This is a genomic window from Streptomyces sp. NPDC004610, from assembly GCF_040609715.1.
In the GTDB taxonomy this organism is placed as follows: domain Bacteria; phylum Actinomycetota; class Actinomycetes; order Streptomycetales; family Streptomycetaceae; genus Streptomyces.
Window position 1 is genome coordinate 212,938 of record NZ_JBEXLA010000006.1, and the last position, 57,413, is coordinate 270,350.

Sequence of the window (57,413 nt, forward strand, 5' to 3'; positions counted from 1 at the left end):
GATGCCGCAGCAGGGCGGGATGCAGCAGCAGGGGATGCCCCAGCAGGGCATGCGAGGACCCGGTGCTCCGGTGCCCGCCGGCATATCGGGCCCGCCGCAGCAGCAGATGGGTGGCCCCATGGGTGGCCCGCCCCAGCTGCCGAGCGGTGCCCCGCAACTGCCCGCCGGTCCCGGCGGACAGGGCCCGCAGGGTCCCGGCCAGATGGGCCCGGGTCCGATGGGTCAGGGTCCGATGGGACAGGGACCGATGCAGGGCCAGATGGGCCCCGGTTCCATGGGCGGCCCGATGGGCGGCCCCGGGATGCCCGGTCAGGGCCCCGGTGGCGACAGCGCCGCCCGTGTCCTCTCGCTGGCCCAGCAGACCGCCGACCAGGCGATCGCCGAGGCCCGCTCTGAGGCCAACAAGATCGTCGGAGAGGCCCGTTCGCGCGCCGAGGGCCTGGAGCGGGACGCCCGTGCCAAGGCCGACGCCCTGGAGCGGGACGCGCAGGAGAAGCACCGGGTCGCGATGGGCTCCCTGGAGTCCGCCCGCGCCACCCTGGAGCGCAAGGTCGAGGACCTGCGCGGCTTCGAGCGCGAGTACCGTACGCGGCTGAAGTCCTACCTGGAGTCGCAGCTGCGCCAGCTGGAGACCCAGGCCGACGACTCGCTCGCCCCGCCGCGCAACCCGGCGACCGCCTCGCTGCCGCCGTCCCCGGCGCCCTCCATGGCCCCGGCCGGCGCGAGCGCCCCGTCCTACGGCGGCAACCCGTCGATGGGCGGCCCGATGGGTGGCGCGCCGAGCCCGGCCGCTCCCTCCTACGGCGGCCAGCAGCAGATGTCCCCGGCGATGACCCAGCCGATGGCTCCGGTCCGCCCGCAGGCCCCGTCCCCGATGGGCCAGGCCCCGTCGCCGATGCGCGGGTTCCTGATCGACGAGGACGACAACTGAGGCGGGCGTAGTACGGCGTAGCCGTCGGCAGCGTTCAGCAGTAGGGGCGGGCCCCGGATTCCGATCCGGGGCCCGCCCCTTTTATGCGCGTTGCTGAACGGGGCTCACTTTTTGGTTGCTGGTTGCTGGTTGCTGGTTGCGCTGGTTGCGCTGGTTGTGGTTGCCGGGGTCGGTGGGGGTGGTGCGTGGGTGGGGGCGGCTCGCGTCCGTGTGGGTGCGGGCGGGAGCGGGCTGTCGGTGCCTGTGCGGCGGGGCCTGCGGCTCTGCGGCTACCCGGCGGCGCCTCGGGCTGCTTGGGTGCGTGTGAGAGGAACGGGCTGGTTGCACCCAGGTGCCGGGATCGGGCTGGTCGCAGCTGTGCGGGTGGGACCGGAGGGGACGGGCCCGCGCGGCGGAGCAGGGGTGTTGGAGCACGCGCGGACGCGACAAGGGTGCTGGCGCACGGGCTGGCGGGGTCGGGTTGCTCGCACTCGCGTGGCGGGACCGGGCTGTTGGCGCCCGCGCGCCGGGACTGGGCTGTTCGACTTGTGCGGCGGGATCGGGCTGGTCGCACCCGCGCGGGCGGGGCAGGGGTGCTGGCGCACGCGCTGGCGGGGCTGGGTTGCTCGCACTCGCGTGGCGGGACCGAGTTGCTCAGGCGCGCGCCGGGACTGGGCTGTTGGCGCCCGCGCGCGGGACCGGGTTGTTCGGCTCGTGCGCCGGGAACGGACTGGTTGCCCCGGCGTGGGCGGACCGGGCTGGTCGCACCCATGCGCCGGGATCGGGTTGGTCGCAGCCGCGCGGGCGAGGGCGGAGGGGGCGCGCCCGCGCGGCGAGGCAGGGGTGTTGGCGTCCGCGCAGGTGGGGCCGCGCTGCTCGCACTCGCGCAGGCGGGACCGGGCTGCTCGGCTTGTGCGGCGGGATCGGGCTGGTCGCACCAGCGAGGGCGGGGCAGGGGTGTTGGCGCACGGGCTGGCGGGGCTGGGTTGCTCGCACTCGCGTGGCGCGACCGAGTTGCTCGGGCGCGCGGTGTGACCGGGCTGCTGGCGCCCGCGCGCCGGGACCGGGCTGCTGGCGCCCGCGCGCCGGGACCGGGCTGGTTGCGTCGGCGTGGGCGGGATCGAGTTGCTCGGGCTCGCGCGGCGGGATCGGCCTGCTAGCGCCCGCGCGCGGGACCGGGCTGTTCGGCCCGCGCGCCGGCACCGGGCTGGTTGCCCCGGCGTGGGCGGGACCGGGCTGGTCGCACCCCATCCGCCGGGATCGGGTTGGTCGCAGCCGTGCGGGCGGGACCGTAGGGGTCGCGCTCGCGCGGCAGGGTCGGGGTACCGGCGTCCGCGCGGGCCCGAACAACTCGCACCCGCGTCGCGTGACCGAGCCGTTCGGGCCCGCACGGCGGGCAGGGTTGCTCCGGCCCGTGCCGGGTGGCGTGACCGGGTTGCCCGGCCCGCGCCGCGGAGCAGCGGCGTGGTGCGGCCCGGCCGCGCGGGCCCGTGTGGCCGGGCCGGGGCGCTACGCCTTCCGCAGGCGGAAGCTGAGCGACAGGCCCTCGTCGGTGAACGCGGCTCCGAAGGTGTCGTCGGCCTCGCCCTGGGCGAAGTCGGTCGCCAGGACCTCGTCCGCGATCAGACCGGCGTGTTCGCTCAGTGCCGCGATCGTCCCCGGGTCCGTCGCCACCCAGCGCAGGGCGATCCGGTCGGCGACATCCAGCCCGCTGTTCTTCCGGGCCTCCTGGATCAGCCGGATCGCGTCCCGGGCGAGCCCGGCCTGCCGCAGCTCCGCCGTGATCTCCAGATCGAGCGCGACCGTCGCACCGGAGTCGGACGCCACCGACCAGCCCTCACGCGGCGTCTCCGTGATGATCACCTCGTCCGGGGCGAGGGCGATGGTCTCGCCGTCGACCTCCACCGACGCCGTGCCCTCCCGCAGGGCCAGCGACAGCGCCGCCGCGTCCGCGTCGGCGACGGCCTTCGCGACCTCCTGCACCCGCTTGCCGAACCGCTTGCCCAGCGCCCGGAAGTTGGCCTTGGCCGTGGTGTCGACCAGGCTGCCGCCCACCTCGGACAGCGACGCCAGCGACTCGACGTTCAGCTCCTCCGTGATCTGCGCGTGCAGCTCGCGGTCCAGCGCGTCGAAGCCGGTCGCCGCGACCAGCGCCCGCCGCAGCGGCTGGCGCGTCTTGACGCCGGACTCCGCGCGCGTGGCCCGGCCCAGCTCCACCAGCCGGCGGACCAGCACCATCTGCCGGGACAGCTCCGGGTCGATGGCGGTCAGCTCCGGCTCCGGCCAGGACGCCAGATGCACCGACTCCGGGGCTTCAGGGGTGACCGGCACGATCAGGTCCTGCCAGACCCGCTCGGTGATGAACGGGGTCAGCGGGGCCATCAGCTTCGTGACCGTCTCCACCACCTCGTGCAGGGTGCGCAGCGCCGCCTTGTCGCCCTGCCAGAACCGGCGCCGGGAGCGGCGTACGTACCAGTTCGACAGATCGTCGACGAACGCGGAGAGCAGCTTGCCGGCGCGCTGGGTGTCGTACGCCTCCAGGGACTGGGTGACCTGGTCGGTGAGGGCGTGGAGTTCGGAGAGGAGCCAGCGGTCGATCAGGGAGCGGTCGGCCGGGGCCGGGTCGGCGGGGGACGGGGCCCAGCCGGAGGTGCGCGCGTACAGGGCCTGGAAGGCGACCGTGTTCCAGTAGGTCAGCAGGGTCTTGCGGACCACCTCCTGGATCGTGCCGTGGCCGACCCGGCGGGCCGCCCAGGGGGAGCCGCCGGCCGCCATGAACCAGCGGACCGCGTCCGCGCCGTGCTGGTCCATCAGCGGGATCGGCTCCAGGATGTTGCCCAGGTGCTTGGACATCTTGCGGCCGTCCTCGGCGAGGATGTGGCCGAGACAGACCACGTTCTCGTACGACGACTTGTCGAAGACCAGGGTGCCGACCGCCATCAGCGTGTAGAACCAGCCGCGGGTCTGGTCGATGGCCTCGGAGATGAACTGCGCCGGGTAACGGCTCTCGAACAGCTCCTTGTTCTTGTACGGGTAGCCCCACTGCGCGAACGGCATCGAGCCCGAGTCGTACCAGGCGTCGATCACCTCCGGTACGCGGGTGGCGGGCTGCTCGCACTGCGGGCAGGGGAAGGTGACCTCGTCGATGAACGGGCGGTGCGGGTCCAGGTCCGACTGGTCGGTGCCGGTCAGTTCGGACAGCTCCGCGCGGGAGCCGACGCAGGTCGTGTGCCCCTCCTCGCAGCGCCAGATGGGCAGCGGGGTGCCCCAGTAGCGGTTGCGGGAGAGCGCCCAGTCGATGTTGTTGTTCAGCCAGTCGCCGTAGCGGCCGTTCTTGACCGTGTCCGGGAACCAGTTCGTCCGCTCGTTCTCCTCCAGGAGGCGGTCCTTGACGGCCGTCGTCCGGATGTACCAGGACGGCTGCGCGTAGTAGAGCAGCGCGGTGTGGCAGCGCCAGCAGTGCGGGTAGCTGTGCTCGTAGGGGACATGGCGGAAGAGCAGGCCGCGGGCGCCCAGGTCCTCGGTGAGCCGTTCGTCGGCCTTCTTGAAGAAGACACCGCCGACCAGGGGGACGCCCTCCTCGAAGGTGCCGTCCGGGCGGACCGGGTTCACCACCGGCAGGCCGTAGGCGCGGCAGACCTTGAGGTCGTCCTCACCGAAGGCGGGCGACTGGTGGACCAGACCCGTGCCGTCCTCCGTCGTCACGTAGTCCGCGTTCACCACGAAGTGGGCCTCGGTGCCCGCCGGGAACTCGATCAGCTCGAAGGGGCGCCGGTACGTCCAGCGCTCCATCTCGGCGCCGGTGAAGCGCTGCCCGGTCGGCTCCCAGCCCTCGCCGAGCGCCTTCTCGACCAGGGGTTCGGCGACGACCAGCTTCTCCTCGCCATTGGTCGCGACCACATAGGTGACCCCGGGGTGGGCGGCCACGGCGGTGTTGGACACCAGGGTCCATGGGGTGGTCGTCCAGATCAGCAGGGCGGCCTCGCCGGCCAGCGGGCCGGAGGTCAGCGGGAAGCGGACGAAGACCGACGGGTCCACGACCGTCTCGTAGCCCTGGGCCAGCTCGTGGTCCGACAGGCCCGTGCCGCAGCGGGGGCACCAGGGGGCGACGCGGTGGTCCTGGACCAGCAGGCCCTTGCCGAAGATCTCCTTCAGCGACCACCACACGGAGTCGATGTACTCCGGCTCCATGGTCACGTACGCCTCGTCCAGGTCGACCCAGTAGCCCATGCGGGTCGTGAGGTCGGCGAAGGCGTCGGTGTGGCGCAGCACGGAGGCACGGCAGCGGGCGTTGAACTCGGCGATGCCGTACGCCTCGATGTCCTTCTTGCCGGAGAAGCCCAGCTCCTTCTCCACGGCCAGCTCGACCGGGAGGCCGTGGCAGTCCCAGCCGGCCTTGCGGGCCACGTGGTAGCCGCGCATGGTGCGGAAGCGGGGGAAGACGTCCTTGAAGACCCGGGCCTCGATGTGGTGGGCGCCGGGCATGCCGTTGGCGGTGGGGGGGCCCTCGTAGAACACCCATTCGGGGCGGCCCTCGGACCGCTCCAGGCTCTTGGCGAAGATCTTCTGCTCGCGCCAGAAGTCGAGCACGGCGTGCTCCAGGGCGGGCAGGTCCACCTGAGCGGGTACCTGGCGGTACGTCGGCGCTGTCATCTGCGGGGATCCTCCAACGGACTTTCTGCCTTCCGTCGGAGGGACGAGAGCCGGACCGGTCCTGTGTCGGACCCGCCGTCGCGCCGGCTGCGGCGCGCTCCCGCGGTACCACCCTCCTTGGCCCTCCGGTGCGGTGCCCGCGCGCGCCGCGCGGTACGTGCTCCGGGGAGCCCCCTCATTGGGGTCGCGATCCGGTTCTACTCACCACGGCGAGGGCCCTACGAGGCTCAGCGCGGCTTTCTTCCGGCGGCTCCGGGGTGATCTTCGCGTCGCGCTCGCCCCCGGGCTTCCACCGTCCCCGGGTCGCTCTGGGCTGCGTACGCCGCTACTCGTCCCCATCCACGCCTTTCGCTCCGCTCAGTGTACGGCGCCGGGCGGAGAGGGGACGACCGGATTTGGGGTGGGGGTGGGGTGGGCTGGGGGCGGCCCGGGGGAGGGGTGGACCGGGGTGGCCGGGGGCCGGTCTCGATGGGGGCGGTGTGACACGAATGGCCTGGTGTGATGACTTGTGTCGGATGATGTCCCGGGGCGGATTCGCACGGCGGGGAGCTGGGCACAACGGATGCATGCCCGCCGCGTGGCGGTGCCGGGGCGGGCGGCCGGGGCGGCGTGCCCCGTTGCCGCGCGACTCAAGTCGATTTATCGTCCCAGCACGATTCGCGAGCTAGATCACCGTATGGGAAGGGGTCGCGTCCATGGTGGCGAAGAAGACCGCCGTACGGGGGTCGGTTACCGGCGGGAACGCCGGTGCGGGCGGGCGCGTGCGTGGGGGTGGGACCGGGGGTGGGCCGGGGGCTGGGGCTGACGTGGCTGGAGGTGGGGGTGGGGCGGGATCGCCGGTGAGGGGGGTTCCGGTGGAGGGGGCGGTGGGGAAGAAGGCGGCGGGGAAGAAAGAGGCAGGGAAGAAGGAGGTGGCGAAGGAGGAGACGAGGAAGGAGGAGGTGAGGAAGAAAGCGGCAGTGAAGAAGACTGCGGTGAAGAAAGCCACGGCGGTGACGAAAGCCGCTGCGGCGGAGGCCGTGGTGAAGAAAGCCGCGGCGAGGAAATCTGCGACGAAGAAAGCTGCGGCTGAGAAGACGCCCGTTGGGAAAGCATCCGCCGAGAAGGCCACGGCCAAGGGGGCGGCGAAGAAGGCCCCTGCCAGGAAGGCTCCGGCCAGGAAGGTCCCTGCCGAAAGGGCCCCGGCCAAGAACGTCCCGGCCAAGAGACCTCGGGCCGAGAAGAGCGCGGCAGGGGAGACCTCGGCCGAGGCGCCCCCAGGCGGAAAGGCGCCGGTCAGGAAAGTCCCAGCCGGGAAACCCCCCGCCGGGAAATCACCGGTCAGGAAAGCCCCGGCCAAAAGGACCGCGGTCAAGAAATCCTCGGTCGAGAAACCTTCGTCCAAGAGTCCGGCGAAGAAGACGGCGGCCAAGAAGGCCCCGGCAAAGCCGCCCGAGGTCGGGGAAAAAACCGAGGTGAAGCGGCCCCCCGCTGGGAAATCCCCGGTCGAGGAGACGGACGTCAAGCGGCCCCCGGCCAGAAAACCCCCGGCCAAGAAGACAGTGACCAAGACGACGGCGGCCAAGAAGGCAACCCCCAAGAAGAAGACGCCCAAGGCCCCCGCCCCGCGGGTGTCGGGCAGGGAAGACTCCGGCGCCGGTGCGGCAGCCGGGCGGCAGGGACCCGGCGAGGCCGGCGAGCCAGCCGGGCAGCAGGAACCCGGTAAGGCTGGCAATGCCGCCGGGCAGCACGTACCCGGCGAGGCCAGCGAGGCCGCCGGGCAGCAGGAACCCGGCGAGGCCGCCGGGCGGCAGGACCCCGGCGAGGCCGCCGGGCGGCAGGACCCCGGCGAGGCTGGCAGCGCGGCCGGGCGGCAGGAACCCGGCGGAGTTGTCGGGCGTACGAGTACCGCGAAGAGCGTGGATGCGGCCGAGGCCGCGGAGCAGACGGGAGCCAAGACGGTGGTTGCCAAGAAGACCCCTGGTGCGGCGACGGCGGCCACGACCGCCGTCCCCAAGGCGCGGCCCGCCGCCGAGCCCGGTGAGCTGGCCGTACGGCCGGGGGAGGACCCCTGGACCCCGGAAGAGGTCGCCGAGGCCCGTACCGAGCTGATCACCGAGATGGAGCGGCTGCGGTCCGAGATCTCCTCGACCGAGCGCTCCCTGGTCGGCCTGATGCGGGACTCCGGCGACGGCGCCGGCGACGACCAGGCCGACACCGGCACCAAGAACATCACCCGCGAGCACGAACTGGCGCTCGCCGCCAACGCGCGCGAGATGCTGCTCCAGACCGAGCGGGCGCTCCAGCGCCTGGACGCCGGTACGTACGGCCTGTGCGAGAACTGCGGCAAGCCGATCGGCAAGGCCCGGATGCAGGCGTTTCCGCGGGCCACCCTGTGCGTGGAGTGCAAGCAGAAGCAGGAGCGCCGCTACTGAGCGCCCCGCGCGGCCCCGGGGGCCCTCCTGAGCACCGGGTCCTTATGGGGTGTGTCGTACCCTCGTGCTCAGCAGGCACCTAGGTTGAGGGACTCACGTGGCAGAGGCGGAGCGCATCATCGGTACGCCGGACACCCCGGACGCGGCAGGGCCCGGGGCCGACCAGGAGCGGCCCGGCGATCAGGCCGCCGCCGAACCGGTACACACCCCGGACGAGGGCACCGGACCGGACAGCGGCAGCGCGCCCGCGCCCGCGCGCGGGAAGCGGCGGATCGCCGTGCTGTTCGCCGTCGCCGGGGTCGCGTACGCCTTCGATCTGATCACCAAGCTCATCGTGGTGGCGAAGCTGGAGCACAACCCGGCGATCGACGTCATCGGCGATTGGCTGCGCTTCGACGCCATCCGCAACCCGGGTGCCGCCTTCGGCTTCGGGCAGGCGTTCACGATCATCTTCACGGTGATCGCGGCCTCCGTGATCGTCGTCATCGCGCGGCTCGCCCGCAAGCTCTACAGCCTGCCCTGGGCCATCGCGCTGGGGCTGCTGCTCGGCGGTGCGCTGGGCAATCTCACCGACCGGGTCTTCCGCTCGCCGGGCTTCCTGGAGGGCGCGGTCGTGGACTTCATCGCGCCCAAGCACTTCGCGGTGTTCAATCTCGCCGACTCGGCGATCGTCTGCGGCGGCATCCTGATCGTGCTGCTCTCCTTCCGCGGCCTCGACCCCGACGGCACCGTCCACAAGGACTGACCCCAAGGACTGACCCCAAGGACTGACCCCAAGGACTGACCCCGAGACCCCGACGCCTGCCCCCCGGCGACCGGCGCCGTTCGGGCACGCGTACGGCGCTGTCGGACCCGTCCGGCATACTCGACGGGTGAGCACCCTTCCCGAGATCCGCACCCTGCCCGTGCCCGACGGCCTGGAGGGCGAGCGTGTCGACGCCGCCATCTCCCGCATGTTCGGCTTCTCCCGCACCAAGGCCGCGGAGCTGGCCGCCGCGGGCAAGGTCGCGGTGGACGGCTCGGTGGTCGGCAAGTCCGAGCGGGTGCACGGCGGGGCCTGGCTGGAGGTCGAGATGCCGCAGGCGCCCGCCCCCGTGCAGGTGGTCGCCGAGCCGGTCGAGGGCATGGAGATCGTCCATGACGACGACGATGTGGTGGTCATCGTCAAGCCGGTCGGGGTCGCCGCGCACCCCAGCCCCGGCTGGAGCGGGCCGACCGTGATCGGCGGGCTGGCCGCCGCCGGGTACCGGATCTCCACCTCGGGCGCCGCCGAGCGCCAGGGCATCGTGCACCGGCTCGACGTGGGGACGTCGGGGCTGATGACGGTCGCCAAGTCGGAGCGCGCCTACACCTCGCTCAAGCGCCAGTTCAAGGAGCGCACGGTCGACAAGCGCTACCACACCCTCGTCCAGGGCCACCCCGACCCGACGAGCGGCACCATCGACGCCCCCATCGGCCGCCACCCGCAGCACGACTACAAGTGGGCCGTCACCGCCGACGGCAAGCCCTCCGTCACGCACTACGACCTGATCGAGGCGTTCCGCGCCGCCTCCCTGCTGGATGTGAAGCTGGAGACCGGCCGCACCCATCAGATCCGGGTCCATATGGCCGCCCACCGCCACCCCTGCGTCGGCGACCTCACCTATGGCGCCGATCCCACACTCGCCAAGCGGCTGCGCCTGACCCGCCAGTGGCTGCACGCCGTACGCCTCGGGTTCGAGCACCCCGGCGACGGCCAGTGGGTGGAGTTCTCCTGCGAGTACCCCGAGGATCTTCAGCAGGCCCTGGACCTGGTCCGCGCGGAGACCTACGGGTGAGCGCCGGGTTCACGGTCCGGGTCGCCGGGAGTCCGGCCGACCGGGAGCTGTGCTTCGCCCTGCGCAAGGAGGTCTTCGTCGCCGAACAGGGCGTCCCCGAGGACATCGAGTACGACGCCCATGACCGGGAGGGCGCGGAGGCGGTGCAGGTGCTGGCCGTGCGCGCGGATGACGGCGCGCCGCTGGGCACCGGGCGGCTGCTGTACGGTGCCGCGGCGCTCGGCCGGACCGGTGGCGACCCGGCCGTGGGCGCGCTCGGTCGGCTCGCCGTGCTGAAGGCGGCCCGCGGACTCGGCGTCGGCGCCGGACTGGTCCGGGCCATCGAGGACGCCGCCCGCGCGCGGGGCCTCACCGCCGTCGACCTGCACGCCCAGACCCACGCCCTGGGCTTCTACGAGCGGCTCGGATACGAGGCGTACGGCCCGGAGTTCCCCGACGCGGGGATACCTCACCGGGCCATGCGGCGCGCCCTGTAGGCCCGTGGCCGGCGGGGCTCCGCGTGGCAGTCTTGGGAGCTGCCGTACCCCCGTCGATCACCCGGAGCGCCGACCGTGGATCAACTGGCCCTGCTGTTCGTGCTGCTGGTCGGGGCCGTACTGAGCGTCCCGGTCGGGGACCGGCTGGGGCTGCCGGCGCCGGTGCTGATGACCCTCCTGGGGATCGTCCTGGCGCTGCTGGACTTCGTACCGAATGTCGGCATCCCGCCGGAGCTGATCCTGCCGCTGCTGCTGCCGCCCCTGCTCTACGCGGCCGTACGGCGGACCTCCTGGCGGCAGTTCGCGGCGAATCTGCGGCCCATTCTGCTGCTGGCCGTGGCGCTGGTGTTCGTCACCACGCTGTGCGTCGCCCTGGTGGCCAACGCGATCGTGCCGGGCCTCGGGGTCGCGGCGGCGGTGGCGTTGGGCGCGCTGGTCGCCCCGCCCGACCCGGTGGCCGCGACCGCCGTCGCCGGACAGCTCGGACTGCCCCGCCGGCTGGTCTCCATCCTGGAGGGCGAGGGGCTGTTCAACGATGTCACCGCGATCGTGCTCTACCACGTGGCCATCGCCGCCGCCGTCAGCGGCACCTTTTCGCCCTGGCGGGCGGGGCTGGACCTGGTGCTGTCCGCCGTGGTCGCGCTGGTCGTCGGGCTGGCGCTCGGCTGGTGCGCCAACAAGCTGGCGGACCTGCTGGGCGACCCCACCCTCCAGATCGGCCTGACCCTGCTGGTGCCGTTCGCCTCCTATGTCGCCGCCGAGGAACTGCACGGCTCCGGTGTCCTCGCCGTCCTGGTCACCGCGCTCTACCTCACCGACTACGCCACCGACGCCGACGATGTGATGACCCGGCTCGCCGGATCCACCTTCTGGGACATCGTCGACACCCTGGTCACCGGCGTCGCCTTCGGGCTGATCGGCCTCGAACTGCACAACGCCGTGCGGACCGCCTCCGGCCGGTGGGGTGAGCTGCTGCTGTGGTCGGGGGCGATCGTCGGCGTCGTCATCCTCGTCCGGCTGCTGTGGCTGCTCCCCGCGACCTGGGTGACCCAGCGGCTGCATGCCCGGCGCGACCACGACGACGAGGAGATCCCGACCACCTGGCGGGAGACGGTCGTCATGTGGTGGTCCGGGATGCGCGGGGTCGCCTCGGTCGCGCTGGCCCTCGCCATCCCGCTGACCACGGAGGACGGCGCCCCTTTTCCCGACCGCGACGAGATCGTGTTCATCGCGTTCGGGGTGATCATGGCGACCCTGGTGGTGCAGGGCCTGACCCTGCCCTGGCTGGTGAAACGGCTCGGGGTACGGGCCGACAGCGAGCGGGAGAAGGAGTTCGAACGGTCCCTGGCCCGCCGCGCCGCGGGCGCCGCCCGGCGCCGCCTCAGGGAGATCGAGGACGTCGAACAACTGCCGGATGAGATGAGCGAGCGGATGCTCCGCCGCGCCTATGAGATCGGGATCCGGATCGACCCTCAGCTCGGCGAGGAGGAACGGCGCGAGGGCCACGAGCAGCGCGCCCAGCGGGTCCGCCGCCTGCGCCGGATCGAACGCGAGATGCTGAGCGCGGCCCGCCACGAGGTCCTGGCGGCCCGCGGCGAGCCGGGCGCGGACCCGGGGGTGGTGGACCGGGTGCTGCGGCAGCTGGATGTCAGGAGCTTGCGGTGACTTGGGGGTGTGGGGGGTGTGGTGGGTTGGTTGGTTGGTTGGAGGGAGGGGCGGGCGGGCTGGTTGGTTGTCGGGAGGGAGGGAGGGAGGGCTGGTCCGGGGCGGGTGCCTGGCCGGTTGGTCCGGGGTGTGGATGGGGGGGCTGGCTCTGGCTGGTCGGGAGGCTGCGGCCTGCGTCTGGCTGGTCGGTACGGGTCGGGGTCCGGGGTCCGGGGTCTGGTGAGACGGTTGTCGAGGTCCCGCGCGGGGTCCGGGCCAGCGGGTGCTGACCGGTTGGTCCGGATGCTGTGGCTGACCTGCGGTCGGGCCGACCGGTCCGGAGGACGCGCCGAGCGGCCGGTTCGGGTCCGGTGGGTGGTGAGTCGGCTGTCGAGTGCCTCGCGCGCGGGGCAGGGGCTCGCCTGCGCTGACCGGCCGATGCGGCGCCCCGCACCTGTGGGCCAATCCGGGGTTCAAGTCGACCGGCGCCCAGCGCGAGGCGGCCGTCGAAGCCCCCCTCGCGAGGAACCCCGCCCCGCGAGCCCCCCGCGTCGTACGCTGTGATCATGCCTCGTAACGTCGTCATCAGCGGTGGTGGTACCGGGATCGGGCTCGCGGCGGCGCGGTTGTTCGCCGCGGACGGGGATCAGGTGCTGCTGCTCGGCCGGCGGGCCGAGGTGCTGGAGCGGGCCGGGGTGCCGGGGGCGCTGACCTTCGCGGCGGATCTCGCCGAGCCGGCCGAGGTGCGCGCGGTGGCGGCGTTCGTGGCGCGGGAACTGGGCACCGTGGATGTGCTGATCCACAGCGCGGGCGGCAACGGGCTGCTGGAGCCGCCCGCCCCCGGTGACGACCCCCTCGACGCCGTCGCCCACTCCTGGAACCTCACCTTCCGGAGCAACACGCTGAGCGCCGCCCTGCTCACCGAGGCGCTCAGGGACCGGCTCGCCGAGCCGGGCGGCCGGGTGCTGTTCCTCAGCTCGATCGCCGCGTACCGGGGCACCGGCGTCGTGGCCTACGCGGCGGCCAAGGCGGCCCTGCACCCCTACGCCCACCGGCTGGCCCGGCAACTGGGGCCGCGCGGGGTGACCGTGAACGTGGTCGCGCCGGGGTACATCGAGGACACCGACTTCTTCGGCACCGGCACCGGCACCGGCGAGGAGGACGAGCGGCGGCGGGAGCGGGCCCGTGCCGAGGCCCTGACCGGGCGGACCGGTATGCCCGGCGATGTCGCCGCCACCTTGCACTGGCTCGCCTCCCCGCGCGCCGGGCACATCACCTCCCAGATCGTGCAGGTCAACGGGGGAGCGGAACGCGGCCACTGAGACCGCCGTCACCGACACCGCCGTCACTGAGACCGCCGTCCTGGAGAGACCCCCTCAGCCGCGTTCCGGCGGCCGGTGCGGCTCCACCGCGCGGCGTGGACCGGGGGCGCCCCCGGAGGGACGCCGCTCACCGTTCACCCCCGGCGCCGGGACGGCCTCCGCGGTGTTGACCCGGGGCAGCGCGTAAGGATGCTCCCGGACCAGCCAGTCGAGCATCTGCTCGCGCACGGTCACCCGTACCGTCCAGATGTCGTCGGCGTCCTTGGCCGTCACCAGGGCCCGCACCTCCATGGTGTTCGGGGTGGAGTCGGTGACCGAGAGATCGACGGAGCGGCCGTCCCACGCCGGGCACGCGCGCAGGATGTCCCGCAGCCGCTCGCGCATCAGCGCCGTCGGCGCCGAGTGGTCGAGCTGCCAGAGGACCGTGCCGGTCATCTGCGGGGTGCCGCGCGACCAGTTCTCGAACGGCTTGGACGTGAAGTACGACACCGGCATGGTGATCCGGCGCTCGTCCCAGGTCCGTACGGTGAGGAAGGTCAGGGTGATCTCCTCGACCACGCCCCACTCGCCGTCCACCACCACCGTGTCGCCCATTCTGACCATGTCGCCGAACGCGATCTGGAACCCGGCGAAGAGATTGCTCAGCGTGGACTGCGCGGCCACCCCGGCGACGATGCCGAGGATGCCGGCCGACGCCAGCAGCGAGGCACCGGCCGCGCGCATCGCCGGGAACGTCAGCAGCATCGCCGCCACCGCCACCACCCCGACGATCGCCGCCACCACCCGCATGATCAGCGTCACCTGGGTGCGCACCCGGCGCACCCGCGCCGGATCCCGTTCGGAGTTGCTGCTGGCGTAGCGGGAGTACGACGCCCCGACCACCGCCGCCGCGATCCGTACCGCCAGCCAGGCGGTCGACCCGATCAGCAGCAGCGTCAGCAGCCGCCCGATGCCCTCGCGGAACTCGGTCAGCAGCCGGGCCTGGTCGTAGGAGCCTCTGAGCAGGGCGGCGCACAGCACCAGCTGGTACGGCACCCGGGCGCGGCGCAGCCCGCCCCACAGGGACGTGCCGCCGTGCCGTTCGTCGGCCTTGCGCAGGACGAGGTCGGTGGCCCAGCCGATGACCAGGGTCAGCAGCACCGAGCCACCGATCACGATCAGGGGGCGGAGCAGATTTTCCATGTCAGTGAACGTAACCGCGGATCGGGGGTCGTGAACCTATGAGTCCGCGGCGGGTAGCGGGCGGCGGACCGGTGGTGTCAGTGGCGGGGAGCGGGCGGCGGGCCGGTGGTGTCAGTGGCGGCTGGCACGATGGGGGCATGGACATCGTGCTCTTTCACTCGACCTACGGACTGCGGCCGGCGGTGCGGGACGCGGCCGAGCGGCTGCGCGCCGCCGGTCATGAGGTCTTCACGCCCGACCTGTTCGAGGGCCGGACGTTCGACACGGTCGAGGAGGGCCGGGCGGCCAAGGACGCCCTCGGCAAGGACGAGCTGATCAGACGGGCGGTGCTGGCCGCCGCGCCGCACTCCGGGCGCGGACTGGTCTACGCCGGGTTCTCGCTCGGCGCCTCCCTCGCCCAGACGCTGGCCCTCGGTGACGAGCACGCGCGCGGGCTGCTGCTCCTGCACGGCACCTCGGACCTCGCGCCGAACGCGTCGGTGGACGAGCTGCCGGTGCAACTGCATGTCGCCGAGCCGGACCCGTTCGAGACGGACGACTGGCTGAGCGCCTGGTACCTCCAGATGGGCAGAGCGGGCGCGGATGTGGAGGTGTACCGCTACGCGGGCGCGGGCCATCTCTACACCGACCCCGATCTGCCGGACTACGACCGGGAGGCCGCCGAGGCCACCTGGCGGGTGGCGCTCGGCTTCCTGGACTCCCTCGCGCAGGCTCACGGCAACGGCTGACGCGGCTCCCCGCTACACCGGGTCGTACGCCCGCTCCACCCGCTGCGTGCCGCTCCGGGTCCGGTACGAGCGCTGCCAGGTGGCGGTGGCGTCGGGGCGGGTGCGGTCGGAGAGGGTGTAGAAGTCCATCTGCGCCCGCTCGGCCGTGAGGTCGAGGACCCCGAAGCCGTGGCGGTCGGTGTCGACCCAGTGGACATGCCGGTTGGCGGCCCGGATCACCGGCGCGGCCAGCGCGGAGACCGTGCCCTCGGGGACGTTCACCAGATCGTCGAGGTTGTCCGAGGTGACCGAGGTGACCACGAACTCGGTGGCGGCGGAGGCGGACAGCGGATAGGTCCCGGCGTTCACGGGGACGTCGTTGGCCCAGGCCATATGGATGTCGCCGGTGAGGAAGACGGTGTTGCGGATGGCGTTGCCCCGCAGATGGCCCAGCAGTTCACGCCGGTCGTCGGTGTACCCGTCCCACTGGTCGGTGTTGATCGCCAGCCCCTCCTGGGGCAGCCCGAGCAGCTCGGCGAGCGGCTTGAGCAGCTCGGCGGCGAGCGAGCCGATCGCGAACGGGGCGATCATCACCGAGTTGCCGACCAGCCGCCAGGTGGTGTCGGCCGACGCCAGCCGGCCCTTGAGCCAGTCGAGCTGGGCGCGGCCGGTCAGGGTGCGGTCGGGGTCGTCGACCTGTCCGTCGCCGAGCGCGGCCTGCTGCGAGCGGAAGGAGCGCAGATCCAGCAGGGCGAGATCGGCGAGCCTGCCGAAGCGCAGCGCGCGGTAGGTGGTCCCGGCGACGGCCGGGCGGACCGGCATCCACTCGAAGTACGCCTGCTTGGCGGCGGCCTGCCGGTCGGCGTAGGCGCCCTCGGTGCCCTCGGTGTGGTTCTCGGCGCCGCCCGACCAGGCGTCGTTGGCGATCTCGTGGTCGTCCCAGATGGCGACACAGGCCGCCGCCGCGTGCAGCGCCTGGAGGTCGGGGTCGGTCTTGTAGCGGCCGTGGCGGGTGCGGTAGTCGGCGAGGGCGAGGATCTCGTGCGCGGGGGCGTGCGGGCGGACGGTGGTGCCGCGGGTGCCGTACTGGCCGGTGCCGTACTCGTAGATGTAGTCGCCCAGATGCAGCCAGGCGTCGAGGTCGCCGCGCGCGGCGAGATGGCGGTACGCGGAGAAGTGGCCGGCCTCCCAGTTGGCGCAGGAGACCACGCCGAAGCGCAGGCCCGGCACGCTCGCGTCGGCGCCGGGAGCGGTGCGGGTGCGGCCGACGGGGGAGTCGGTGCCCCCGGCGGAGAAGCGGTACCAGTAGGCGGTGGCGGGCGCCAGACCGCGGATGTCCGCCTTGACGGTGTGGTCGGTGGCCGCCCGCGCGACGAGCGAGCCGCGGGCGACGACGTCGGTGAACGCCTTGTCCCGGGCGACGGTCCAGGCGACCTCGGTGTCCGGGCCGAGCCCGGAGCCGGGGGCGGCGTCGGCGGTGGGCGTCACCCGGGTCCACAGCAGGACCCCGTCGGGCAGAGGGTCGCCGGAGGCCACGCCGTGCCGGAAGGCGGGCGCGGCGGCGGCGCGGGCGGGCAGCGCGGCGGTGAGCGGGGCGGCCAGGGCGACACCGGCCGCGGCGGCCCTGACGACCGTACGGCGGCGCGGGGCGGGGGAGTCGGCGTCCGGCGCGGAGGCGGCGGCGCCTGGTGAGGATCTCTGAGGACTGGTCACGGCCGCTCAGGTTACTGAGCGGTAGAGACGGTGGTAAGGGCGGCGCACGAAGAAGCGGGCGAACTCCCGGGAATTCGCCCGCCCTTGTGCCCGAGGACGCCGGGGATTACGCGAACGGGCCCCCGGCGTCCGGCCTTTAAGGTGCTGGGCGGGCCGGGGGCGGGCCGGGGCGTCGGCCCTGGGGAGCCTCGGCGTCAGCCCTTGGCGGGTCCCGGCGTCAGCCCCTGGCGGGCCCCGGTATCAGCCCCTGGCGGGGGCCCGGCGTCAGCCCCTGGCAGGGCACCGGCGTCGGCCCCCGGCGGGGCCAGCGTCCAGCCCCTGGCGGGCCCCGGTATCAGCCCCTGGCGGGGGCCCCGGCGTCAGCCCCCGGCAGGCCCAGCGTCAGCCCCCGGCAGTGCACCGGCGTCAGCCCCCGCCAGGCCCCGGCGTCAGCCCTTGAGGGCCGCGTCCACCGCCGTGTTGAAGTCGGCCACCGTCATCGGCTGGCTGCCCTTGTCCGTGGTGAGCTTCTTGCCGTCCATGACGAAGCTCGGGGTGCCCGTCACATCGTCCTTGTTGGTGTCGAAGGACGTGGACATCGCCAGCGCCCAGGCGTCGTACGTGCCGTTGTTCACCGCGTTCTGGAACGTGGCGTTGTCCTTGAGGGCCGGGACGCTGTCGCCGATCTCGATCAGATAGCTGTCGTCGGCGAACTTGTCGTCGGACTCCTGCGGGTGGAACTTCGCCGAGTACAGCGCGGCCTTGTACTCCAGGAACGCCTCCGGGCCGACATTCAGGGCCGCGCCCAGCGCGCTCATGGCGTTCTTGGAGCCCTCGCCGTTGGAGCCGACCTGGCCGTCGCCGAGCGAGTCGCCGTCCAGGAAGGTGCCGCCCACGAACTGGACCTTGTACTTGCCGTCGGCGACATCCTTGTCGACGGTCGGGCCGACCGTCTGTTCGAAGGAGGCGCAGACCGGGCAGCGCGGGTCCTCGTAGATCTTCAGGGTCTTGGGCGCGTCGGCCTCGCCGATGACGACCGAGGTGCCGTCGGTGCCGGTGGTGTTGGCGGGGGCGGTGACCGTCTCGTCCTGCGCGGCCTCCCAGTGGGAGGGCTGGTTCGCCTGGACGACGGCGTAGCCTATGCCGCCGGCCGCGGCGAGCACACCGACGACGGTGGCGGCCACGGTGATCTGGCGCTTGGCCTTGGCGCGCTTGGCCTCCCGCTCGCGCTCCTGGCGCAGCCGCTCACGCGCGGCGGACTTGGCGGCACTGCTGTTTCGCTTGCTCATGGATGAATCTCCGGGTGGGGGGGCGCACGGATCGCGTGCGCGGGTCATCGGGAAGGGTGTGCGGGGCGGGGTGTCGCCCGGACCAGGACCGGACGCCGGGCGTGGTGGGTGTCCGACCGCGGGGGTGGCGTGGCTGATCGCACGGTGGCCACGCCCTTCGGGGCGTGGCGCTGCCGCCGGGATCCGGCCGTCAGGCGAAGGTGACGCCGACCGGTGGGCCGCGGCGGCCGAGGGTGTGGGAGCGGAGCAGGTCCCGCACGGCCGCCGCGCGGGGCGCGGGGCGGGGACGGCGGGGAGCCGCCGGGGCGGGCCGTACGGTGACGGCGGCCACGGCCAGCAGCAGCGGGCGGAACGTCGTCGCCGCGGCGGCGGCCAGCAGCTGGGCCAGGGCGCGCTCGCCCCGGCGGAGCCAGACCGCGGCCAGCAGCCCGATCCCGACATGGGCGGCGAGCAGCAGCCAGGCCGCCCGCGGGTCGGCGTCGGCGAAGAGCGCGGCGGCCGGGTCCGGGGTGGTGGCGGTGGCCGTCATCCGGGCCAGCGGGGAGCCGACCGGGCCCCCGCAGAGCGCCTCCAGGCCGAGCGCGCGCAGCGGACCGGTCACCGGGCCGCCCGCGGCGCCGTAACAGGCGTGCTGGCCGGCCGTGAACAGGGTGTCGACGGCCAGTTCCAGCGGGATCAGCAGGGCGGCGATCCGGCCGAGGCCCTGCTCGCGGCGGCCCGCCAGCAGATAGGCGACGGCGAAGACCGCGGCGGCAGCAGCGGCCACCGTGCCCAGCGGCAGCGGGGCCCCGGACAGCAGCACGTGCGACGCGGTGCCGAGTGTCACGACGAGTGCCGTGAACAGCGCCGCGCGGACGACTCTGGTCGGGGTCCCTGATATGTCCATCGCCGTCAGAGTGTGCCACGGAGTCCGTTAAGGGACTCCTAAAGGGTTCCTGTGGATACCGGGGCTTTCACCACGGGTGACCGGGCCGTCACAGCCCGGGGATGCGGCCGTTGCGGAACAGGTCGACGAAGATCTGGTGGTCCGCCCGCGCGCGGGCGCCGTAGCCGTGCGCGAAGTCCACCAGGAGCGGGGCGAAGCCCTCCTCGTCGGCGGCGATGGCCGCGTCGATGGCGCGCTCGGTGGAGAACGGCACCAGGGACTCGCCGGAGGTGTCGTCCGCCGCCGCGTGCATCGTCGCCGTGGCCCGGCCGAGGTCGGCGACCACCGCCGCGATCTCGTCCGGGTCGTCGAGGTCGCCCCAGCCGAGATCCACCGCGTACGGCGAGACCTCGGCGACCAGCTGGCCCGCGCCGCCCAGCTCGGTCCAGCCCAGCCACGGGTCGGCGTGCGCCTGGAGGGCGCGCTGCGACAGCACCGTGCGGTGCCCCTCGTGCTGGAAGTAGTCCCGGATCGCGGGGTCGGTCAGATGCCGGGAGACGGCCGGGGTCTGGGCCTGCTTGACGTAGATCACCACGTCGTTCTCCAGGGCGTCGCTGTGCCCCTCCAGCAGGATGTTGTACGACGGGAGCCCGGCCGAGCCGATGCCGATGCCCCGGCGCCCCACGACATCCTTCACCCGGTAGGAGTCGGGGCGGGCCAGTGAGTCCTCGGGAAGCGTCTCCAGATAGCCGTCGAAGGCGGCCAGCACCTTGTACCGGGTGGCCGCGTCCAGCTCTATGGAGCCGCCGCCGGGTGCGAAGCGGCGCTCGAAGTCACGGATCTCGGTCATCGACTCCAGCAGCGCGAACCGGGTCAGCGCGCGGGCGTCGCGCAGGACGTCCAGCAGCGGGCCCGTGGCGGTGTCCAGGGTGAAGGGCGGCACCTCGTCGCTCTTGGCGCCGGTCGCCAGCGCGTGCACCCGCTCGCGGTAGGCCAGCGCGTAGATCGTCACCAGCTCGGTGATCTGCTCGTCGCTGAGCGCCTTGGCGTACCCGATCAGCGCCAGGGAGGCGGCGAAGCGCTTGAGGTCCCAGGTGAACGGGCCGACGTACGCCTCGTCGAAGTCGTTGACGTTGAAGACCAGACGGCCGTTCGAATCCATGTACGTGCCGAAGTTCTCCGCGTGCAGATCGCCGTGGATCCACACGCGCGAGGTGCGCTCGTCCAGGAAGGGGCCGCCGCGCCGGTCCTCCACCAGGTCGTGGTAGTACAGGCACGCCGTGCCCCGGTAGAAGGCGAACGCGGACGCCGCCATCTTGCGGAACTTCACCCGGAACGCGGCCGGGTCGGCGGCCAGGAGCTGGCCGAAGGCGGTGTCGAAGACGGCGAGGATCTCCTCGCCGCGCCGCTCGTCACTGAGCTGTGGGACCGACATCGCGGGGTGCCTCCTGGTGCATGTGTACGACAGCGTTTCTGTCGTCTCCAACGGGCGGGACCGTCCGAAAGTGCCCCTCCCCGGAGCACGGCCCCGCTGTGAAGGTACGCGGGGCGGGCGCCGGATTGTCAGTGCCGAGGCATAGACTTCGGCGCTGTCCCCAGAAGTGTCCGCCCGCCTGTCACCCAGTGTTTTCCCTGGAGGTCACACCGTGTCAAAGCCGCCGTTCACGCACCTGCACGTCCACACCCAGTACTCGCTGCTGGACGGTGCCGCGCGGCTGAAGGACATGTTCAACGCGTGCAATGAGATGGGCATGACCCATATCGCCATGTCCGACCACGGCAACCTGCACGGGGCGTACGACTTCTTCCACACCGCGAAGAAGTCCGGGGTCACCCCGATCATCGGGATCGAGGCGTATGTCGCCCCCGAGTCCCGGCGCAACAAGCGCAAGATCCAGTGGGGCCAGCCGCACCAGAAGCGGGACGACGTCTCCGGTTCCGGCGGCTACACCCACAAGACGATGTGGGCGGTCAACGCCAAGGGGCTGCACAACATCTTCCGGCTCTCCTCCGACGCCTACGCCGAGGGCTGGCTCCAGAAGTGGCCCCGGATGGACAAGGACACCATCTCCCAGTGGTCCGAGGGCATCGTCGCCTCCACCGGCTGCCCCTCCGGCGAGCTCCAGACCCGGCTGCGCCTCGGCCAGTACGACGAGGCGCTCAAGGCCGCCGCCGACTACCAGGACATCTTCGGCAAGGACCGCTACTTCCTGGAGCTGATGGACCACGGCATCGAGATCGAGCACCGGGTCCGCGACGGCCTGCTGGAGATCGGCAAGAAGCTCGGCATCCCGCCCCTGGTCACCAACGACTCGCATTACACCTACGCGCACGAGGCGACCGCCCATGACGCCCTGCTGTGCATCCAGACCGGCAAGAACCTCTCCGACCCCGACCGCTTCAAGTTCGACGGCACCGGCTACTACCTGAAGTCCACGGACGAGATGTACGCCATCGACTCCTCGGACGCCTGGCAGGAGGGCTGTGCCAACACCCTGCTGATCGCCGAGATGGTCGACACCACGGGCATGTTCGAGTCCCGCAATCTGATGCCCAAGTTCGACATCCCCGACGGCTACACCGAGGTCACCTGGTTCCAGGAGGAGGTCCGCCTCGGCATGGAGCGCCGCTTCCCCGGCGGCGTCCCCGAGGACCGGATGAAGCAGGCCCACTACGAGATGGACGTCATCATCTCCATGGGCTTCCCCGGCTACTTCCTGGTCGTCGCCGACTTCATCATGTGGGCCAAGAAGCAGGGCATCGCGGTCGGCCCCGGCCGGGGCTCCGCGGCCGGCTCGATCGTCGCGTACGCCATGGGCATCACCGACCTCGACCCGATCCCGCACGGGCTGATCTTCGAGCGGTTCCTCAACCCCGAGCGCATCTCGATGCCCGATGTCGACATCGACTTCGACGAGCGCCGGCGCGTCGAGGTCATCCGGTACGTGACGGAGAAGTACGGCGCCGACAAGGTCGCCATGATCGGCACCTACGGCACCATCAAGGCCAAGAACGCGATCAAGGACTCCGCGCGCGTGCTGGGCTACCCGTACGCGATGGGCGACCGGCTCACCAAGGCCATGCCGCCGGACGTCCTCGGCAAGGGCATCCCGCTCTCCGGCATCACCGACTCCGCCCACCCCCGCTACGGCGAGGCGGGCGAGATCCGCGGGATGTACGAGAACGAGCCCGATGTGAAGAAGGTCATCGACACCGCCCGCGGTGTGGAGGGCCTGGTCCGGCAGATGGGTGTGCACGCGGCCGGTGTGATCATGTCCAGCGAGACCATCACCGAGCACGTCCCGGTCTGGGTCCGGCACACCGACGGGGTGACCATCACCCAGTGGGACTACCCGAGCTGTGAGTCGCTCGGCCTGCTGAAGATGGACTTCCTGGGCCTGCGCAACCTGACGATCATGGACGACGCCGTCAAGATGGTGAAGTTCAACAAGGGCGTCGACATCGACCTGCTGGGCCTCCCGCTGGACGACCCGACGACCTTCGAACTGCTCCAGCGCGGCGACACCCTCGGCGTCTTCCAGTTCGACGGCGGCCCCATGCGCTCCCTGCTGCGTCTGATGAAGCCCGACAACTTCGAGGACATCTCCGCCGTCTCGGCCCTGTACCGCCCCGGCCCGATGGGCATGAACTCGCACACCAACTACGCCCTGCGCAAGAACGGCCAGCAGGAGATCACCCCGATCCACCCGGAGCTGGAGGAGCCGCTCAAGGAGGTCCTGGACGTCACCTACGGCCTGATCGTCTACCAGGAGCAGGTGCAGAAGGCCGCGCAGATCATCGCCGGGTACTCGCTGGGCGAGGCCGACATCCTGCGCCGGGTGATGGGCAAGAAGAAGCCCGAGGAACTCGCCAAGAACTTCACCATCTTCCAGGCCGGCGCCCGCAGGAACGACTACAGCGACGAGGCCATCCAGGCCCTGTGGGACGTCCTGGTCCCGTTCGCCGGCTACGCCTTCAACAAGGCCCACTCGGCCGCGTACGGACTGGTCTCCTACTGGACCGCCTATCTCAAGGCGAACCACCCCGCCGAGTACATGGCCGGGCTGCTCACCTCGGTCAAGGACGACAAGGACAAGTCGGCGATCTATCTCAACGAGTGCCGCCGCATGGGCATCAAGGTGCTCCCGCCCAACGTCAACGAGTCCATGTCCAACTTCGCCGCCCAGGGCGACGACGTGATCCTCTTCGGCCTCTCCGCGGTCCGCAACGTCGGCACCAATGTGGTCGAGTCGATCATCAAGTGCCGCAAGGCCAAGGGGAAGTACGCCTCCTTCCCCGACTACCTCGACAAGGTCGAGGCGGTCGTCTGCAACAAGCGGACCACGGAATCGCTGATCAAGGCCGGTGCCTTCGACTCCATGGGGCACACCCGCAAGGGCCTGACCGCGCAGTACGAACCGATGATCGACAATGTGGTCGCGGTCAAGCGCAAGGAGGCCGAGGGACAGTTCGACCTCTTCGGCGGCATGGGCGACGCCGACACCAGCGAGCCGGGCTTCGGCCTCGACGTGGAGTTCTCGCCCGAGGAGTGGGAGAAGACCTACCTGCTCGCCCAGGAGCGGGAGATGCTCGGGCTGTATGTGTCCGACCACCCGCTGTTCGGGCTGGAGCATGTGCTCTCCGACAAGGCCGACGCGGGCATCTCCCAGCTCACCGGCGGCGACTTCGGTGACGGCGCGGTGGTCACCATCGGCGGCATCATCTCCGGCCTCCAGCGCAAGATGACCAAGCAGGGCAACGCCTGGGCCATCGCCACCGTGGAGGATCTGGCCGGTTCCATCGAGTGCATGTTCTTCCCTGCGACCTACCAGCTGATCTCCACCCAACTCGTCGAGGACGCGGTGGTGTTCGTCAAGGGCCGCCTCGACAAGCGGGAGGACGTCCCCCGGCTGGTCGCGATGGAGCTGATGGTCCCCGATCTGTCGATGGCGGGCACCAACGCGCCGGTGGTGCTCACCATCCCGGCCACCCGGGTCACCCCGCCGATGATCAGCCGCCTCGGCGAGATCCTCCAGCACCACAAGGGCGACAGCGAGGTGCGGATCAAGCTCCAGGGGCCGACGAGGACGACCGTGCTCCGCCTCGACCGGCACCGGGTGAAGCCGGACCCGGCGCTGTTCGGCGATCTGAAGGTGCTGCTGGGTCCGTCCTGCCTGGCGGGCTGAGACCTCCCCGCCCATGAGCACAGGAGAGGGGCGCATCCCGTCGTGGGTGCGCCCCTCGGTCGTACCCGGGCCTCCGGGCCGGTCCCGCGTTTCCGGGGCCGTATCCGGGGTCCGAGCCCCGGGGCTCCGCTCGCGCGGACCTCAGTTGTGGCCGAAACGCTTCTGCCGGCCCTTGCGCGCCATGTCGGCCGGCGTCACCTGCTGTGCCTGCTGCTCGATCGACGACTGCTCGGCCGACTGCTGGCTGCGCTCCGACTGCGGCTGCTTGCGTTCCTGCTTCTTGTTCTTGGCCATGATGTCTCCGCCTCCTGAGGGAGTTCTGGGGGCCGGGCCCGGGACCACATTCACATACGCTGACATCGATCGCATTTCGGATAATTACCGTCTGTGACAGGACGGGTGGCGTGGCGTACCCCGCAAACGCCACGCCGAAGATCGAGTTCGGGCCGTTAACCTCCGCGCCGTCGGGCAGACTCGAAGAAAGCCCCAAGCAAACCTCCCAGGAAGAGGGTGAGTCGCGTGGACCGCTGCATCGTCCTGGTGGACGCCGGGTATCTGCTCGGGGCCGCCGCGAGCCTCCTGGCCGGAGAGCCCTCCAGGTCCCGCATCACCGTCGACCACGCCGCCCTCATCCAGGGCCTTCGTGACCGCGCCGAGTCCGACACCGAGCAGCCGCTGCTGCGCATCTACTGGTTCGACGGCGCCCCCGACCGGGTGCCCCAGCCCGAGCACCGCAGACTGCGGGTGATGCCCCGGGTGACCGTCCGGCTGGGCGCCCTCACCCGCAGTGACGGCCGCTGGGCCCAGAAGGGCGTCGACGCCGCGATGCACGCCGAGCTGACCGAGCTGGCCCGCAACCGCGCCTGCTCCGATGTCGTCCTGGTCACCGGCGACGGCGATCTGCTGCCGGGCATGATGGCCGCCAAGGAGCACGGGGTCGCCGTCCACCTGTGGGCCGTCCAGGCCGCCGACGGGGACTACAACCAGTCCGAGGACCTGGTCGCCGAGGCCGATGAGCGGCGGGTCCTCGACCGGGCCTGGATCACCCGCGCGGTACAGGCCAAGGAGCGGGTGTGCGCGCCGCCGCCCGCGCCCCGGCCGGAGATCGCCGCGATCTTGTCGGCGCCGCTGCCCGAGGGTGCCCTCGCGGCGGTGGAGCGGCCCGCCCGGGAGAGCGCCCACCCGGCCGCCGCGGCGCCGGGAGGCGGCGAGGAGCGGGTGCCCGCAGTGGCGAAAGGGGTGCCCACCCCCAAGGACCTCGCCGCGCTGCGCGCGCCCGGCGCGCACCCCGACAAGCCCCATCCGGCCACGGCGACACTGCGGTGGTCGTCCGACAAGGGGTGGGTCGACCGGCCCGGTGGCGCCGCGGAGCCGCCGGAGGTCGCCGCGATGCCGACGCTGGCGCAGCTGACCACGGCGGAGCAGCGGTGGGCCGACCGGGAGGAGGACATCACCACGGTCGGCGGCGATCCTTACGAGGTGGGGCAGGTCTTCGCCCGGCGGTGGCTGGCACGCCTCGGTGACCAGGTGCATGTGCAGCGGCTGTCCGGGATGTATCCGAGGGTTCCGCACCGCATCGACGGTGAGCTGCTGCGGTACGCGGCGCGGTTCGGGCTGCTCGCGCACAAGGACGACCAGATCGACGAGCACGACCGGTACGCGATCCGGGCGGGGTTCTGGCGGGAGATCGATGTACGGACCGGCGCGGAGCGCAATCCTGCGGGGGAGTAGGACGGGGGAGTAGGAGGGGGTTGTCGGTCGGGTGCGGGTGGGTGGGGGCTGATCGCGCGGTTCTCCCCCAGAGGGGGCACCCCCAGCGCCCCTTTAGGTGCGTTGCTGCTTTCCTGCGTTGAAAAGTGCAGTGCTGGGACACCCCGGAGCAGGACGGGGCATGGGACCCCTTAGGGTGCTTCTTTGTGAGTACGCGCCCGGCCTCCGCCATCCACGACTGCCGTGAGGTCGTGTGCGCGGTGCGCGGGCTGACCAAGACCTATCCGGCGGTGCGGGGGCGGCGCGGGGTGCCGGCGACGCCCGAGGTGCGGGCCGCGGACGGGGTGCGGCTGGAGGTGCGGCGCGGGGAGATCTTCGGGCTGCTCGGGCCGAACGGCGCCGGGAAGTCCACCGTCGTACGGCAGATCACCGGGCTGATGCGGCCCGACAGCGGCAGCGTCGAGATCCTCGGGCACGACATCGTGCGCCATCCGGAGCGGGCCTCGCGGATCCTCGCCTACCTCGGACAGGAGTCCACCGCGCTGGACGAGCTGACGGTGTCCCTGGCCGCCGAGACCACCGGGCGGCTGCGCGGGCTCGAAGTGAAGCGGGCGCGGGCCGAGCGGGACGACGTACTGGACGAACTGGGGCTCGCGCCGATCGCCGGGCGGGCGCTGAACAAGCTGTCCGGCGGGCAGCGGCGGCTGGCCTGTTTCGCCGCCGCGCTGGTCGGTGAGCGGCCCCTGCTGGTGCTGGACGAGCCGACCACCGGCATGGACCCGGTCGCCCGCCGCGCCGTCTGGTCCGCCGTGGACCGCCGCCGCGCCGAGCGCGGTACGACCGTGCTGCTGGTCACCCACAACGTCATCGAGGCCGAGACCGTACTGGACCGGGTCGCCGTCCTGGAGCGGGGCCGGGTGATCGCCTGCGACACCCCGGCCGGGCTCAAGGAGCGGGTCGCCGGAGAGGTGCGGGTGGAACTGGTGTGGCGGGAGCGGGCGCCGCTGGACGTCCCCGAGGTCGCCGCGCTGCGCGGGGCCGCGCAGGAGAACGGACGGCGCTGGACGCTCCGGCTCGCCCCCGACGAGGCCCGCGCGGTCGTCGCCACGGTCACCGGCGGGGCCGCCTTCGCCGCGCTGGACGACTTCACGCTCGCCACGCCCAGCCTGGAGGACGTCTACCTGGCGCTGGGCGGCGGGGCGCGGCAGGGGCTGGTGAAGGCGTGAGCGACGGCGGCGGAATGAGTGGCTCCGGGTCCGGGGCCGTATGCGTATGCGTGGATGCGTGGACATGAGGACCGCGGTCGTAGGAACGAACCCTGGGAAGGGGAGCAGCACGACGTGAGTGTCGTACCCGCAGAGGTGCTGCCGGGCAGTGCCCTGGCTTCCGACGAACGGCCCCGGCGCGCCGCCGCCGAGCTGGGGCCGCGGGCGCGGCTGTGGCCGTCGCTGGCGGCCGTGTACCGGGCGCAGCTGTCGCGGGCGCGGGTGGCGCGGATCCCGCTGCTGTTCGTGGCGACCTTCCAGTCCGTCGGCATCCTGATCATGATGCGCGGGGTGGTGGACGGCGGCAGCCAGGCCGAGGCGGTGGTCGCCGGGTCGTCCATCCTGGTCGTCGCGTTCGTCGCGCTGAATCTGCTCGCCCAGTACTTCGGCCAGCTGCGCGCCACCGGTGGTCTGGACCACTACGCCACCCTGCCGGTGCCACCGGCCGCGGTGGTGCTGGGCGCGGCGGGCGCGTACGCGTCCTTCACCGTCCCGGGGACGCTGGTCACGGCGGTGTTCGGATGCGTGCTGTTCGGGCTGCCGCTGACCAACCTCTGGATCCTGATCGCCGTGATCCCGCTGGCCGGGGCCGCGCTCGCCGGGCTCGGCGCCGCGCTCGGGCTGCTCGCCCCCCGCCCGGAACTGGCGACCCTGCTCGGCCAGCTCGGTATGTCGGCGGCCCTGCTCCTCGGGGTGCTGCCGCCCGAGCGGATGCCGGAACTGGTCCGGTTCGCCCGCGATCTGCTGCCCTCGACCTACGCGGTCGAGGCGTACGTGCGGACCTTCGCCGGGCGCGCCGAATGGGCGCATGTGCTGGGTGACCTGGCCGTGTGCGCCGGGGTCGGGGTGATCTCGCTGGCGGTGGCGACCTGGGCGTACCGCCGGGCGGCCGTCCGGTGACGCGCCGCACAGGCGGGCCTGGCACGATGTCAGAGTGACCGCTCCTTTGACGCCGCCCCCGCCGCCGCACGAACAGCCCCCGGACGGCGGCCCGTCCGCGTCCGGCGGCCCCTGGCAGGCGCCGGAGGGCGAGACGTACGGCGCCCAGGGCGCCCACTGGGACGCCGCCGCGGCCGGGCCGCCGGCCGGGCCCGGGTTGCGCACCGAGATACGGGAAGCCGGCGTGGTCCTGGCCGCGCTGGCCGTGCTCGGGGTGGGACTCGGGGCGCTGTGGTCCTGGCTGGCGCCGAGGGTGCCGCTGGTGGGGGATGTGGTGGACGGCGCGTGGGCGGTGTACGTGCGCGACACCGAGGGGGAGCAGGCGATCGGGGTGGACGGCACGTTCACCCTGCTGGCGCTGGTGTTCGGGGCGGTGACGGCGGTCGCGGTGTTCGTCTGGCGGCGGCGCGGCGGAGTGCCGCTGGTGGTGGCGCTGGGGGTGGGCGGTCTGATCGCCTCCCTGATCGCCTGGCGGACCGGCATGTGGCTGGGTCCCACGGACGATGTCCTCGCCCATGCCCAGGAGGTCGGCCGGAACGTGTCCTTCTCGGCGCCCCTGGAACTCGGCGCGAAGGGCGCGCTGCTGGCGTGGTCGGTGGCGGCCCTCCTGATCCACCTGGGCCTGACCGCCCTCTTCGGGCCCCGGGACGAGCAGGCGTAGCCTTCCCGGGCGCTGCTCGCCCCTGTGGGGGTCGTGGGGCGCCGCCCGCGCCCGGGAGGCCCGGGGAGTGGCCGACGCCCTCAGAGGTGCCCTACAGGCGCTCTGGGCGCCGTTTACGCGGGCCGCCTCCCGTGGTTCGCCCGGCGTTTCCGTATCCGCCACTTCCGCTTGCGCGTCCTCTTCGACATGCCCTTCCTCATTAGCGGAAGAAGAGAGCGGCGTCGAGGGGCCGGGGGCTGAGGGCCGGGCGGGAGGCGGCGGCGCCGGGCGAACCACGGGAGGCAGCTGGTCCCGCCGTTGGGCGAGAGGCGGCGGTGGCTGGTCCCGCTGTTGTGCGAGAGGCGGGGGTGGCTGGTCCCGCCATGGGGCGGGCGGCGGCGGTGGCTAGTCCCGCCCGATCGCGGCCACCACCGCGCCCGTCAGCGTCGCCAGGTCCCCCGGTGACAGCTCCACCTCCAGGCCCCGCCGGCCCGCCGAGACGCAGATCGTGGGGTGCGCCGACGCCGACGCGTCCAGGACCGTGGGCAGGCGCTTGCGCTGGCCGAGCGGGGAGATACCGCCCCGTACGTAGCCCGTCGTCCGCTCCGCCGCCGCCGGGTCCGCCATCGCCGCCTTCTTGCCGCCGACCGCCGCCGCGAGCGCCTTGAGGTCCAGCGACCCCGCGACCGGCACCACCGCGACCGTCAGAGCCCCGTCGACCTCCGCCACCAGCGTCTTGAACACCCGCTCGGGCGACACCCCCATCGCCTCGGCCGCCTCCTCGCCGTAGGACGGGTGCGCGGGATCGTGGTCGTAGGCGTGCACGGTGTACGTCACTCCCGCCGCCGTCAGCGCCACCGTCGCCGGGGTGCCGCCCCCCGACTGCTTCGCCTTCTTCGCCATCCGTGCCCTCCAGCCGGCCGTTCAGTTCAGACTCGTCGGCCCACGGGTCAGATCCGCGGCCGGCAAGGACGGCAGCGTACGGATGATCGCGGTCTCCGTGCGCAGGAGTTTCAGTTCGTCGCGCAGCCGGGACGCCGCGTCCGGGGCCTGGAGGAGGCGCTGCTTGGTCGGGGTGTCGAGCATCATCGCGGCGGCGACCAGGTACGACACCACCTGCGGCTCGTCCGGCAGTTCCGCGCCGCTCGCCAGGGACCGTTCCCGGGCCCCGGCGAGTCGCTTCTGGTACTGGCGGAACGCCCTCAGGACGCCCTCCGCCAGCGCGCCCGCCTCGTCGCCCGGCTCCTCCGGCAGGGTCTCCACCTCGGCGGTCAGAAACGGACCGGACGCGTCCACGGACAGCAGCCGGACCCGGGTCGTACCGGTGGCCAGCACCTCGAAGGTGCCGTCCGGACGCTCCCGGATCGTCGCCGCGTCCGCCACGCACCCCACCTGGTGGAACGCCTTGAGCGGGTCGGGGCCGAAACCGGCCGAGGGCCCGCGTTCGGGCAGCGCGGTCGGATCGGGCAGGCCCGGGGAGGTCGGCGCCACCTCGTGGCCGTCGCGGATGGCCACGACGGCGAAGCGGCGCGGTTCGTCCTCGGACGTCTTCAGGAGCGTGCGCATCAACGCGCGGTAGCGCTCCTCGAACACATTGAGCGGGAGCACCAGCCCCGGGAACAGCACCGAGTTCAGGGGGAAGAGCGGGAGCCGGTCGGTCGTCACGCCGCAGAAGCCTAGTGGTCGCCGCGGTGGGCGTGTCCGCCGTGCCCACCAGATGGGAGCGGAAAGCCGGTCCGCGAGGCCCCGGAGGGGGCCGTCCGCAGCTCCCGGCGGGCCAGCAGGAACAGGCCCAGCGGGTCGTCCGCGACCCGGTCCCAGGGGAACGAGGTGGCGTACGGGCCGATCAGCCGCAGCTGCTCCAGCGCGTCGGCGCGGCGCTCCAGCCGGATCAGGACGAAGGCGAGGACATTGCGGATCCCGGCCGGCCAGGGGTCGGCCGGGGCGAAGGAGGCGGACAGCCCGATCGCCCGGTCCGCCGCCGCGTCCAGCCGGGCGCGGGGCACGGCGTCGCCGCAGCCGTCGGTGAGATAGCCGAACGCGGCGCGCACCGCGAGCGCCCGGACGAGCGAGCCGGGCGGGGCGTCGTCGGCGGCGGGCTCGGCGAAGTCGAAGCACTCCCGGTGCGAGCCGTGCCAGGACGCGGCGAGGTACTTCAGGGCGGCCACATGGCAGCCGTAGTGGTGCGGCGAGCGCCGCACCGCCTCGGCCCACAGGCGCTCGAACTCCGCGTGCCCCGCGTGCCCGCCCCGCGCCCGGTCCAGCGCGAGCCGCCAGGGCACCGGATCGTGCGGTACGGCGTCGGCGGCGGCCGTCACCAGCGCGCCCACCGGCGCCAGCAGCTCCGCGCGGGCGGGGGAGCGCCAGGCCCGGTCGGCGGCGAGCTGCGCGGCGACCAGCAGCGCGTCCGGGTCCTCCCGGCCGCCGGGGGCGGCCCGCCAGGAGTCGAACCACTCGGTGCGGGCGTGCGCGAACGCGGCGAGGCGGCGGGCGTAGCGGTCCCGGTTCTCCCACTCGGCCGCCTCCCGGGTCCCGGACAGCAGCTCGGCCGCCGCCTCCCACTCCCCGCGCCCGGCGGCCACCAGGGCGGGCCCGAGCCGGTCGTCGGGCGCGTCGAGCAGCACCTCGTCGTCGGCCGGCAGCCCGGCGGCGAGGTGCCCGGCCGGACGTGACGGGGCACCCCGGGCGATCCGGGCACCGCGCATGAAAGGGGGCAGCAGAGCCATGGTGTCGACCATTGAAAGTCCGAGCCTCGGCGTCGCGCCAGCCTCTCCACACAACCTCCGGAAAGTTGTACGCGCCCGGGTCAAGGGCGGGTAAAGCGTCAGGAACCAGGCCACCGAGACCCTCGCGAAGACGTCACTTTCTTCGCCGTAACTCCGCAATCACCGTGCTTTCCGCCCGGTCTCCTCGTGTTTTCCTTGGCAGCCGGTCGCGCTCCTTCCGGGAGTCGGTCGCTCCTTCTGCGGCAGCCGGTCGCTCCTTCGGCGGCAGCGGGTCGTTCCGTCCGTGGCAGCTGGTCGCTCGTTACGCGGGAGCGGGTCGTTCCGCCCGCGGGGGCGGGTCGTTCCGTCTGCGGGAGCGGGTCACGCCTCCCGTGGGGGCGGGTCACGCCTCCTGCGTGGGCGGGTCACGCCTCCTGCGAAGGCTGGCCGCGTCTTGCGCGCGGGCCGGTCGCGTCTTGCGCGGGGGCCGTCCCGTCCTGCGCGGGGGCTCGGTCTCGCTTTCCGTGGGGCTCGTCCCGTCTTTCGGTAGGGGCGGGTCTCGCTTTTCGCGGGGGTGGTGCTGCTCTCCCCGAGGGACGGTTCAGCTTTCCCTGGGGGACGGTCCCGTCGTCCGCAGGAGTCGGCCTCGCCTCCCCGGGGGACAGTCCCGCCGTCCGCGGAAGTCGGCCTCGCCTTCCCGTCGGGGGACGGTCCCGTCGTCCGCAGCCCCCGCCCCCCGGCCTAGCCTTCCCGCCGGAGGACGGTCCCGCCGTCCACAGGAGCCCCGTATCGCCACTCGCCGGGGCCGGTCACGCCTCCCACCAGAGGCCCGTCCCCGCCCTCCGCAGAGGTCCGTCCCGCCGCCCCGCCAGAGGCCCGTCCCGCCCTGCGGAGGCCCGTCCCGCCGTCCCGGGAGCCGGGTCCCGGGACATGATGGTGCGGTCGGCGCCGACGATGTCCCGGGAGCCGGGTCCCGCCGTCTCTAAGAGCCGGGTTCCGCCGTCCCCGGGAGCCGGGAGCCGGGTCCCGCCGTCCGCAGGACCCGTCACCCCTTCCGCAGGACCCGTCCCGCCGTCCGCAGGACCGCCCGCAGGACCGTCCGTAGGACCCGTCACGCCTTCCGCAGCAGCCGTGTCGCCCCCGCCGCCACCGTCGTGGCCAGGATCCAGCCGGTCAGGACCAGTGCCGTCGACAGCCACTGCCAGCCGCCGCGCAGCTGCCAGAACCCGACCTGGCCGAGATCGATCACCGGCAGGAGCAGATCCAGCGCGAACAGCGCCGGGTTCCACGGCGGATCGCCCGCGTTGCCGCTCGGCGTCGGCTTCCCGGCGTACGCGAAGGCCAGCGAGCCCGCCGCCCACAGCACCGCCATCCACACCGCGGCCCGCGCCGGGCGGTAGCCGTAGGCCACCGTCACATCCTGGGCGAAGCCCCACAGCTTCGCGGCGGGCGGCAGCGTCTCGCGGCGGTGCCGCTGCTTGGCGAGCAGCACCTCGCGCGCGTCCTCCTCCTCGCCGCCCGCGCGCAGCACCGCCGCCAGCCGCTCGTACGGCTCCGGGTTGTACTCGGCGGTCGCCGCCGACACCCAGGCCAGCCGCTCGGCCAGCGGGAACGGGCCCTGCGGCACCAGGTTCTCGTAGGTGAAGCCGCCCATGTGGAGGCGGCCGGGGCCCGGCCACGCCGCCGCCCGGTCCACCAGGTTCACGATCCGCGCCCCGGACAGCACCACCTTGCCGCGCTGCGGACGCTCACCCAGGAACCGCAGCTCGGGCACCTGGACCCGGCGCAGCGACAGCCCCTGGTCGTCGGTGAAGACGAACCGGGCCCGCTCCATGTCCACCGCGTCCCCGAACCGCCCGTCGTCCAGCCGGACCCCGCCCCGGCACTCGAAGCGCTGGACCGGCGTCCCGCGCGCGGGTGTCCGGCCGCTGAGCTGGAGACCGCCGAGGCCCGCCGGGGTGAGATACAGGGTGCGCTCCACGGTCAGCTGCGGAGCGTTCAGCGCCAGCCGGGAGTACGGGTTGACCAGCCGCGCCCCGCGCAGGCTCAGCGAGACCCCGACCGTGGCGCCGCGCAGGCTCAGCTCGCCGTGCGACTCCAGCATCTCCGCCTGGAGGTCCTGGCCGACGGTCAGCCCGTCCGCCGCGATCGACCGCCCGCCGCGGTCCCGGTACACCACGGCCTGGTTCAGCAGCAGATCGGTGCCGATATGGGCGTCGGTGAGCCGGACGCCGTTGTGGAAGCGGCAGCGCGGCAGATGCAGATCGCCCTCGGTGTGCACCCGGGCCGCCTCCAGCCGCGGCACCGAGCAGTCCACCAGGCGCAAGGTCCGGAACCGCGCCTCCGGCACCAGCACCTCGTTCTCGAACCGGCAGCCGCTCAGCTCGACATACGGCTCGACCGCGCCGCCCGCCAGGTCCAGCGTGCCGCTGATGTGCGCGCCGGTCAGTTTCAGCGCGGCGACCCGGCCCGCGTGCGGCGCCGGCCCGTCCAGCAGCAGCCAGCACACCACGCGGGCCCGCACCGTCCGCTCCGGCCCCCAGGGATGCCCGCCGTGCGGGTCGTCCACGGTGGGGTCGCCGCTGCGCAGATCGTGCTCGCCGCCGTCGCGGTAGGCCCGCCACATACCGGCCTCCGCCTCGGTCAGCTCCTCCGGCGGCTCCCGTGGCGTCTCCTCGGGCCGCTCGGGCAGCCGACCGGGCTGCTGCCCTTGCGGACCTTGCGGTCCTTGCTGACGCTGTTGACGTTGTTGTCCTAGTTCGCCGGTCCGCAGACCGGCCCCCTCGGTCACGATGTCCCTTCCTCCCCGTCGCGTGCGGTGCTCTGTGGGGTTCCCATGGGCGCCCGTACGGATGCGCTGCACAGATGCGCTGCACAGATGCGCTGTACGGAGCTGCCGTACGGATGTCGTCGGTCTCTGGTTCTGGATGCCGTTCGTTTCGTACAGCCGTTCATGCCCGCTGCGTAGCGTATTGAACACGGAAAGTGAAGACGATCGTCCGCGATTTCACGCGCGGTCACCGCCAGTTGTCCCGACCACTGGCGGTCCGGGACGCCGGGGACCCCCTGGGGCGGCGGTGGTCCACCGGGACGCGTATCAATCGGCGATACGCGCGAACGGTGTCCGATGGCGGTCTGCGAGAATTGACCCCGTGATCTCCCGAATCGATCTGCGCGGCGACGCCCTCCCCGAGGGACCCGCTCTGCGCGACCTGCTGCCCCGAGCCGACTTCGACGTCGCGGCTGCCCTGGACAAGGTGCGCCCGATCTGCGAGGCCGTGCATCATCGGGGCGACGCGGCGCTGATCGACTTCGCCGAGAAGTTCGACGGAGTGACCCTTCAGCAGGTCAGGGTGCCCGCCGAGGCCCTCGCCGAGGCCCTCGCCGAGCTGGACCCGGCGGTGCGCGCCGCCCTGGAGGAGTCCATCCGCCGCGCCCGGCTCGTCCACCGCGCCCAGCGCCGTACGACGCACACCACCCAGGTCGTGCCCGGGGGCACGGTCACCGAGAAGTGGGTGCCGGTCGACCGGGTCGGGCTGTACGCGCCGGGCGGGCGGTCCGTGTACCCGTCGTCCGTGGTGATGAACGTGGTGCCCGCGCAGGAGGCCGGTGTGCCCTCCCTCGCGCTCGCCTCCCCGGCCCAGAAGGAGTTCGGCGGGCTGCCGCACCCCACCATCCTGGCCGCCTGCGCCCTGCTCGGCGTGGACGAGGTCTACGCGGCGGGCGGCGCCACCGCCGTCGCGATGTTCGCCTACGGCACCGAGTCCTGCCCGCCCGCGAACATGGTCACCGGCCCCGGCAACATCTGGGTCGCCGCCGCCAAGCGCTACTTCACCGGCCGGATCGGCATCGACGCCGAGGCCGGGCCCACCGAGATCGCGGTCCTCGCCGACGACAGCGCCGACCCGGTGCACGTGGCGTCCGACCTGATCAGCCAGGCCGAGCACGACCCGCTGGCCGCCGCCGTCCTGGTCACCGACTCCCCGGACCTCGCCGACGCGGTGGAGCGCGAACTCACCCCCCAGCTCGCCGCGACCAAGCATGTGGACGACCGGATCGTCCCCGCCCTGGAGGGCCGCCAGTCCGCGATCGTGCTGGTCGACGGCGTCGAGGAAGGGCTGCGGGTGGTCGACGCGTACGGCGCCGAGCACCTGGAGATCCAGACCCGCGCCGCCGCCTCGGTGGCCGACCGGGTGCGCAACGCGGGCGCGGTCTTCATCGGCCCCTGGGCGCCGGTCTCCCTCGGCGACTACGCGGCGGGCTCCAACCACGTCCTGCCCACCGGCGGCTGCGCCTGCCACTCCTCCGGCCTGTCCGTGCAGTCCTTCCTGCGCGGCATCCACCTGGTCGACTACACCCGTGACGCGCTCGCCGAGGTCGCCCACCATGTGGTGACCCTGGCGGAGGCCGAGGACCTGCCCGCGCACGGCGCGGCGATCAAGGCCAGGTTCGACTGGAAGGTTCCCGAGGGCAAGTGAGCGGCAACACCACCCCTGACGAGACCGGGCGGGCGCCCGGTGAGGGCGACAGCCGGCGGATCGGCCTCGACGATCTGCCGGTCCGGCCCGAACTGCGCGGCAAGACCCCCTACGGCGCCCCCCAGCTGGACGTCCCGGTCCGGCTGAACACCAACGAGAACCCCTACCCGCTGCCCGAGGCGCTGGTCGAGCGGATCACCGAGCGGGTGCGCGACGCGGCCCGCCACCTCAACCGCTACCCCGACCGGGACGCGGTCGAGCTGCGCACCCGGCTCGCGGACTATCTCACCGACACCTCCGGCCACCGGGTCGGCCCGGCCAACGTCTGGGCCGCCAACGGCTCCAACGAGGTCATCCAGCAGCTCCTCCAGACCTTCGGCGGACCCGGCCGCAGCGCGATCGGCTTCGAGCCCTCCTACTCGATGCACGCCCTCATCGCGCGCGGGACCGGCACCCACTGGATCCCCGGCCCGCGCGCGGAGGACTTCTCCGTCGATCTGCCCGCCGCCGAGCGCGCCCTCGCCGAGCACCGGCCGGACGTCGTCTTCCTCACCACCCCCAACAACCCCACCGGCAACGCGATGCCGCCGGAGACCGTCCTCGCGCTCTACGAGGCGGCCCAGGCGGCGAAGCCGTCGATGGTGATCGTGGACGAGGCCTATGTCGAGTTCAGCCACGGCGACTCGCTGCTGCCCCTGCTGGCCGGGCGCCCGCACCTGGTGATCTCGCGCACGATGTCGAAGGCGTTCGGCGCGGCCGGACTCCGTCTCGGCTATCTCGCCGCCGACCCGGCGGTGGTGGACGCGGTCCAGCTGGTCCGGCTCCCGTACCACCTCTCCGCCGTCACCCAGGCGACCGCGCTGGCCGCCCTGGAGCACACCGGGACCCTGCTCGGCTATGTCGAGCAGCTGAAGACCGAACGGGACCGCCTGGTCGCCGAACTCCGCGCGATCGGCTACGAGGTCACCGCCTCCGATGCCAACTTCGTGCAGTTCGGCCGCTTCGCCGACGCCCACGCGGCCTGGCGGAGCATCCTCGACCGGGGCGTCCTGGTCCGGGACAACGGCGTACCGGGGTGGCTGCGGGTCACCGCCGGGACACCACAGGAGAACGACGCGTTCCTCGACGCGGTCCGTGAGCTGAAGAAGGAGCAGGAAGCATGAGCCGCGCAGCACGGGTCGGACGCGTCGAGCGCACGACCAAGGAGACCTCCGTCCTGGTCGAGATCGACCTCGACGGCACCGGCCGGGTCGAGGTGTCGACCGGCGTCGGCTTCTACGACCACATGCTCGACCAGCTCGGCCGGCACGGTCTGTTCGACCTCACGGTGAAGACCGAGGGCGATCTCCACATCGACTCGCACCACACCATCGAGGACACCGCCCTCGCCCTCGGCGCCGCCTTCAAGCAGGCCCTCGGCGACAAGGTCGGCATCTACCGCTTCGGCAACTGCACGGTCCCGCTGGACGAGTCCCTCGCCCAGGTCACCGTCGACCTCTCCGGCCGCCCCTATCTGGTGCACACCGAGCCCGAGACCATGGCGCCGATGATCGGCTCCTACGACACCACGATGACCCGGCACATCCTGGAGTCCTTCGTCGCCCAGGCCCAGATCGCCCTGCATGTCCACGTGCCCTACGGACGCAACGCCCACCACATCGTGGAGTGCCAGTTCAAGGCGCTGGCCCGAGCCCTGCGCTACGCCTCGGAGCGCGACCCGCGCGCCGCCGGAATCCTCCCCTCCACGAAGGGCGCCCTGTGAACGGGACCTCCACCCTGCTGATCGTCGCCGGTCTCTTCCTGGCCGGCGGGGTCTTCTCCTTCGCCAAGCAGAAGATGCCGAAGAACCTGATCGTGCTGCTCTCGGTGGGCGCCGCGATGTGCCTGGTCGCGGGCGTGCTCCGGCTGGAGGTGTGGAGTTGACCGCTGCCCGGAACGCCAGGAGCGTCGTCGTCTTCGACTACGGCTTCGGCAATGTGAGGTCCGCCGAGCGGGCCCTCGCGCGCGCGGGCGCCGAGGTCGAGATAACCCGCGACTTCGACCGCGCGATGAACGCCGACGGGCTGCTCGTCCCCGGCGTCGGCGCCTTCGCCGCCTGTATGAACGGCCTCAAGCGGGCCCGCGGCGACTGGATCATCGGCCGCCGGCTGGCCGGAGGGCGCCCGGTCATGGGCATCTGCGTCGGGATGCAGATCCTCTTCGCCCGCGGCATCGAACACGGCGTGGAGACCGAGGGCCTCGACGAGTGGCCTGGCTCCGTGGAACCCCTCCAGGCCGACATCGTCCCCCACATGGGCTGGAACACCGTCCGCCCCCCGGAGGACTCCCAGCTCTTCGCCGGCCTGGACACGGACGCCCGCTTCTACTTCGTCCACTCCTACGCGGTCCACGACTGGACCCTGGAGACCGTCAACCCCGCCCTGCGCGCCCCCCTCGTCACCTGGTCCACGCACGGCGAGCCGTTCGTCGCCGCCGTGGAGAACGGCGCCCTGTGGGCCACCCAGTTCCACCCCGAGAAGTCCGGCGACGCCGGAGCCCAGCTCCTCACCAACTGGATCGGAACCCTGTGAGCACGCTCGAACTCCTCCCCGCCGTCGATGTCCGCGACGGCCAGGCCGTCCGTCTCGTGCACGGCGAGTCCGGCACGGAGACCTCCTACGGCTCCCCCCTGGAGGCCGCCCTCGCCTGGCAGCGCGCGGGCGCCGAGTGGCTGCACCTGGTCGACCTGGACGCCGCCTTCGGCACCGGCGACAACCGGGAGCTGATCGCCGAGGTCACCCGGGCCATGGACATCAAGGTCGAGCTGTCCGGCGGCATCCGCGACGACGCCTCGCTGGCCGCCGCCCTCGCCACCGGCTGCACCCGCGTCAACCTGGGCACCGCCGCCCTGGAGACCCCCGAGTGGGTCGCCGGGATCATCGCCGAGCACGGCGACCAGATCGCCGTCGGCCTCGATGTGCGCGGCACCACCCTGCGCGGCCGGGGCTGGACCCGCGACGGCGGCGACCTCTACGAGACCCTGGAGCGCCTCGACAAGGAGGGCTGCGCCCGGTACGTCGTCACCGACATCGCCAAGGACGGCACCCTCCAGGGCCCCAACCTGGAGCTGCTGAGGAACGTCTGCGCGGTCACCGACCGACCGGTCGTCGCCTCCGGCGGGGTGTCGTCGCTGGACGACCTGCGGGCCATCGCCGCACTGGTGCCCCTCGGCGTGGAGGGCTCCATCGTCGGCAAGGCCCTGTACGCCAAGGCCTTCACCCTGGAAGAGGCGCTTGAGGCAGTGAGCGTATGAGCGACGTACGCCGGATCCAGAGCGGCAGCCCCTGGGAGGAGGTCTTCGGCTTCTCCCGGGCGGTCGCGGCCGGGGACCGGGTCGTGGTCGGCGGCACCACCTCCTTCCGGGGCCCGGTCCTGCACGGCGAGGGCGACCCGTACGAGCAGACCCGCGTGGCCCTCGCCAACGCGCTGGCGGCGCTCTCCGAGTTCGGCCTCGGCCCCGATTCCGTGACCTCCGTCCGCCTGCTCCTCACCCACGCGCGGGACGTCGACGCGGTGGGCCGGGCCCACAAGGAGGTCTTCGACGCCGTCCGCCCGGTGCTGACCATGGTCGTCGTCTCCGGCTTCGTCGACCCGCGGATCCTGGTCGAAGTGGAGCTGGAAGCCTTCCGAGGAGCCTCCGCATGACGCTCGCCGTACGGGTCATCCCCTGCCTGGACGTGGACAACGGCCGGGTCGTCAAGGGCGTCAACTTCCAGAACCTGCGCGACGCGGGCGACCCCGTCGAGATGGCCAAGATCTACGACGCCGAGGGCGCCGACGAACTCACCTTCCTCGACATCACCGCCTCCTCCGGCAACCGGGAGACCACCTACGACGTGGTGCGCCGCACCGCCGAGCAGGTGTTCATCCCGCTGACGGTCGGCGGCGGGGTCCGTACCACGGACGATGTCGACAAACTGCTGCGCGCGGGCGCGGACAAGGTCGGTGTCAACACCGCCGCCATCGCCCGCCCGGAGCTGATCCGGGAGATCGCCGAGCGCTTCGGCCGCCAGGTGCTGGTGCTGTCGGTGGACGCCCGCCGCACCCCGTCCGGCTCCTTCGAGGTCACCACCCACGGCGGTCGCAAAGGCACCGGCATCGACGCGGTGGAGTGGGCGCACCGGGCGGCCGGGCTGGGCGCCGGCGAGATCCTGCTGAACTCCATGGACGCCGACGGCACCAAGGACGGCTACGACCTGGAGATGATCGCCGCCGTCCGGAAGCACGTCACCGTCCCGGTGATCGCCTCCGGCGGCGCGGGCCGCCTCACCGACTTCCCCCCGGCCATCGCGGCGGGCGCGGACGCGGTGCTCGCCGCCTCCGTCTTCCACTTCGGCGATCTGCGGATCGGCGAGGTCAAGGGGGCCCTGCGCGAGGCCGGGCACCCGGTCAGGTAGGCCGGTCCTCCGGTTCGGGCCGGCCGGGCGGCCGGGCGGCGCCAGGACCCCTCGGGCGGGCTCAGATCCCGAGCTGCCTGGCCTCGCGCAGCTTCGTGATGGCGTTCTCGTCGCCCTCCAGTGCCACCTTGGCCGCGCTCTGGCGGCCGTAGGCGAAGAGCAGCAGCTCGGAGGGCTCGCCGGTGGCGGTGACGACCGGGGCGCCGCGGTGGGCGATGGCGGTCTGGCCGTCCGGGCGGCGCAGCACCAGCCCGGTCGGCGCGGTCCGGCCCATCAGCCGGGCCATGCGCTCCAGCCGGGACCACAGGGCGTCCTGGAAGACGCTGTCCAGCTCGCGGGTCGTCCAGTCCGGCTGGGCGCGGCGCACGTCCTCGGTGTGGACATAGAACTCGACGGTGTTGGACGCCTCGTCGATCTGCTTGAGGTTGAAGGGCGAGAAGCGGGGCGGGCCGGTCCGGATGAGCTGGATCAGCTCCTCGTACGGCTTCGCCGCGAACTCCTCCATCACCTTGTCCAGGCGGGACGCGAGCTGCTTGATCAGGATGCCCCCGGCGGCGTCCGGGCGGCGCTCGCGCACCACCACGTGCGCCGCCAGGTCCCGGGTGGTCCAGCCCTCGCACAGAGTGGGGGCTTGCGGACCGGTGGTCTCCAAGAGATCGGCGAGGAGGAGCCGTTCACGCTTGGCAAAGGTCGACATGCGTTCACCCTACGGCGGCGCACCGGCTCCGCCCAGCGGACGGCGGCCACCGGGGGCACCACGCCGGGTGCGTGTCCGGTCACCGGACAGCGATCCGGCGTTGTCGGTCCCGCGCGGCACAATGGCAGGCATGACCAGTACGCCGTCCTCCAGCGGGTCCCGTGGGCCCAGCGGCCTCGACCCCGAGATCGCCGCCCGCCTCAAGCGCAGCGCGGACGGGCTCCTGCCCGCCATCGCCCAGCAGTACGACACCGGTGAGGTGCTGATGCTGGGCTGGATGGACGACGAGGCGCTGCACCGCACCCTGACCACCGGCCGCTGCACCTACTGGTCCCGCAGCCGCCGCGCGTACTGGGTCAAGGGCGACACCTCCGGCCACGTCCAGTGGGTGAAGTCGGTCGCGCTGGACTGCGACGCCGACACGGTCCTGGTCCAGGTCGACCAGGTGGGCGCCGCCTGCCACACCGGCGCGCGGACCTGCTTCGACGCGGATGTGCTCCTCAAGGACGCCCCGGATGCCGCCCTGGGTGCCGACCCTGATGCCGACCCGGGTGCCGCCCCCGACGCCACCCCTGATGCCGCGCCCGGCGCCGGTTCCGGCGCACCGGCCGCGGGTCAGTAGGGTCGGCCGCCATGGACCTCGACACGTTCCGCAAGCTCGCCTCCGACCGCCGGGTCATCCCGGTCACCCGCAAGCTGCTGGCCGACGGCGACACCCCCGTCGCCCTCTACCGCAAGCTGGCCGCCGAACGCCCCGGCACCTTCCTGCTGGAGTCCGCCGAGAACGGCCGCTCCTGGTCCCGCTACTCCTTCGTCGGCGTCCGCAGCGCCGCCACCCTCACCGAGCGCGACGGCCGCACCCACTGGCTGGGCACCCCGCCCGTGGGCGTCCCCGTCGACGGCGACCCGCTCACCACCCTGCGCGCCACCATCGAGGCCCTGCACACCCCCCACCAGGAGGGCCTGCCGCCCTTCACCGGCGGCATGGTCGGCTACCTCGGCTACGACATCGTCCGCCGCCTGGAGAAGATCGGCCCCGGCGAGCGCGACGACCTCAGGCTGCCCGAGCTGACCATGCTGCTGACCAGCGATCTCGCGGTGATGGACCACTGGGAGGGCTCCGTCCTGCTGATCGCCAACGCGATCAACCACAACGACCTCGACACCGGCGTGGACGAGGCGTACACGGACGCCGTGGCCCGGCTGGACGCCATGGAGGCCGACCTCACCCGCGCGGTCGCCCAGCCGCCCGCCGTGCTGCCGCCCTCGGAGCTGCCCGAGTACACCGCGCTGTGGGGCGGCCCCGACTTCCGGGCGGCCGTCGAGGACATCAAGGAGCGCATCCGCGCCGGGGAGGCCTTCCAGGTGGTCCCCTCCCAGCGCTTCGAGACCCCGTGCACGGCCAGCGCCCTGGACGTCTACCGGGTCCTGCGCGCCACCAACCCGTCGCCGTACATGTACCTCTTCCGCTTCGACGGCTTCGACGTCGTCGGCTCCAGCCCCGAGGCCCTGGTCAAGGTCGAGGACGGCCGGGCCATGGTCCACCCCATCGCCGGGACCCGGCACCGGGGCGCCGGCCCGCAGGAGGACCAGGCCCTCGCCGAGGAACTCCTCGCCGACCCCAAGGAGCGTGCCGAGCATCTGATGCTGGTCGACCTGGGCCGCAACGACCTGGGGCGGGTCTGCGAGCCCGGCTCGGTCGAGGTCGTCGACTTCATGTCCGTCGAGCGCTACTCGCACGTGATGCACATCGTGTCCACCGTCACCGGCCGCGTCGCCACCGGACGCACCGCCTTCGACGTGCTCACCGCCTGCTTCCCCGCGGGCACCCTCTCCGGAGCCCCCAAGCCCCGCGCCATGCAGATCATCGACGAACTCGAACCCTCCCGGCGCGGGCTGTACGGCGGCGCCGTCGGCTATCTGGACTTCGCCGGCGACTCCGACACCGCCATCGCCATCCGCACCGCCCTGCTCCGCGAGGGCACCGCGTACGTCCAGGCGGGCGCCGGGATCGTCGCCGACTCCGACCCGGTGGCCGAGGACACGGAGTGCCGCAACAAGGCCGCGGCGGTGCTCCGCGCGGTGCACACGGCGAACCGGCTGGCACAGTAGGGCGTTTCTCACGTGAACCCCGGGTGACACGACCCGGGGTGGGGGAGCGATAGTGGAGCACGTGACTGCTGTTCCTCAACCCCGCACCGTGAGTGTCGCCGCCCTCAGGGCCGGCCGGCTCAGTCTCGGTCTCGCCCTGCTGTTCGGCGCGCTCGGCGCCGCCGTGGCGCTGCTGGCCACCCGGCAGGAGTGGTCGGCGGGCACCGCGACCGTCGCCGGCGGCGACTTCCCGCTGACCGCCTCCGGCAGCGATGTCACGGGCGTGCCCGCGGCGCTGGCCGTGGTCGGCCTCGCCGCCATGGTCGCCGTCTTCGCCGTCCGCCGCGCCGGGCGCTACGCCGTCGCCGGGCTCCTCGCCCTGTCCGGCGCCGGGACCGTCGCCGCCGCGCTGTTCGGCGCCTCCGACTCCGCCGCCCTCGACGAGAAGGCCGCCGAAGCCTCCGGCAACACCGCCGCCACCGTCGACTCCCTCAGCCACACCGCCTGGCCCTACGTGGCCGCCGTGGGCGGCGCGCTGCTGCTGCTGGCCGGGCTCCTCGCGCTGCGCTACGGCCGGATGTGGCCCGCCATGTCCGGCCGCTACGAGCGCGGCACCGGCCCCCGCGCCCCGCGCCGCGCCCCCGTGCCCGTCGACCCCGACCGGCCCGAGGACCTCTGGAAGGCCCTGGACCGCGGCGAGGACCCCACCAGCGGCGATCGCACCTAGCGCGGGCACGGGTCCTTGGGCCCGAGCCGAAGGTCCCGATGTGGTGAACGGGACACGATCCGGCCCGACCCCCGCTCACACCGCGCCCGCGCGTACGGGACAATGGAATGTGAGCGTCGGGCTCGACGCGCACCACCGCGCACCACCGCGTGCACACACCACAGACAGCTACGCAGACAGCAACGAGGAGCAAGCAATGGCGGACAGCAGCCACGGTCACACCCCGGCCGCATGGACGGGTGTCAGCATCGCGTTCATCGGATTCTGCGTGGCGGGCGTCTTCATGGTGGCCGACAACCCGCTCGGCTTCTGGGGCGGCATGGCCGTCATCGTCCTCGGCGGTGTGGTCGGCGGCGCCATGCGCGCCATGGGCATGGGCCTGCCCAAGCAGAAGCCGCTGAAGATGACGACGCAGCCCACCGGCACCGCGAAGCCCGTGGTCACCACCCGCGAGCCGGTCGCCGCGGAGGGCTGACCGCCCCCGCACGACACGCCGACACGGCACTCCGTTATGGACCCCCCAGGGGCGGCCCCTTCCCGGGCCGCCCCTTGGTGCGTCCCGCCGCCCCGCGCGGCACAATGCGAGACGTGACCGCCGACACCCCACGCCCGACCTCAGCACCCGCACCGGCCGCCGATATCCCGGGGGCGGGTGCGGCGCCGGTGTTGGCTGCCGTCATCCCGGGGACGGGTCCGGACTGCGCCTCGGCTGGCGCCATCCCGGGCGCGGGTCCGGGATGCGCCTCGGCTGGCGCCACCTCGGTGGGTGCGGCTCCGGCGGCGGTACCGGGTGCTGGGACGCCGGGTGCGGGTTCTGCGCCTGTGCTGGCTGCTGGCCCTGCGGGTGGGGGTTCTGCGTCTGCGCTGGCTGCCGACCCTTCGGGTGGGGCTCCGGGGCTGCTGAAAGCCGCAGGCACCTCGCCTGTGGGTCCAGCGCCCGCTGAGGCCGACGCCATCTCGGGTGGGGCCCCGGCGCCGCAACCAACTGCCACCACCTCGCGTGTCGGTCCTGCGCCCGCCCAGACTGCCGACCTTGCCGGTGCTGCGCCTGCGTCGGTTGCCGCCACCTCGGGTCGGGGTCCGGGGTCCGCCCCGGTTGCCGACGCCTCGGGTGCGCCCCCGGCGCCGGTACCGGTCGCCACCACCTCGCCCATGGCTCCCGCGCCCGCCCCGCCCACCGACGCCCCGGGCGCCACCCCGGCATCCACCCTGGCCGCCGCCCCGGCGCCCGCCCCAGCCACTGGCGGCTCCCCGCACGTGCACCCCGAGCCCGCACCAGCCGCCGACGGCCCCCCGCACGTGCACCCCGCGCCCGCCCCGCCCACCGACGCCCCGGGCGCCACCCCGGCGTCCACCCTGGCCGCCGCCCCCGCGCCCGCACCAGCCACTGGCGGCCCCCCGCACGTGCACCCCGAGCCCCCACCAGCCGCCGGAGGCCGCCCGCACCTGCACCCCGAGCCCCCACCAGCCCCCGCCCGCCCCCCACACATGCACCCCCCGCCCGCCCCAGCCGCCCTCACCCCCGCCCGGCGGCTCGCCACACCCCTTGGGCTGGCCGTCGGACTTGCCGCTGCCTTCGCTTACGTCGGTGTCGTCGACCCCAATGAACCCGGGCACTACCCCGCCTGCCCGCTGCTTCAGTACGCCGGGCTGTACTGCCCGGGGTGCGGTGGGCTGCGGAGTGCTCACGCGGTGGCTCACGGTGACCTCGCCGCCGCCTTCCAGGCGAACGCCGCGGCCGTGCTCGGCTACGCGTTCTTCGCCGTCGTATGGACCGTCTGGGTGGTTCGCGCGGCGCGCGGGCGGCCGATGCGGGTCGATCCGCATCCGGCCTGGCTGTGGGCGGCGGGCGCCGCACTGCTGGTCTTCACGGTTGTCCGGAACTTGCCGTTCGGTGGCTGGTTGCATCCTTGATCATTTACCGGAGGTCCAGGTAGTGGGACCGGCGTCAACCGGATTCGGGGCCTACGCCTCGCTGCGGATACCATCGCAATGACCAGCCCGAGACCGTCTGAAAGGGGGCCGCTCGCGTGAGTGTGCTCGACGAGATCATCGACGGAGTCCGTGCCGACCTCGCGGAGCGGCAGGCACGCGTCAGCCTCGACGAGCTGAAGGAGCGCGCGGCGAAGGCCCCGGCGGCCCGTGACGGCGTGGCCGCGCTCCGCGGCGAGGGCGTCAAGGTCATCTGCGAGGTCAAGCGCTCCAGCCCGTCCAAGGGCGCGCTGGCCGCCATCGCCGACCCGGCCGGGCTAGCCGCCGACTACGAGGCGGGCGGCGCGGCCGTCATCTCCGTCCTCACCGAAGAGCGCCGCTTCGGCGGCTCCCTCGCCGACCTGGAGGCGGTCCGCGCGCGCGTGGACATCCCCGTCCTGCGCAAGGACTTCATCGTCACCTCGTACCAGCTGTGGGAGGCCCGCGCGTACGGTGCCGATCTCGCGCTGCTGATCGTCGCCGCGCTGGACCAGCCGGCCCTGGAGTCGCTGATCGAGCGCGCCGAGTCCATCGGCCTCACCCCGCTGGTGGAGGTGCACGACGAGGACGAGGTCGAGCGCGCGGTCGACGCGGGCGCCAAGATCATCGGGATCAACGCCCGCAACCTGAAGACCCTGGACGTGGACCGCGGCACCTTCGAGCGGGTCGCCCCCGAGGTCCCGGCCGGTCTGGTCAAGGTCGCCGAGTCGGGCGTCCGCGGTCCCCACGACCTCATCGCCTACGCCAACGCCGGGGCCGACGCGGTTCTCGTCGGCGAATCCCTGGTCACCGGCAAGGACCCCAAGTCCGCGGTCGCCGACCTGGTGGCCGCCGGCGAGCACCCGGCGCTGCGGCACGGCCGCGGCTGACCACCCGCTAGGCTGACGCCGATGACTCCCACCGCGACGACCGTGGACCGCCACGCCCGCCTGGCCCGAGGCTGCCGCCCCCGCGGCTGCCGCGCGCCCGCGCGCCGCGTCCACGGCCGTCGAGTGCGCTACGTCATCGGCGACGAACCGGGCCAGGTGAACGGCCGCCGATGGCAGCGCGCCCCTGAGGGGCGCGAGGAACCGCGCGATCGGCCACTGACGGCCCGCAGCAGGTAGACACTCCCGTCCCACGGCGCTCAGCGATCATTTCCACGCACTCTCCGTGAGGATTCCGCATGCCCAGCGACTACTTCATCCCCGACCCCGACGGTCATCTCCCCAGCGCCGAAGGCTACTTCGGCGCGTTCGGCGGCAAGTTCATCCCGGAGGCCCTCGTCGCCGCCGTCGACGAGGTCGCCGTCGAGTTCGACAAGGCCAAGCACGACCCCGAGTTCGCCCGCGAACTGGACGACCTGCTGCTCAACTACACCGGCCGCCCCTCCGCGCTGACCGAGGTCCCCCGGTTCGCCGCGCACGCCGGAGGCGCCCGCGTCTTCCTCAAGCGCGAGGATCTCAACCACACCGGCTCCCACAAGATCAACAACGTCCTCGGCCAGGCCCTGCTCACCCGCCGGATGGGCAAGACCCGCGTCATCGCCGAGACCGGCGCCGGACAGCACGGCGTGGCCACCGCCACCGCATGCGCGCTCTTCGGCCTGGACTGCACCATCTACATGGGCGAGATCGACACCCAGCGCCAGGCCCTCAACGTGGCCCGGATGCGGATGCTCGGCGCCGAGGTCATCGCCGTCAAGTCCGGCAGCCGCACCCTCAAGGACGCCATCAACGAGGCGTTCCGCGACTGGGTCGCCAACGTCGACCACACCCACTACCTCTTCGGCACGGTCGCCGGACCCCACCCCTTCCCGGCCATGGTCCGCGACTTCCACCGGGTCATCGGCGTCGAGGCCCGCCGCCAGATCCTGGAGCGCGCCGGACGGCTCCCGGACGCCGCCGTCGCCTGTGTCGGCGGCGGCTCCAACGCCATCGGCCTGTTCCACGCCTTCATCCCCGACGACGGCGTCCGCCTCATCGGCTGCGAGCCCGCCGGACACGGCGTCGACACCGGCGAGCACGCGGCGACCCTCACCGAGGGCGAGCCCGGCATCCTGCACGGCTCCCGCTCCTACGTCCTCCAGGACGACGAGGGCCAGATCACCGAGCCGTACTCGATCTCCGCCGGTCTGGACTACCCCGGCGTCGGCCCCGAGCACGCCTACCTCCGCGACAGCGGACGCGGCGAGTACCGCGCGGTCACCGACGACGCCGCCATGCAGGCCCTGCGCCTGCTGTCCCGCACCGAGGGGATCATCCCGGCCATCGAGAGCGCCCACGCCCTCGCCGGAGCCCTGGAGGTCGGCCGCGAACTGGGCAAGGACGGCCTGATCATCGTCAATCTGTCCGGCCGCGGCGACAAGGACATGGACACCGCCGCCCGCTACTTCGGGCTGTACGACACCGACGCCGAGGTGGCCGCCGACGCCGCCGCCACCGCCGAGATCGAGGGGGACGCCCGATGAGCGGGAACATCCAGCTGCTGTCGGACACCCTCGCCGCCGCCAGGGCCGAGGGCCGCTCCGCGCTCATCGCCTACCTCCCGGCCGGGTTCCCGACCGTGGACGGCGGTATCGAGGCGGTCCGGGCGGTCCTCGACGGGGGCGCCGACATCGTGGAGGTCGGGCTGCCGCACAGCGACCCGGTGCTCGACGGCCCGGTCATCCAGACCGCCGACGACATCGCCCTGCGCGGCGGGGTGCGGATCGCCGATGTGCTGCGCACGGTCCGCGAGGCCCACGCCGCCACCGGCAAGCCGATCCTCGTCATGACCTACTGGAACCCCATCGACCGCTACGGCGTCGAGCGGTTCGCCGCAGAGCTGGCCGAGGCGGGCGGCGCGGGCTGCATCCTGCCCGATCTGCCGGTCCAGGAGTCCGCTCTGTGGCGTGAGCACGCCGAGAAGCACGGTCTGGCGACCGTCTTCGTGGTGGCGCCCAGCAGCAAGGACGGACGGCTCGCCGAGATCACCGCGGCGGGCAGCGGCTTCGTCTACGCCGCGTCCCTGATGGGGGTCACCGGCACCCGCGAGTCGGTCGGCGCGCAGGCCGAGAACCTGGTGCGGCGCACCCGCGCCACCACCGAGCTGCCGGTCTGTGTCGGCCTCGGGGTCTCCAACGCCACCCAGGCCGCCGAGGTCGCCGGGTTCGCCGACGGAGTGATCGTCGGCTCGGCCTTCGTCAAGCGGATGCTGGACGCCCCGGACCACAGCGCCGGGATCGCCACGGTCCGGGACCTCGCCGGGGAACTGGCGAAGGGCGTGCGCGGACAGGTGTAGCCGGTGCGCGGCCGGTCCGTGGCCGGCTGGTCTGCACCAGATGGCGGAATGGACATTTAGTGGCAGGTCACTCGAAAGTGTGGACCTGGGGGCGGGGAGGCGCTGGGCGCCTCCCCGGTTCGTTTCCGGGGTGTGAGCGAGAAGAATCGTGACGGAAAGCGCGGCGCCCGGGAGCGGCTGGCGGTCGAGCGCGAGAAGCAGAAGTCCGCGGACAAGCGCCGGCGGGCACTGATCATCGGCGCGAGTGTGGTCGGTGTGCTGGGCCTGACAGCCGTGATCGGCGTGGTCGCCGCGAATGTGGGCAAGGACAGCGGCGGCAGCGCGGGCCCGGTGGTCGCCCCCTCCGGCGCCGAGGGTGAGGACAGCCTGGCCATCCCGGTCGGCCGGCAGAGCGCCAAGTCGACGCTCACCGTCTGGGAGGACTTCCGCTGCCCCGCCTGCAAGTCCTTCGAGACGACCTACCGCCAGACCATCCATGAGCTGACGGAGTCCGGCCAGCTCAAGGTCGAGTACCACCTGGCGACGATCATCGACGGCAACATGCGCGGCAGCGGCTCCACCAAGGCCGCCAACGCCGCCGCGTGCGCCCAGGACGCCGGAAAATTCACCCCGTACCACGATGTGCTCTACGACAACCAGCCCGCCGAGACCGATGACGCCTTCGCCGACAACGCCAAACTGATCGACCTGGCGCTGAACGTGGACGGGCTGGACACCCCCCGCTTCCGCACCTGTGTCCAGGACGGGACGCACGACGCCTGGGTCGACAAGTCCAACAAGGCGTTCACCAGCGGAAACTTCACCGGTACCCCGACCGTCCTGCTGAACGGCAAGAACATCTACCAGGACCAGTCCATGACCCCTGCCAAGCTCAAGGAGATGGTGCTGGAGGCGGACGGCGCGGAGGGCTCCGAGGGTTCCGACGGTTCCGAAGGCACCGACGAGGGCTGACGGCCGGGACGGGGGGCGGTGACACCGCGCGACGACGCCCGTTCGCCGCCCCACCCGTCACGCCCCCCTCGCCGTCCCCGTTATGGACCCGTAGCCGGGCTGCCTGCCGTCCGGCCGGGTCGGCACGGTAGCGTCGTCCTTGCCATGGAAATTGCCTACATCCCCAGCCCGTCGCGCGGAGTGCTGTACCTCGGCCCCATTCCGCTGCGCGGCTACGCGCTCTGCATCATCGCCGGTGTCTTCGTGGCCGTCTGGCTCGGCAACCGGCGCTGGATCGCCCGCGGCGGCCGGGCCGGCACCGTGGCCGACATCGCGGTCTGGGCCGTGCCCTTCGGCCTTGTCGGCGGCCGGCTCTACCACGTGATCACGGACTACGAGCTGTACTTCAGCGAGGGCCGTGACTGGGTCGACGCCTTCAAGATCTGGGAGGGCGGCCTCGGTATCTGGGGCGCCATCGCGCTGGGCGCGGTCGGTGCCTGGATCGGCTGCCGCCGCCGGGGCATCCCGCTGCCCGCCTACGCCGACGCCGTCGCCCCCGGGATCGCCGTCGCCCAGGCCATCGGCCGCTGGGGCAACTGGTTCAACCAGGAGCTGTACGGCCGCGAGACCGATGTGCCGTGGGCGCTGCACATCACGTCCGCCGCCGACGGCCGGGTCCCCGGCTACTACCATCCGACGTTCCTGTACGAGTCGCTGTGGTGCATCGGCGTCGCCCTGCTGGTGATCTGGGCCGACCGGCGCTTCAAGCTGGGCCACGGCCGGGCCTTCGCCCTGTATGTCGCCGCGTACTGCGCGGGCCGCTTCTGGATCGAGTACCTGCGCGTCGACGACGCCCACGAGATCCTCGGTCTGCGGCTGAACAACTGGACCGCGCTGTTCGTCTTCGTGCTCGCCGTGGTCTACATCGTCATCTCGGCGAAGAAGCGGCCGGGGCGGGAGGAGATCGTCGAACCGGGCGCCTCCGACGGGGACGGGTCCGGGGCGGCCGGGACGGGTGACTCCGGCTCCGACTCCGGGTCTGACTCCGAGGGTGGGAAGACGGACGCGGATGCTGCCGACTCGGGGGGTTCCGCGGAATCCGGGGACTCCGGTGGCAAGGATTCCGGGGCGAAGGAAGAGGTCGGCGCGGACGCCTCCGGCGAGGGTGGCGCGGCCAAGAAGAGCTGATGACGGTGTCGTAGCGCCTTGTGGTGCTGGGCGAAGGGCGTCCCGGGGTCTCCGGGGCGCCCTTCGGCGTGTCGGCGGTGGGTGTCAGGGGCGGTGGGCCTCGGCCAGGGACAGGGTGCGGTGGGCCAGGGCCAGGATCGCCGGGTCGATGAAGGTGCCGTCGGTCAGTGCCTGGGCGCCCGCGCACGCCGTGGTCGCCTCCACGATCACCTCCGCCTCCTCGATCTCCCGCGCGGTGGGGAGATAGGCGCGCTCGATGACCGGGAGCTGACGGGGGTGGATGGCCGCGCGGCCCAGGAAGCCCAGGGCGCGGCCGTGCGCGCAGGTCGCCGCCAGGGTGTCCAGGTCGCGGATGTCGGGGTGGACCGACTGGGCCGGGGGTGGCAGCGCCGCCGCGCGGGCGGCCAGGACGATCCGGGAGCGGGGCCAGTCCAGCGCGGTGTCGTCGGACACGCCCAGGTCGGCGCGGAGGTCGGCCTCGCCGAGGGAGATACCGGCCACGGCCGGGTGGGCGGTGGCGATGGCGTAGGCGTGTTCGACGCCGAGGGCGGATTCCAGGAGGGGGTGCAGGGGCGGGGTGCGGTCGCCGCCGCCCCGGGTGGTCTCGGCGACCGCGGTGAGCTGCCGGGGCCCGGTGATCTTCGGCAGGCGCAGACCCGACAGACCGGGCAGCGGGGCCAGCGTCTTCAGGTCGAGCGCGGCCCAGGGGCCGTCCAGGGCGTTCACCCGGACGTGCACCGGGACCGGCTGGGCGTCGGTGAGCCGGTCGGCGGTGGCGGCGCGGGCGTACTCCTTGCGGTCCGGGGCGACCGCGTCCTCCAGGTCGATCACGATCACATCGGCGCCGGTGGTGAGGGCCCTGGCCACCCGGTCGGGGCGGTCACCGGGGACGTACAGCCAGGTCAGTGGGGGTACCGGGGTCATACCGCGCCCTCCGCGCGCAGGGCGGTGACATCGGCGGGGGTCAGGCCCAGTTCGGTCAGCACGGTGTCGGTGTCGGCGCCGTGCGGGCGGCCCGCCCAGCGGATCGCGCCGGGGGTGCCGGAGAGCCGGAAGAGCACGTTCTGCATCCGCAGGGGGCCGAGGTCGGGGTCGTCGACGGTGGTGACGGTGTCCAGGGCCGCGTACTGCGGGTCGGTCATCACCTCCCGTACGTCCTGGATGGGGGCGATGGCCGCCTCCGCCTTCTCGAAGGCGGCGAGGACCTCGTCGCGGGGGCGGGCGGCGATCCAGGAGCCGACCGCCTCGTCCAGGATCTCGGTGTGGCGGGCGCGGTCGGCGCCCGACGCGAACCAGGGTTCCTCGATCAGATCCGGGCGGCCGACCAGCCGCATCACCCGCTCGGCGACCGACTGGGCGGAGGTGGAGACGGCGACCCAGGTGCCGTCGGCGGTGCGGTAGGTGTTGCGGGGGGCGTTGTTCGCGGAGCGGTTGCCGGTCCGCCCCTGGACATGGCCGAGCTGGTCGTACCAGGTGGGATGGGGGCCGAGCACGGTCAGGATCGGCTCGATCAGGGCCATGTCCACGACCTGGCCCTGACCGGTGCGGTCCCGGGCGGCGAGCGCGGTGAGCACCGCGTACGCGGTGGCCAGGCCCGCGATGGAGTCGGCGAGGCCGAAGGGCGGGAGGGTCGGGGGGCCGTCGGGTTCGCCGGTGATCGCGGCGAAGCCGCTCATGGCCTCGGCGAGGGTGCCGAAGCCGGGGCGGTGGGCGTAGGGGCCGAACTGGCCGAAGCCGGTGACGCGGGTGAGGACCAGACGGGGGTTGGCGGCCGAGAGTTCCGGCCAGCCCAGATCCCATTTCTCCAGGGTGCCGGGGCGGAAGTTCTCCACGATCACATCGGCGGAGGCGGCCAGCGCGAGCAGGGTGCGACGGCCGCCGGGGGTGGACAGGTCGAGGGTGATCGTCCGCTTGTTGCGGCCGAGGAACTTCCACCACAGGCCGAAGCCGTCCTTGGCGGGGCCGTGGCCCCGGGACGGGTCGGGCTTGGCGGGGTGCTCGACCTTGATGACCTCGGCGCCGAAGTCACCGAGGAGCGTGGCGGCGAGGGGCCCGGCGAAGAGGGTGGCGAGATCGAGGACCCGGAGGCCGGAGAGGGCGGGTGTGGGGGGCACGGGGTGGGCTCTCCTAGAGGGAGGGGAGGCTAGCGGACGAGGGCTGCGGTGAGGTGGGCGAGGGTGTCGAAGCCGGTGCCGTGGAAGTCGCCCACGGAGGTGGCCAGGCGGTTCTTCAGGGGCGCGGTCCAGCGGTCGGGGAGCGCGGCGGGGGAACCGGCCAGCAGTCCGGCGACGCTGCCCGCCGTGGCACCGTTGGAGTCGGTGTCCCAGCCGCCGGACACCACGCGGCAGATGGAGCCGGAGAAGTCGCCGTCGGCGTGGGTGAGGGCGGCGGTGATCAGGGCGGTGTTGGGGATGGCGTGGACCCAGTGGTAGCCGGCGTGGCGGGTGTGGAGTTCATCCACCACGGAGTCGAAATCGGTGTGGGTCCGAGCCAGTTCGAGGGCGTGGGTGATCGCCTCGGTCAGCCGTGAGCGGGGCGGGATCACCGTCAGGCCGGTGCGCAGACTGGTGTGGATGTCGGCGGTGCCGGTGGCGGCGGTGGCGATGGTGGCGGCGATGAACATGGCCGCGTAGACGCCGTTGGCGGTGTGGGTGAGGACGGCGTCGCGGTGGGCCTGGGCGGCGGCGGCCTCGGGGGCGCCGGGGTGGGTCCAGCCGTGTACGTCGGCGCGGATCAGGGCGCCGATCCACTCGCGGAAGGGGTTGCGCCGGCGGGCGGTGTACGGGGGTTCGACGCCGGTGAGGAGATTGCGGTAGGCGATGCGCTCGGCGGTGAAGGTACGGCCGGCGGGGAGTTCGTCCAGCCAGAGGCGGGCCACGTCGGCGGTGGTGAAGGCGGGGCCGTGGCGCTGGAGGAGCAGGAGGTTGAGGAGGGGGTAGTTGAGGTCGTCGTCCTCGGGCATGCCGTCGATGTTCTCGGCGAGGGAGGTGGGGGCGGAGCGGCGGTTCCAGGGGTGGCGGGCGAGCAGTTCCTCCGGGACGCCCCGGGCGGTGAAGTAGCCGGTCAGGGGCCAGTTGCCGGTGGCCGCGGCGAGGGCGCGGAGGCCGGTGAGGGGGAGCTTCTCGACGGGTTTGCCGAGCAGGCAGCCGACCGCGCGACCCAGCCAGGCGGCGTGGAGGCGGGCGCGGTAGGCGGGGGCGGGGGTGGTGGCGGGGTATGCGGGGGCGGGGGTGGTGGTGCGGTACGCGGGGGCGGGGGTGGTGGCGGGGTACGTGGGGTCGGGGGTGGTGGTGCGGTACGCAGGGTCGGGGGTGGTGGTGCGGTACGCCGGGTTGGGGGGCGTGGTGGTGGATGTCGGGTCGGGGGGCGTGGTGGGGGTCGTCCGGCCGAGGGTGGTGGTGGCGGCTGACGTTTGGCCGGGCGCGGCGACGGTGGCGGATGTCTGGCCGGGTGCCGGGGATGGGGGGATCGGGCGGGGGTGTGTGCGGCTGCGGCTCAGGTGGATCAGGTGCAGGTCCGTCGGCTCGTGGTCCGTCAGGACGCTGGGCAGGTCGGCGAGTTCGTCCAGCAGGTCTTCCGCCAGCAGCCGCAGATAGCGCGACGGCCGGTCGGGGGAGGCACCGGCACGGTCCGGGGCCGGGGGGCCGCCCGCCGCCGCCCAGCGTTCGGCGATCTGCGCCGGTTCCCGGCCGTCCTGCGCGGCCTGGACGAGTTCATGGCCGATCAGATCCTCCGGCTGGACCCAGGTCAGGCGGAGCATCCGCGGCCCTCCAGCGTGGCGAACGCCTGCTCATGGGCCCGGCGCCGTTCCCCGTCCCGCCGGAAGACCTCGCGGGTGACGGCGGTGAGGGTACGGGCGGGTTCCCACAGGTCCAGCCGGCTGGCCTCGGCGACGGACTTGGCCCAGTCCTCGGGCACGGGGGAGCCCAGGGCGCCGGCGAGGGCGCCTGCCATGGTGGCGATGGAGTCGCAGTCCCGGCCGTAGTTCACGGAACCCAGCACCGCCCGGCGGAAGTCGCCGCCCGCGACCAGCAGCATGCCCAGCGCGATGGGGAGTTCCTCGATGCTGTGCAGCCGGGAGGGGCGGCGGGCGCCGAGCGAGGGGGCGCGGTAGTCGGGGCCGACCGTGTCGTAGGGGGCGACCGCCGCGCGCAGCGGGGTCAGGGCCGACTCGGTGTCCCGGTGGCGGGCGGCCTCCTCGCAGACCGCCTCGATCGCCGCCCGGGTGCCGTCCTTCGCGAGGGCGAGACAGGCGCCGATCACCGACTCCGGGGTCGCGCCGGGCGCGCACGCCGCCGCCACCCCCGCCGCGAACACGGCCGCCGCCTCACGGCCGTACGACGACTGGTGGGCGCCCGCGATCTCCAGGGCCTCGGTGTACGCGCCCCGCGGGTGGGCCGCGTTGACCAGGCCGACCGGGGCCATGTACATCGCCGCACCGCAGTTGACGATGTTGCCGCTGCCCGCCTCGCGCGGGTCGGCGTGGCCGTAGTGGAGGCGGGCCACCAGCCATTTCTCGGCGAGGAAGATCCGCTGGAGGGGGAGTGCCTCGGCCTCCAGTTCCGGGATCCAGCGGGGTGTGGTCATGAGGTCCGGGACCAGGTGGTCGGTGATCGCGTACGCGTCGAGGTGGTCGCGGACGCGGTCGTAGACCCGGATCAGCGCATGGGTCATCAAGGTGTCGTCGGTGACATGGCCGTCACCCTTGTGGTACGGGGCGATGGGGCGGGCCGTGCGCCAGTCGTCGCCGTTCCAGGGGCCGACGATGCCGTGGATCCGGCCGCCGTGGCGCTCCACGATCTGCTCGGGTGTGTAGCCCTCGACCGGGCCGCCGAGCGCGTCGCCCACCGCCGCGCCGACCAGGGCGGCGGTGACGCGGTCCTCCAGGGACACCGGGCAGGGTTCAGCGCTTTGGGATTCTTCGGGTCCTTCAGGTCCTTCGAGTCCTTCGGGTCCTTCGAGTCCTTCGGGTTTTTCAGGTCCTTCGGGTTTTTCGGGCGTCATGCACCGAATCATCCTCCTGGCGGGGGTGGTTGTACGGCTTCCAGGAGTTCGGCGAGTTCCACGAGGTCGGTGCCGGTGAGGCGGGGCAGGGCGCAGCCGGAGAGGGTGCGGCAGCTGTCCCGCCAGGACGCCGGGATCGCGGCGCCCCCGCCGAGCGCGCCGGTCAGCGCCCCCGCGAGGGCGGGCGCGGAGTCGGCGACCCGGGACAGACACGCGGCGGCCGGTACGGCGGTGGAGATCCGGCCGCGGGCGGCGGTGGCCAGGGCGAGGGCGACCGGGACGGTCTCGGCGGCGGCGATGCCGTAGCTGTAGACGTGGTCGACGATCTGGTGCTCCAGGAGCGGGACCAGGGAGAAGGCGTCGTCGGCGGTGCGGGCGAGGTCGAGGGCGTGGCGGGCGTTGCGGCCGATCTCGGTGCCCTCGGGGAGTTCGGCGAGGGCAGCCCGTACGCAGGTGCCGACCGGCGCGCCGGTCAGGGCGAGGGAGAGGGCGGCGGCCATCGCGCGGGCGCCGTGGACTCCGTCGCCGTCCTGGGTGTAGCGGGCGTCGAACTCGGCGAGATCGGCGGCCTGGCGGGGGTCGCCGGGGTGGGCGACGGCCAGTACGCAGGCGCGGACGCAGGCGGCGTCGTCGAAGTAGTGCGGGTTGTCGTGGCCGGTGGCGGGCGGGCGCAGACCGGCGGCGAGATTGCCGAGTCCGGCCCGGACGGAGATCCGGGCGCGGAGGGGGAGGACGGCGGACTCGATCTCGGGCGCGCGGTCCGCGGCGGCGGCGACCTCGCTGGCCACGGCGTTCCAGGTGAGGTCGATGGCGGCGCGCATCCGGCGGGTGCGGCTGAGGTCGCCGAGGGCGCTGTCGTCTCCGGCGCGCAGGAGCGCCTCCGCGGCGAAGGCGGCCCATTCGGCGTCGTCGGAGGGGCCGAGGCGGAGGGGTTCGGGGGGCTGGTTGAGGGCGATGGGGACGGGGAGGGTGGTGGTCGCGTTGTGCTCGGCGAAGGTGTCGAGTTCGCGGGTGAGGCGGCGGGTCCACTCGGGCATACGGGCGGCTCGGTGGCGGGCGGCGGGCCAGCCGGCGGCGTCGCCTGCGGCGAGGCCGAGGAGGAGGCCCTCTGCGCGTCGGGCGGGGTGGTGGTGTCTCGGCTCGGCTTCGCCCTCGCCTCTTGGGTTCCCACCCGCACCGCCCGTGACGCTCTCGTCGTCGGGTGCGGGTGGCCC

50 protein-coding genes (1 of these 50 running past the window's edge) are annotated in these 57,413 nt (G+C 73.0%); 32 read left to right on the top strand and 18 right to left on the bottom strand.

Annotation, left to right across the window (positions count from 1 at the left end; translation table 11 throughout):
* Positions 1 to 931: cell division protein DivIVA (locus tag ABZX40_RS08995; RefSeq protein ID WP_355736635.1), on the top strand; the 931-nt coding region annotated here is incomplete at its 5' end.
* A gap of 1,488 nt (positions 932 to 2,419) precedes the next feature.
* On the opposite strand, the gene ileS is transcribed toward ABZX40_RS08995, so the two are convergent.
* Positions 2,420 to 5,563 (bottom strand): isoleucine--tRNA ligase, encoded by a 3,144-nt coding sequence (gene ileS / locus ABZX40_RS09000; RefSeq protein WP_355736638.1) that lies wholly within the window; start codon positions 5,561 to 5,563, stop codon positions 2,420 to 2,422.
* A gap of 664 nt (positions 5,564 to 6,227) precedes the next feature.
* On the bottom strand, positions 6,228 to 7,127 hold the full coding sequence (locus ABZX40_RS09005) for a hypothetical protein (RefSeq protein ID WP_355736641.1): 900 nt from the start codon (positions 7,125 to 7,127) through the stop codon (positions 6,228 to 6,230).
* Between ABZX40_RS09005 and ABZX40_RS09010 the strand changes: the two genes are divergently transcribed.
* From ABZX40_RS09010 to ABZX40_RS09035, 6 genes are all read left to right on the top strand, one after another.
* On the top strand, positions 7,105 to 7,977 hold the full coding sequence (locus ABZX40_RS09010; RefSeq protein ID WP_355736643.1) for a TraR/DksA C4-type zinc finger protein: 873 nt from the start codon (positions 7,105 to 7,107) through the stop codon (positions 7,975 to 7,977). The two genes, ABZX40_RS09005 and ABZX40_RS09010, sit on opposite strands and share 23 nt — an antisense overlap.
* A gap of 97 nt (positions 7,978 to 8,074) precedes the next feature.
* A complete protein-coding gene (lspA, locus tag ABZX40_RS09015; protein ID WP_355736646.1) occupies positions 8,075 to 8,722 on the top strand; it encodes a signal peptidase II in 648 nt (215 codons plus the stop codon).
* 127 nt (positions 8,723 to 8,849) lie between these two features.
* Positions 8,850 to 9,794 carry an RluA family pseudouridine synthase gene (locus ABZX40_RS09020; RefSeq protein WP_355736649.1) on the top strand — a complete coding sequence of 315 codons (945 nt, stop codon included), beginning with the start codon at positions 8,850 to 8,852 and terminating at the stop codon, positions 9,792 to 9,794.
* Positions 9,791 to 10,270 (top strand): GNAT family N-acetyltransferase, encoded by a 480-nt coding sequence (locus tag ABZX40_RS09025; RefSeq protein WP_355736652.1) that lies wholly within the window; start codon positions 9,791 to 9,793, stop codon positions 10,268 to 10,270. Before ABZX40_RS09020 ends, ABZX40_RS09025 begins: the two co-directional genes overlap by 4 nt.
* Before the next feature lie 75 nt (positions 10,271 to 10,345).
* A complete protein-coding gene (locus ABZX40_RS09030; protein ID WP_355736655.1) occupies positions 10,346 to 11,935 on the top strand; it encodes a Na+/H+ antiporter in 1,590 nt (529 codons plus the stop codon).
* Positions 11,936 to 12,480: 545 nt separating this feature from the next.
* On the top strand, positions 12,481 to 13,236 hold the full coding sequence (locus ABZX40_RS09035; protein WP_355736658.1) for an SDR family oxidoreductase: 756 nt from the start codon (positions 12,481 to 12,483) through the stop codon (positions 13,234 to 13,236).
* Between the two features lie 54 nt (positions 13,237 to 13,290).
* On the opposite strand, the gene ABZX40_RS09040 is transcribed toward ABZX40_RS09035, so the two are convergent.
* Entirely contained in the window at positions 13,291 to 14,418 is a 1,128-nt protein-coding gene (locus ABZX40_RS09040; protein ID WP_355736660.1) for a mechanosensitive ion channel domain-containing protein, read from the bottom strand.
* Between the two features lie 137 nt (positions 14,419 to 14,555).
* On the opposite strand from ABZX40_RS09040, the gene ABZX40_RS09045 reads away from it, so the two are divergent.
* The gene (locus ABZX40_RS09045) at positions 14,556 to 15,146 is read left to right on the top strand and encodes a dienelactone hydrolase family protein (RefSeq protein ID WP_355736662.1); all 591 of its coding nucleotides are present in this window, start codon (positions 14,556 to 14,558) and stop codon (positions 15,144 to 15,146) included.
* Between the two features lie 12 nt (positions 15,147 to 15,158).
* On the opposite strand, the gene ABZX40_RS09050 is transcribed toward ABZX40_RS09045, so the two are convergent.
* From ABZX40_RS09050 to ABZX40_RS09065, 4 genes are all read right to left on the bottom strand, one after another.
* Positions 15,159 to 16,838 carry an alkaline phosphatase D family protein gene (locus ABZX40_RS09050; protein ID WP_355736664.1) on the bottom strand — a complete coding sequence of 560 codons (1,680 nt, stop codon included), beginning with the start codon at positions 16,836 to 16,838 and terminating at the stop codon, positions 15,159 to 15,161.
* A 428-nt stretch (positions 16,839 to 17,266) separates the two neighbouring features.
* Entirely contained in the window at positions 17,267 to 18,106 is an 840-nt protein-coding gene (locus tag ABZX40_RS09055; RefSeq protein ID WP_355736667.1) for a thioredoxin domain-containing protein, read from the bottom strand.
* 190 nt (positions 18,107 to 18,296) lie between these two features.
* Positions 18,297 to 18,992 (bottom strand): hypothetical protein, encoded by a 696-nt coding sequence (locus ABZX40_RS09060; protein WP_355736670.1) that lies wholly within the window; start codon positions 18,990 to 18,992, stop codon positions 18,297 to 18,299.
* 88 nt (positions 18,993 to 19,080) lie between these two features.
* Positions 19,081 to 20,406 carry a DUF2252 domain-containing protein gene (locus ABZX40_RS09065; RefSeq protein WP_355736673.1) on the bottom strand — a complete coding sequence of 442 codons (1,326 nt, stop codon included), beginning with the start codon at positions 20,404 to 20,406 and terminating at the stop codon, positions 19,081 to 19,083.
* A gap of 211 nt (positions 20,407 to 20,617) precedes the next feature.
* On the opposite strand from ABZX40_RS09065, the gene dnaE reads away from it, so the two are divergent.
* Positions 20,618 to 24,157 (top strand): DNA polymerase III subunit alpha, encoded by a 3,540-nt coding sequence (dnaE, locus tag ABZX40_RS09070; RefSeq protein ID WP_355736676.1) that lies wholly within the window; start codon positions 20,618 to 20,620, stop codon positions 24,155 to 24,157.
* A gap of 141 nt (positions 24,158 to 24,298) precedes the next feature.
* Here dnaE and ABZX40_RS09075 read toward each other — a convergent pair whose 3' ends face one another.
* The gene (locus tag ABZX40_RS09075; protein ID WP_355736679.1) at positions 24,299 to 24,451 is read right to left on the bottom strand and encodes a hypothetical protein; all 153 of its coding nucleotides are present in this window, start codon (positions 24,449 to 24,451) and stop codon (positions 24,299 to 24,301) included.
* 225 nt (positions 24,452 to 24,676) lie between these two features.
* Here ABZX40_RS09075 and ABZX40_RS09080 point away from each other — a divergent pair, with 225 nt between their 5' ends.
* From ABZX40_RS09080 to ABZX40_RS09095, 4 genes are all read left to right on the top strand, one after another.
* Positions 24,677 to 25,888: an NYN domain-containing protein gene (locus tag ABZX40_RS09080; protein WP_355736682.1), complete on the top strand. Its 1,212-nt coding sequence runs from the start codon at positions 24,677 to 24,679 to the stop codon at positions 25,886 to 25,888.
* Positions 25,889 to 26,118: 230 nt separating this feature from the next.
* Positions 26,119 to 27,093 (top strand): ABC transporter ATP-binding protein, encoded by a 975-nt coding sequence (locus tag ABZX40_RS09085; protein ID WP_355736837.1) that lies wholly within the window; start codon positions 26,119 to 26,121, stop codon positions 27,091 to 27,093.
* 114 nt (positions 27,094 to 27,207) lie between these two features.
* Positions 27,208 to 28,032 (top strand): ABC transporter permease, encoded by an 825-nt coding sequence (locus ABZX40_RS09090; protein ID WP_355736685.1) that lies wholly within the window; start codon positions 27,208 to 27,210, stop codon positions 28,030 to 28,032.
* Positions 28,033 to 28,066: 34 nt separating this feature from the next.
* Positions 28,067 to 28,732, top strand: coding sequence for an AAA family ATPase (locus ABZX40_RS09095; protein ID WP_355736688.1), 666 nt, complete (start codon positions 28,067 to 28,069; stop codon positions 28,730 to 28,732).
* 384 nt (positions 28,733 to 29,116) lie between these two features.
* Here ABZX40_RS09095 and ybaK read toward each other — a convergent pair whose 3' ends face one another.
* The 4 genes from ybaK to ABZX40_RS09115 all read right to left on the bottom strand — a co-directional run bounded on the left by ybaK (position 29,117) and on the right by ABZX40_RS09115 (position 34,108).
* Entirely contained in the window at positions 29,117 to 29,614 is a 498-nt protein-coding gene (gene ybaK / locus ABZX40_RS09100) for a Cys-tRNA(Pro) deacylase (protein WP_355736690.1), read from the bottom strand.
* A 21-nt stretch (positions 29,615 to 29,635) separates the two neighbouring features.
* Positions 29,636 to 30,376 carry an LON peptidase substrate-binding domain-containing protein gene (locus ABZX40_RS09105; RefSeq protein WP_355736693.1) on the bottom strand — a complete coding sequence of 247 codons (741 nt, stop codon included), beginning with the start codon at positions 30,374 to 30,376 and terminating at the stop codon, positions 29,636 to 29,638.
* An 11-nt stretch (positions 30,377 to 30,387) separates the two neighbouring features.
* Entirely contained in the window at positions 30,388 to 31,449 is a 1,062-nt protein-coding gene (locus tag ABZX40_RS09110; RefSeq protein WP_355736696.1) for a hypothetical protein, read from the bottom strand.
* Positions 31,450 to 32,527: 1,078 nt separating this feature from the next.
* Positions 32,528 to 34,108, bottom strand: a complete 1,581-nt coding sequence (locus tag ABZX40_RS09115; RefSeq protein WP_355736840.1) for an oxidoreductase — start codon at positions 34,106 to 34,108, stop codon at positions 32,528 to 32,530.
* A 460-nt stretch (positions 34,109 to 34,568) separates the two neighbouring features.
* Between ABZX40_RS09115 and hisD the strand changes: the two genes are divergently transcribed.
* Genes hisD through hisF form a run of 8 tightly spaced genes read left to right on the top strand, consistent with a single transcriptional unit; the run spans position 34,569 to position 40,330 of the window.
* On the top strand, positions 34,569 to 35,894 hold the full coding sequence (hisD, locus tag ABZX40_RS09120; RefSeq protein ID WP_355736699.1) for a histidinol dehydrogenase: 1,326 nt from the start codon (positions 34,569 to 34,571) through the stop codon (positions 35,892 to 35,894).
* A 59-nt stretch (positions 35,895 to 35,953) separates the two neighbouring features.
* Positions 35,954 to 37,057: a histidinol-phosphate transaminase gene (locus ABZX40_RS09125; RefSeq protein ID WP_355736843.1), complete on the top strand. Its 1,104-nt coding sequence runs from the start codon at positions 35,954 to 35,956 to the stop codon at positions 37,055 to 37,057.
* The gene (hisB, locus tag ABZX40_RS09130; RefSeq protein WP_355736702.1) at positions 37,054 to 37,656 is read left to right on the top strand and encodes an imidazoleglycerol-phosphate dehydratase HisB; all 603 of its coding nucleotides are present in this window, start codon (positions 37,054 to 37,056) and stop codon (positions 37,654 to 37,656) included. Before ABZX40_RS09125 ends, hisB begins: the two co-directional genes overlap by 4 nt.
* Positions 37,653 to 37,817, top strand: a complete 165-nt coding sequence (locus ABZX40_RS09135) for a hypothetical protein (RefSeq protein ID WP_355736705.1) — start codon at positions 37,653 to 37,655, stop codon at positions 37,815 to 37,817. Before hisB ends, ABZX40_RS09135 begins: the two co-directional genes overlap by 4 nt.
* Positions 37,808 to 38,464: an imidazole glycerol phosphate synthase subunit HisH gene (gene hisH, locus ABZX40_RS09140; RefSeq protein WP_355736707.1), complete on the top strand. Its 657-nt coding sequence runs from the start codon at positions 37,808 to 37,810 to the stop codon at positions 38,462 to 38,464. The genes ABZX40_RS09135 and hisH overlap by 10 nt, the downstream gene beginning before the upstream one ends.
* A complete protein-coding gene (priA, locus tag ABZX40_RS09145) occupies positions 38,461 to 39,186 on the top strand; it encodes a bifunctional 1-(5-phosphoribosyl)-5-((5-phosphoribosylamino)methylideneamino)imidazole-4-carboxamide isomerase/phosphoribosylanthranilate isomerase PriA (protein WP_355736709.1) in 726 nt (241 codons plus the stop codon). Before hisH ends, priA begins: the two co-directional genes overlap by 4 nt.
* A complete protein-coding gene (locus tag ABZX40_RS09150) occupies positions 39,183 to 39,578 on the top strand; it encodes a Rid family hydrolase (RefSeq protein ID WP_355736712.1) in 396 nt (131 codons plus the stop codon). The genes priA and ABZX40_RS09150 overlap by 4 nt, the downstream gene beginning before the upstream one ends.
* Positions 39,575 to 40,330, top strand: coding sequence for an imidazole glycerol phosphate synthase subunit HisF (gene hisF / locus ABZX40_RS09155; protein ID WP_355736715.1), 756 nt, complete (start codon positions 39,575 to 39,577; stop codon positions 40,328 to 40,330). Before ABZX40_RS09150 ends, hisF begins: the two co-directional genes overlap by 4 nt.
* Before the next feature lie 61 nt (positions 40,331 to 40,391).
* On the opposite strand, the gene ABZX40_RS09160 is transcribed toward hisF, so the two are convergent.
* The gene (locus tag ABZX40_RS09160; RefSeq protein ID WP_355736718.1) at positions 40,392 to 41,027 is read right to left on the bottom strand and encodes a TIGR03085 family metal-binding protein; all 636 of its coding nucleotides are present in this window, start codon (positions 41,025 to 41,027) and stop codon (positions 40,392 to 40,394) included.
* A 130-nt stretch (positions 41,028 to 41,157) separates the two neighbouring features.
* On the opposite strand from ABZX40_RS09160, the gene hisI reads away from it, so the two are divergent.
* The 11 genes from hisI (at position 41,158) to lgt (ending at position 51,195) form a co-directional block, all read left to right on the top strand.
* Positions 41,158 to 41,649 carry a phosphoribosyl-AMP cyclohydrolase gene (hisI, locus tag ABZX40_RS09165; RefSeq protein ID WP_355736720.1) on the top strand — a complete coding sequence of 164 codons (492 nt, stop codon included), beginning with the start codon at positions 41,158 to 41,160 and terminating at the stop codon, positions 41,647 to 41,649.
* A gap of 11 nt (positions 41,650 to 41,660) precedes the next feature.
* Entirely contained in the window at positions 41,661 to 43,139 is a 1,479-nt protein-coding gene (locus ABZX40_RS09170; RefSeq protein ID WP_355736722.1) for an anthranilate synthase component I, read from the top strand.
* A 52-nt stretch (positions 43,140 to 43,191) separates the two neighbouring features.
* Entirely contained in the window at positions 43,192 to 43,845 is a 654-nt protein-coding gene (locus tag ABZX40_RS09175; protein ID WP_355736725.1) for a TIGR02234 family membrane protein, read from the top strand.
* A 196-nt stretch (positions 43,846 to 44,041) separates the two neighbouring features.
* Entirely contained in the window at positions 44,042 to 44,320 is a 279-nt protein-coding gene (locus ABZX40_RS09180) for an HGxxPAAW family protein (protein ID WP_355736728.1), read from the top strand.
* A gap of 1,013 nt (positions 44,321 to 45,333) precedes the next feature.
* The gene (locus ABZX40_RS09185) at positions 45,334 to 45,759 is read left to right on the top strand and encodes a DUF2752 domain-containing protein (protein WP_355736846.1); all 426 of its coding nucleotides are present in this window, start codon (positions 45,334 to 45,336) and stop codon (positions 45,757 to 45,759) included.
* Positions 45,760 to 45,875: 116 nt separating this feature from the next.
* Entirely contained in the window at positions 45,876 to 46,685 is an 810-nt protein-coding gene (trpC, locus tag ABZX40_RS09190; RefSeq protein WP_355736730.1) for an indole-3-glycerol phosphate synthase TrpC, read from the top strand.
* 21 nt (positions 46,686 to 46,706) lie between these two features.
* Positions 46,707 to 46,922, top strand: a complete 216-nt coding sequence (locus ABZX40_RS09195) for a hypothetical protein (protein WP_355736733.1) — start codon at positions 46,707 to 46,709, stop codon at positions 46,920 to 46,922.
* A 59-nt stretch (positions 46,923 to 46,981) separates the two neighbouring features.
* A complete protein-coding gene (gene trpB / locus ABZX40_RS09200) occupies positions 46,982 to 48,265 on the top strand; it encodes a tryptophan synthase subunit beta (RefSeq protein ID WP_355736734.1) in 1,284 nt (427 codons plus the stop codon).
* On the top strand, positions 48,262 to 49,077 hold the full coding sequence (trpA, locus tag ABZX40_RS09205) for a tryptophan synthase subunit alpha (RefSeq protein ID WP_355736736.1): 816 nt from the start codon (positions 48,262 to 48,264) through the stop codon (positions 49,075 to 49,077). The genes trpB and trpA overlap by 4 nt, the downstream gene beginning before the upstream one ends.
* Positions 49,078 to 49,209: 132 nt before the next feature.
* On the top strand, positions 49,210 to 50,028 hold the full coding sequence (locus ABZX40_RS09210; RefSeq protein WP_355736738.1) for a thioredoxin domain-containing protein: 819 nt from the start codon (positions 49,210 to 49,212) through the stop codon (positions 50,026 to 50,028).
* A 144-nt stretch (positions 50,029 to 50,172) separates the two neighbouring features.
* On the top strand, positions 50,173 to 51,195 hold the full coding sequence (lgt, locus tag ABZX40_RS09215) for a prolipoprotein diacylglyceryl transferase (protein ID WP_355736741.1): 1,023 nt from the start codon (positions 50,173 to 50,175) through the stop codon (positions 51,193 to 51,195).
* Positions 51,196 to 51,279: 84 nt separating this feature from the next.
* On the opposite strand, the gene ABZX40_RS09220 is transcribed toward lgt, so the two are convergent.
* The 5 genes from ABZX40_RS09220 to ABZX40_RS09240 all read right to left on the bottom strand — a co-directional run.
* A complete protein-coding gene (locus tag ABZX40_RS09220) occupies positions 51,280 to 52,119 on the bottom strand; it encodes a CoA ester lyase (RefSeq protein ID WP_355736744.1) in 840 nt (279 codons plus the stop codon).
* Positions 52,116 to 53,309, bottom strand: a complete 1,194-nt coding sequence (locus ABZX40_RS09225; protein ID WP_355736746.1) for a CoA transferase — start codon at positions 53,307 to 53,309, stop codon at positions 52,116 to 52,118. The genes ABZX40_RS09220 and ABZX40_RS09225 overlap by 4 nt, the downstream gene beginning before the upstream one ends.
* Before the next feature lie 29 nt (positions 53,310 to 53,338).
* Entirely contained in the window at positions 53,339 to 54,955 is a 1,617-nt protein-coding gene (locus ABZX40_RS09230; RefSeq protein ID WP_355736749.1) for an ADP-ribosylglycohydrolase family protein, read from the bottom strand.
* On the bottom strand, positions 54,943 to 56,088 hold the full coding sequence (locus ABZX40_RS09235) for an ADP-ribosylglycohydrolase family protein (RefSeq protein WP_355736752.1): 1,146 nt from the start codon (positions 56,086 to 56,088) through the stop codon (positions 54,943 to 54,945). Before ABZX40_RS09235 ends, ABZX40_RS09230 begins: the two co-directional genes overlap by 13 nt.
* Positions 56,089 to 56,207: 119 nt before the next feature.
* Positions 56,208 to 57,413, bottom strand: the 3' portion of a protein-coding gene (locus ABZX40_RS09240) for an ADP-ribosylglycohydrolase family protein (protein WP_355736754.1). It continues 87 nt past the right edge of the window; only the last 1,206 of its 1,293 coding nucleotides appear in the window; the start codon falls outside the window, past its right edge — the gene reads right to left on this strand; it ends in the stop codon at positions 56,208 to 56,210.

Bases quoted from the DNA above. Each gene is read 5' to 3' on its own strand.
- ileS (WP_355736638.1), bottom strand. From the start codon at position 5,563: ATGACAGCGCCGACGTACCGCCAGGTACCCGCTCAGGTGGACCTGCCC.
- ABZX40_RS09035 (WP_355736658.1), top strand. From the start codon at position 12,481: ATGCCTCGTAACGTCGTCATCAGCGGTGGTGGTACCGGGATCGGGCTC.
- ABZX40_RS09040 (WP_355736660.1), bottom strand. From the start codon at position 14,418: ATGGAAAATCTGCTCCGCCCCCTGATCGTGATCGGTGGCTCGGTGCTG.
- ABZX40_RS09045 (WP_355736662.1), top strand. From the start codon at position 14,556: ATGGACATCGTGCTCTTTCACTCGACCTACGGACTGCGGCCGGCGGTG.
- ABZX40_RS09055 (WP_355736667.1), bottom strand. From the start codon at position 18,106: ATGAGCAAGCGAAACAGCAGTGCCGCCAAGTCCGCCGCGCGTGAGCGG.
- ABZX40_RS09060 (WP_355736670.1), bottom strand. From the start codon at position 18,992: ATGGACATATCAGGGACCCCGACCAGAGTCGTCCGCGCGGCGCTGTTC.
- ABZX40_RS09065 (WP_355736673.1), bottom strand. From the start codon at position 20,406: ATGTCGGTCCCACAGCTCAGTGACGAGCGGCGCGGCGAGGAGATCCTC.
- ABZX40_RS09075 (WP_355736679.1), bottom strand. From the start codon at position 24,451: ATGGCCAAGAACAAGAAGCAGGAACGCAAGCAGCCGCAGTCGGAGCGC.
- ybaK (WP_355736690.1), bottom strand. From the start codon at position 29,614: ATGGCGAAGAAGGCGAAGCAGTCGGGGGGCGGCACCCCGGCGACGGTG.
- ABZX40_RS09110 (WP_355736696.1), bottom strand. From the start codon at position 31,449: ATGGTCGACACCATGGCTCTGCTGCCCCCTTTCATGCGCGGTGCCCGG.
- hisB (WP_355736702.1), top strand. From the start codon at position 37,054: ATGAGCCGCGCAGCACGGGTCGGACGCGTCGAGCGCACGACCAAGGAG.
- ABZX40_RS09150 (WP_355736712.1), top strand. From the start codon at position 39,183: ATGAGCGACGTACGCCGGATCCAGAGCGGCAGCCCCTGGGAGGAGGTC.
- hisF (WP_355736715.1), top strand. From the start codon at position 39,575: ATGACGCTCGCCGTACGGGTCATCCCCTGCCTGGACGTGGACAACGGC.
- ABZX40_RS09160 (WP_355736718.1), bottom strand. From the start codon at position 41,027: ATGTCGACCTTTGCCAAGCGTGAACGGCTCCTCCTCGCCGATCTCTTG.
- hisI (WP_355736720.1), top strand. From the start codon at position 41,158: ATGACCAGTACGCCGTCCTCCAGCGGGTCCCGTGGGCCCAGCGGCCTC.
- ABZX40_RS09170 (WP_355736722.1), top strand. From the start codon at position 41,661: ATGGACCTCGACACGTTCCGCAAGCTCGCCTCCGACCGCCGGGTCATC.
- ABZX40_RS09180 (WP_355736728.1), top strand. From the start codon at position 44,042: ATGGCGGACAGCAGCCACGGTCACACCCCGGCCGCATGGACGGGTGTC.
- ABZX40_RS09185 (WP_355736846.1), top strand. From the start codon at position 45,334: ATGCACCCCCCGCCCGCCCCAGCCGCCCTCACCCCCGCCCGGCGGCTC.
- ABZX40_RS09195 (WP_355736733.1), top strand. From the start codon at position 46,707: ATGACTCCCACCGCGACGACCGTGGACCGCCACGCCCGCCTGGCCCGA.
- trpB (WP_355736734.1), top strand. From the start codon at position 46,982: ATGCCCAGCGACTACTTCATCCCCGACCCCGACGGTCATCTCCCCAGC.
- trpA (WP_355736736.1), top strand. From the start codon at position 48,262: ATGAGCGGGAACATCCAGCTGCTGTCGGACACCCTCGCCGCCGCCAGG.
- lgt (WP_355736741.1), top strand. From the start codon at position 50,173: ATGGAAATTGCCTACATCCCCAGCCCGTCGCGCGGAGTGCTGTACCTC.
- ABZX40_RS09220 (WP_355736744.1), bottom strand. From the start codon at position 52,119: ATGACCCCGGTACCCCCACTGACCTGGCTGTACGTCCCCGGTGACCGC.
- ABZX40_RS09230 (WP_355736749.1), bottom strand. From the start codon at position 54,955: ATGCTCCGCCTGACCTGGGTCCAGCCGGAGGATCTGATCGGCCATGAA.